A 50,702-nucleotide genomic window follows, 5' to 3' on the forward strand; every position below is an offset into this window, starting at 1 on the left:
CATGGGCGAGACCCCCGACGAGGTCACCGCCGCACTCCAGGACCTGCACCAGGCGGGCTGCGAGATCATCACGATCACCCAGTACCTGCGCCCCTCCCCCCGCCACCACCCCGTGGAACGCTGGGTCGAGCCCGAGGAATTCGTCGCGCACTCCGACATGGCCGAGGCGATCGGGTTCGCCGGGGTGATGGCCGGGCCGCTGGTGCGCTCGTCCTACCGGGCCGGCCGGCTCTACGCCCAGACCGTCACCGCCCGGGGTGAGGAGCTGACCCCCGCGCTGGCCCACCTCGCCGCCGAGGGCGCTGCATCGCAGGAGGCCCGCACCCTCCTCGCCGTGCGCGGAGCGACCCGATGAACGCCGGACCCACCTGCAAGCTCGTGCCCCACGGCTCCTGCCGGGAGACCGACGGCCCCGTCCGCGTCGACCGGCTCGGCGTCGTCGACTACGCCGCAGCCCGCGAGGCCCAGCGCGCCCACGCCGCCGCCCGCACGGCCGGTACCGGCCCCGACGTGCTGATGCTGCTGGAACATCCGAGCGTCTACACCGCGGGCAAGCGCACCCGCCCCGAGCACCGGCCGACCGACGGCACCCCCGTCGTCGACACCGACCGCGGCGGTGCGATCACGTGGCACGGGCCGGGCCAGCTCGTCGGCTACCCCGTCGTCGCGTTGCGCGACCGGCTCGCCGCCGCCGGGTACGTCGCCCGGCTGGAGGGCGCGCTCGTCGACGTCTGCCGACGCTCCGGGGTCGTCGGAGCCCACCGCATCACCGGCCGTCCCGGGGTGTGGGTGCCCGGCCGCGCCGGCCGGCCCGCCGCCAAGATCGCTGCGATCGGGGTGCGCATGGCCGGCCACGTCACCCAGCACGGCTTCGCCCTCAACTGCGACGCCGACCTGTCCGCGTTCGACGCGATCGTCCCTTGTGGACTCACCGATGCCACCGTCACCTCGCTGACCGTCGCCACCGGCCGGCGCATCGGTGTCGACGACGTCCGCGAGCTCGTGGCGCACGCCGTCGTCGACGCCCTGGACCGGGACTGCCCCGACGCGTAGCCGGCAGCGGTCACACCGTCCTCGCCGCACCGGTCGACGGCCCTTCGGCCGGAGGTTCGCCTCCGCCGACCCGACGGCGACCCGATCACCCTGGACGACCGCCCTGGGCGCCACGGCGCAGGACCCGCCGAGAACGCGTTGTGCCCGGCCCACGCCCGGCCTGGCATCCCCGCGTGACCGGGACGACGACGTCGGCGGGGCGCGTCCGCGGCACCCGCGAGGCAGGTGTGACCGTGTTCCGGGGCATCCCGTTCGCGGCGCCACCCGTCGGCGACCTGCGCTTCGCCGCCCCGGCCCCGCCCGTGCGGTGGGACGGGGTCCGCGAGGCGACGACGTTCGGGCCGACACCGCGCCCGCCGCCGAGCCCTACCCCGAGGTCGACTCGCGGCGGATCTGGCATGACCACGTGTTCGCGCCGCTGCCCCTGGGGTGAGCGCCCGGCGTAACGGCGACGCGTCGGCACGCGAGTTCGTGATCGTCCGAGTCGATCGCCCGAAGGGCCTCCCGTGCGCCTGAAGTTCCTCCGGCACGTCCTGCCCGCACTCCTCGCCACCGGAGCGGTCCTGCTCGCCGGCTCCACCCCGGCACTGGCCTCGGCACCCGCACACCGCGGCGGCGGCCCGGGCGGCATCGACCCGGCGCTGCGCAGCCAGATCGACGCGTTCGCGAACGCGACCGTCGGCACCAACGGGATCACCGGCGTCATCGTCGGCATCCACGACCCGGCCAAGGGCGACCTGCTCACCGCCTACGGCGACGCCGACCGTGCCGGCACCCCGATGCGCCCGAACATGCACTACCGGATCGCGAGCGTCACCAAGACGTTCACCGCCACCGCGATCCTGCAGCTCGCCGACAAGCGCAAGCTCTCCCTCGACGACCGGCTCGACACGTACGTCCCGAACATCCCCCGCGGCCGCCAGATCACCCTGCGCAACCTGCTCGACATGCGCAGCGGCCTCTACGACTACGCCACCGACCCGGCCGTCTACGCGGCCTACCAGAAGAACCCGCTGATGCCGGGCTTCACGACCGACAGCGCCCTGAAGGTCATCCGCGCGCACCCGGGCACCGCCCCCGGACAGAAGCCCGAGTACAACAACAGCAACTACCTGCTGCTCGGGCTCGTGCTGGAGAAGGTCACCGGCGAGCCGGCGCCGGCGACGATCGAGCGCCTCGCGCGGCGCAGCGGCCTCGGGTCGACCACCTTCCCGACGACGCCCGACATGCCGAAGCCCTACGCCCACGGCTACCTGCTGCCCACCGACCCCGGCCCGAACCGCGACGTCACGCGCTCGAGCATGCTCTACCCCTACACCGCCGGCGCGGTCGTCTCGACGGTGCCGGACATGCTGCGCTACGCCGAGCAGCTCGGTACCGGCTACGGCCTGTCCAGGGCGACGTTCCGGGACCGGCTGGACTGGGTCCCGCTGACCGGCGCCGGTGTCCGGCTGCAGTACGGCCTCGGCATCCTGCAGGTCGGCGACTGGATCGGGCACGACGGCTCGATCTTCGGCTACAGCGACGTGGTGTCGTACCTGCCGTCGGCGAAGGCGTCGGTCGTCGTGATGGTGAACGCCTCCAACGCCGACGCGGTCACCTCGACCGACCTGTGGGGCAAGATCGTCAAGCTCCTGTACCCGGACTCGCTGCCCACCTGGTGAGAGCGGAGCCGCCCACGCTTGCACCTATGCGCATGTCGCAATAGTTTCTGACGTCGTGAGCAGCAGTCACGACGTCGGACACGACACGGCCACGCCCTCGGGCCCCGCCGCGCACGGCCACGGCCACGGCCACGGGCACGGGGTGTCGGCGAACGCCGACCGTCGCTGGCTGACGATCGCGCTCGTCCTCATCAGCGTGTTCATGGTCGCCGAGTTCGTCGTCGGCCTCATCGCCGGTTCGCTGGCCCTGCTGTCGGACTCGGCGCACATGCTCACCGACGCCGCGGCGATCGTGCTGGCGCTCATCGCGATCCGGCTCGCGGCACGGCCCGCGAAGGGCGGCTACACCTACGGGCTGCGGCGCGCCGAGATCCTGTCCGCCCAGGCCAACGGCATCACGCTGCTGCTGCTGGCGGTGTGGTTCGTCTACGAGGGCGTCGCCCGGCTGATCGACCCGCCGCCCGTCGAGGGCGGGCTGGTCCTGGTGACGGCGCTGGTCGGGATCGTCGTCAACGTGGCGGCGACGTGGTGCATCAGCCGCGCCAACCGGTCGAGCCTCAACGTCGAGGGCGCGTTCCAGCACATCCTCAACGACCTCTTCGCGTTCATCGCGACCGCGATCGCGGGCGTCGTCCTGGTGACCACCGGCTTCACGCGTGCCGACGCGATCGCCGCACTCGTCGTCGCCGCGCTGATGATCAAAGCGGGGTGGGCGCTGGTCCGCGAGTCGGGCCGCATCTTCCTGGAGGCGGCGCCGCGCGGGACCGACCCCGACGCCCTGGGCGCCGAACTGGTCGCGGTGCCGGGCGTCGCGGAGGTGCACGACCTGCACCTGTGGGAGATCACCTCCGGCGAGGCGGCGCTGTCGGCGCACGTGATGGTGCGCCCGCAGGACGACTGCCACGAGGTGCAGAAGGCCGTCGAGGAGATCCTGCGGGCACGGCACGGGTTGCGGCACACGACGTTGCAGGTCGACCACGCCGAGCCGGGCGTGGACGACCACTGCGAGGAGTCGCACGGCACGGCGCACCGGGCCGTCGGGCCCGACGGCCCGGTCGCGCCCGGGGCTCCCCGCGCGTGCCGGTGACCCGCGGCCCGGGCGCACCGCGGCAGGCGACGTACCTGTCCGTCGACGGCAACGACCCCTGCCCGGGGTGAGCGGGCCCGATCGCGTCGCGGCCCACACCGCTGCTCGGCTCCCGTCCGGTGCACGGCGGCGGGCCTAGGCATCCCCGAGGAGCTCGACGTGACCGTTCGTCCCGTCGACGCGGATCCGCTGCCCGTCGCGGATCAGCCGGGTGCCGTTCTCCACCCCGACGACGGCGGGCAGCCCGTACTCGCGGGCGACGACGGCGCCGTGGGTCATGAGCCCACCGACCTCGGTGACCAGCCCCGCGATCGTCACGAACAGCGGCGACCAGCTGGGGTCGGTGTAGGCGGTGACGAGGATGTCGCCGGCGTCGAGGTCGGCGTCGGCCATGTCGAGGACGACGCGGGCGCGGCCCTCGACGGTCCCCGCGGAGACGGCGAGGCCGGGCAGGGCGCCGGCGGGCAGGTCCTCGCGCCGGTAGGCACCGGTGACGGCCTCGCCGTCGGAGGTGAGCACCCGCGGCGGGGTGAGGGTCCGGAACACGGCCTGGTCCGCGCGGCGCCTGCGGATCAGGTCGGCGTCGGCGTGGCCGGTACGGACGACCTCGTGCAGCTCCTGGAACCGCAGGTGGAACGCGTCCTCCCGGTCGGCGAGCACCCCGTCGCGGACGAGCCGGTCGGCCTCGGCGAGGATCGCCCGCTTGTAGACGAGGTAGCGGCACACCATGCCGAACTTGGGGTACTCGCGGTACCCGATGAACGTCCGCAGCCGGTCGATCATCCGCTTCGTCTCGGCGGCGCGCTCCTCGCCGCCGGGCAGGGCCCGTACGCGGTCGAGGAGGTCGCGCTCGGCCGCCGCGGCGTCGCGGCGCCCCTGCTCGAACAGCCGCCCACCGGCGCCGGGCTCGACGTTGTCGACGTTGCCGAGCAGCACCGGGACGAGCAGCGCCGGCCGTTCGCTCCAGCGCGGACGGCTGATGTCGATCTCACCGACGCACCGCATGCCGTACGCGTCGAGGAAGCCGCGGATCGCGTCGTGGGCCGGCTGCCCGCCGGCGACGGCGGGGAGGCCGTCGAGGACGTCCTCGCCCGCGCCGCGCAGGTACGCGACGACCTCGGGGTGCGGGCGGATCACGTCGGCGACGTCGAGGAGCGCGAGGCCCATCTCGGAGGTGACGTTGTGCGGCACGGACCGGGTGAGCACATCGGATGCGTTCACCTCGCCCAGCCACTCGCGCATCCGGTCGTTGATCCACTGCGCGGCGTCCATGGCCGTCATGAAGACCTGGTGGCCGCGGCGGTCGAACAGCAGCCGGCGCAGCTCCTGGAAGTCGTCGAGGACGAAGTCGAACAGGTCGGCGCCGTGGTGCCGCCCGATCTCGGCGGCGACCGTGGCCAGTGACGCCCGGCTCTCCGCGATCAGCTCCTCGACCAGCGCGGGGTCGGCGTCGATCGGGTCGAACGCGGCGACGGGCGGTGGCCCGGGGCTGTCGGAGACCGTCGGCGGTGCCAGGAAGCCCTCGCGGGCGAGGACGGTGCGCAGCGCGTCGCCCATGAGCGGGTCGGAGGTCGTCATGGTGTCGAGCAGCCAGTCACGGGTGGCCTGTGCCCCGAGGTGCCCGGTGACGTCGACGAACAGCCGCCCGCCCGCCTCGGCCATGGGCCGCGGGGTGGTCAGCTGCCAGACCGACAGGCCCAGGGGCGTCATGGCGTCGGTCATCATCTGCTGGTGTCCGACCGACACGTAGACGTGGTTGCCCTCGTCCGCGGCGGGCGGGATCGGGAACAGCGTGGTGATCGGGCGGCTCTGGACGACCCGGACGTCGTCGTCGGCCAGGCACCACTCGACGTCCTGGGGCCGGCCGAAGTGCGCCTCGATCCGGCGGCCGAGCTGCGCGAGCCGCAGCACCTGCGCGTCGGTCAGGGTCGGCACGTCCTGGCGCGCGGGCTCGATCTCCTGCGGCCGGACGCCGCCGTCCGGGGAGGCGACGAGGGCGAACTTCTTCGTCGCGACCGCGCTGTCGACGATCTCGCCGTCGCGGACGGTCCAGACGTCGGCGTTCACCAGGCCCGACACCAGCGCCTCACCCAGCCCCGGCACGGCCTCGACGGTGACCGCGGTCCGGTCGGAGGTCACGGGGTCGGCGGTGAACAGGACGCCCGCGGCCTGCGGGACCACCATCTGCTGGACGACGACGGCCATCTGCACGCGGCGGTGGTCTATTCCGGCGCGCAGCCGGTAGGTCACGGCCCGCTCGGTGAACAGCGACGCCCAGCAGGACCTGATGCGGCGCAACACCTCCGCCGGGCCGACGACGTTGAGGTAGGTGTCCTGCTGGCCGGCGAAGGAGGCCGTCGGCAGGTCCTCGGCCGTGGCGCTGGACCGGACGGCCACGGGGGTGTCCGCGCCGAGCCTGCCGAGCGGCCCGGTCAGGGCGGCGGCCACGTCGTCGGGGATCGGGAGCGCCTCGATGCCCGCGCGGGCCTCCGCCGAGAGGGCCGCGATCGCGTCCCGATCGGCCGGGTCCAGGTGCGTGAGCCGGTCGAACAGCGCGTCGAGCGCGGCCGCACGGGCCAGGACCCGGCGGTAGGCGTGCGTCGTGACGGCGTAGCCGGGCGGCACGTCGACGCCCCCGACCCGCGACAGCTCCCCCAGGTTCGCGGCCTTGCCGCCGACGACCGCGCCCCCGCTCGCGTCGATCTCCTCGAAGTCCAGCACGTACGTGTCGTGCGAGAAACTCATGTACCGCGTCCCCCAACGATGCCGGTAGCTGCTCGACACCGGGGGATCCGTGCAGGTCCCGGCGTCGGCCGCAGATTCTGCGCCGCCGACCGGGTCTTGCCGCAAGACCCCCTGTGCGCTATACGTTGGAGCAGAGGGAAGACGGTCTCGACCGGTGGCCACACCCGGTCCACACTGTGCCCATGACCGACCCGAGGGCGGCCTACGAGCGCCTGCGCGACGGGCACGTCGCGGCGGTCCGGGCCGCGCTGGAGGACCACGTCGCCCGGCTCGACTGGTCGCCCGAGCGCATCGACGCCTACCGGACGCAACGGCTGCGCGCCCTGCTCTCCTACGCGAAGGAGCGGTCGCCGTTCCACGCGGCACGACTGTCCGGTGTGGACCCGGCTCTCGCGACCGTCGACGACCTCGCCCGGATCCCGCCGATGCTCAAGGGCGACGCCCAGGGCGAGTGGGACGCGATCGTCACCACGCCGCGGATCGACCGCGCCGCCGCCGAGGACGTCCTGTTTCGGCAGGAGTGGTTCTCCTACTCCCCCGACGGCTTGCAGGTGTTCAGCTCCGGCGGCTCGACGGGCGTGCGCGGCGTCTACGTGTGGGGCTGGGACCAGTTCGTGACGCTGGCCTGCCTGGCGTGGCGCTGGCAGGTGCGCGCCGACCGCCGCGCCGGCCGGTCGGGCCCGTCGATGCTGGCGGTCCTGGAGGCGGGCGGCCCGCCGCACGCCAGCACCCCGCTGTTCGACGTCGCGACCGACCCCCTGATGTCGACCGTCGTGATCCCGGCGGCCGCACCGTTCGACGAGGTGCGGGCGGCGGTGGCCGCGGCACGGCCGACGCACCTCGTCGGGTACGCGTCGGTGGTCGGCAGGCTGGCCCGCGAGGTTGTCGCCGGCCGGCTCGACATCGCCCCCGAGCGGGTCAGCACCAACTCCGAGCCGCTGACCGACGACGACCGTGCCGCGATCGCCGCCGCGTGGGGCGCGCCCGTCCACAACCTGTGGGGATCGACGGAGATCGGCGTCCAGGCCGTCGGCTGCGGGGAGGGGGAGGGCCTGCACGTCTGCGCCGACGAGGTGATCCTCGAACGGGTCGACGCCGCAGGCCGGCCCGTGGCTCCCGACGAGCCCGCCGAGCGGACGCTGGCGACGGGGCTCGCGGGCCACACCTTCCCGTTCCTGCGCTACGACCTCGGCGACGAGGTCACGCTGCTGCCGGGCCCCTGCCCGTGCGGGAGCGCGATGCCGCGGGTCGCGGCGATCGACGGGCGGCGCGACGACGACTTCCACTACGCGGCCGCCGCCGTGCCGGCGGCGGCCTTCCGGTACGTGCTGGGCACCGACGCGACGATCTCGGAGTACCAGGTCCGCCAGACGGCGGACGGGGCGGACGTGCTGGTCGTCGGCACACCGGACATCGCCGCGGTCACCGCGGCGCTGGTGGGGTCGGTCCGGCCGCACGGGCTGAGCGCACCGGTGATCCGGGTGGAGGTCGTCGCCGCGATCCCGCGGCACGCGGCGACGGGCAAGCTGCGCCGGTTCGTGGCGCTGCCGGGCTGACACGCCAACCGCCCGCGGCGGGTGCCACGGGCGGTCCCTGCGCAGGCGGGGCTCAGGCCAGCGAACGGTCCCGGGTCTCCGGCAGGGCGAGCAGACAGCCGATCCCGGCCAGCAGCACCGCCGTCAGGTAGCACCCGAGGCCGACGCCTCCCCACACGGCGCTCAGCGGCGCGGCGATCAGCAGGACCACCGCGCCACCGGCGACGCCACCGAGGTTGTAGCTGATGCCCGCGCCGCAGTAGCGGTAGCGCGTCGCGAACAGTTCCGGCAGGTAGGCGGCGAGCGGGCCGTAGGCGACCCCGATCAGGGCGAGCAGCACCACGGCCGCGGTCCCGACGGCGAGCGGGCTGCCGACGTTCATCAGCGGGAAGAGCACGGGCGACCAGATCGCGAGCCCGACCGACCCGGCGAGAACGATGCGGCGGCGGCCGATGCGGTCCGACCACACCGAGGCGATCACCGTCGTCACGCAGGCGGCGAGCGCCGCGAGGGTGTCGATCAGCAGGATCGTCGTCATGTCCATGTGCAGCGTCTTCGTGGCGTAGGTGGTCAGGTAGACCGAGCCCACGGTCATCGCGCCGAAGATGCCGGAGGTGACGCCGATGACGAGCAGCATCGTGCGGGTCTGACGGCGCCACACCTCGACGAACGGCGCGCGGACGGTGTCGCCCTTGCGCTGCGCGGCCGTGAAGACGGGGGTCTCGCTGGTGTGCAGCCGCACGTAGAGGCCGACGGCGATGAGGACGCCGCTGAGCAGGAACGGGATGCGCCAGCCCCACGCGACGAACGCGTCGCTGGTCTCGCCGATGCTCAGGTTGACGACGAGGAAGGTCAGTGAGGCGAGGGCGAACGCGATGCAGGCGCCGAGCTGCGGGTACATCGTCAGCCGGCCGCGGCGCCCGTCGGCGGCGCTCTCGGAGGTGAACAGCGCGGCGCCGGCCCATTCGCCGCCGACGGCGAAGCCCTGCGCGGCGCGCAGCAGCACCAGCAGTACCGGTGCGACCCAGCCGATCGTCGCGGCGCCCGGCATCAGGCCGACGCCCACGGTGCACAGGCCCATCAGGGTGAGCGTGACGACCAGGGTGCGCTTGCGGCCGAGCCGGTCGCCGATGTGGCCGAACACGACCGAGCCGAGCGGCCGGAACACGAACACGACGGCAAGCGTCGCCAGCGCGGCGACCGCACCCGCCATCGGGCTCAGGTGCGGGAAGAACACCTTGTCGAACACGAGGGCGGCGGCGGTGCCGTAGATGAAGTAGTCGTAGAACTCGATGGTGGTGCCGGCGAGGCCGGCGAGCGCGACACGCCGGTCGGTGCGCTGCGGTGCGGGTGCGGGTGCCGGGGCTGCGGCCGGCTGGGTGGCGATGGCCATGTCGGGCCTTCTTCCTGGTCACGACGGTCGGGGGTCGGCCGCTGGATGGATCCAGGCTCGCGCCGGGCGGTGCCGTCCGGGATCGGCCGGTGGGTGGGGCGGGGGCCCGACCCGGGTGTCCCCCGATGGCCCGACAGCCCGTCGTCGTTGCCGTTCCGGCCCGGGCGGGTGCACCGCGCCGCGTCCTCCGATATGACTCGCGGTGCACGACGACCGAGAGGAGCTGCCATGCCCGCCCGACCGGGTCGCCGCCGCGACACCCCGCCCCCACGGACGGGCAGCAGCGAGGCCGAGGTGCTGCGCGGTTTCCTCGACCACCTGCGGACGAGCATCGTCGCGAAGGTCGAGGACGCGCCCGAGCCGCAGGTGCGCACGGCGGGCGTGCCGTCGGGCACCAACCTGCTCGGGCTGCTCAACCACCTGACGTTCGTCGAGGAGGCGACGTTCCTGGGTACGCACGTGCGGAGCTGGCCGGCCACGTTCCGGGCCTCCCCCGGCGACACCGTCGGGGAGGTCGTGGCCCGCTACCGCGACGCCGTCGCGCGTGCCGACCGCGTGCTGGACACGTGCGACGACCTGGGGGCGCCCGTGCCACGTCCGGCGTCGGGGAAGCCGGCGCCGTCGGTGCGGTGGGCGCTCGCGCACATGATCGAGGAGACCGGCCGCCATGCCGGGCACGCCGACATCCTGCGCGAGCAGATCGACGGTGCCACCGGCCGGTGACGGGCTCCCCCCGGTGCGGGCGGCGTGGCCGGGCGCGAACGCAACCGCTCGGCGCACAGGGGGCGTCGTGGTCGGGGGGCGTCGGAACCGCTCGGCGCACAGTTCCTTCTTTTGAATTGAACCAGTCAGGTCTTCGTGGTGGAATCTGCCACGTGCAGAGCAGCGCGCAGATCGAGCAGTCCATCCGTGATGCCGCGCTGCGCGTCACCGGACCGCGCAGGGCGGTGCTGGCGGCCGTGCTCGACCATCCGCACGCCGACACCGACACCCTGATCGCGGAGACCCGGCAACGGCTGGGCTCGGTGTCGCACCAGGCGGTGTACGACGTGCTGCGTGTGCTCACCGACGCCGGGCTGATCCGCCGTTTCCAACCGGCGGGTTCGGTCGCCCGGTACGAGGCGCGCGTCGGCGACAATCACCACCATCTCGTGTGCCGCTCCTGCGGCGCGGTGAACGACGTCGACTGCGCCACCGGCGATGCGCCCTGCCTGACCGCCGCCGACACGGCGGGCTTCCAGATCGACGAGGCCGAGGTCGTGTACTGGGGCGTCTGCCCCACCTGCCAGGCCCTGTCCGCCGGTACCTGACCGTCAACAGTTCGCGACACGCCGGCCGGTCCCCCCGGAACCGGCACCCACCGAGGAAGGACTCCCGTGCCCCCCGAGAGCGACAACACCACCGCGAGCCGTAGCGAGAGCGAGAACCCGGCACTCGCCGGACCGACGGACCACTCCCAGCACCGGCCGCGCACCAACCGCGACTGGTGGCCCAACCAGGTCGACCTGGGGGTCCTCACCCGGACGTCGCCCGCGTCCGACCCGCTCGGTGACGACTTCGACTACAAGAAGGCCGTCTCGCAGCTCGACTTCGAGGCCGTGAAGGCCGACATCATCGAGGTCATGCGCACGTCGCAGGACTGGTGGCCGGCCGACTGGGGTCACTACGGCCCGCTGTTCATCCGCATGTCCTGGCACGCCGCCGGCACCTACCGTCAGCACGACGGCCGCGGCGGCGCCGGCGAGGGCGCCCAGCGCTTCGCCCCGCTCAACAGCTGGCCCGACAACGGCAACCTCGACAAGGCCCGCCGGCTGCTCCTGCCGGTCAAGCAGAAGTACGGCCGCAGCCTCTCCTGGGCCGACCTGCTGGTCCTCGCCGGCAACGTCGCCCACGAGGACATGGGCTTCGAGACGTTCGGCTTCGCCTTCGGCCGCCCGGACGTGTGGCAGCCCGACGAGGTCTTCTGGGGCCCGGAGGACACCTGGCTGGGCGACGAGCGCTACAGCGACGACACCCCGCTCGAGCTCGAGGGCGCCCTCGGCGCCGTCACCATGGGGCTCATCTACGTCAACCCGGAGGGCCCGCGCGGCTCGGCCGACGCGCTCGCGTCCGGCCACGACATCCGCGTCACCTTCGGCCGGATGGCGATGAACGAGGAGGAGACCGTCGCGCTCATCGCGGGCGGCCACACCTTCGGCAAGGCGCACGGCGCCGGCAACCCCGACCTCGTCGGCCCGGAGCCCGAGGGCTGCCCGGTCCACTCCGGCGGCCTCGGCTGGCGCAACGAGAACGGCACCGGCAAGGGCGCCGACACCGTCACCAGCGGTCTCGAGGGCGCCTGGACCCCGACGCCCACCCAGTGGGACAACAGCTACTGGGAGACCCTGTTCGGCTACGAGTGGGAGCTCACCACCAGCCCCGCGGGCGCCAAGCAGTGGCAGCCCAAGGAGGCCGCGGGCCAGGAGGTCGTGCCCGACGCGCACATCGAGGGCAAGAAGAACCCGCCCATGATGTCGACCGCCGACATGGCGCTCATCGTCGACCCGGGCCTGCGCGCGATCTCCGAGCGCTTCCGCGACAACCCCGACCAGTTCGCCGACGCCTACCGCCGCGCGTGGTTCAAGCTGCTGCACCGCGACATGGGCCCGGTCTCGCGCTACGTCGGCCCGTGGGTGCCGGAGGAGGTCCAGCTCTGGCAGGACCCGATCCCCGCCGCCGAGCACGCGCCGCTGTCCGACGCCGACGCCGCCGAGCTCAAGAAGCAGATCCTCGCCTCGGGTCTGACCGTCGGCCAGCTCGTGCACACGGCCTGGTCGTCGGCCGCGTCCTTCCGGACCACCGACAAGCGCGGTGGCGCGAACGGCGCCCGGCTGCGCCTGGAGCCGCAGGCGAGCTGGCCGGTCAACGCCGGCACCGCCGAGGTCATCGCCAAGCTCGACGAGGTGCGCGCCGCGTTCGGCAAGCCCGTCTCGCTGGCCGACACGATCGTCCTGGCCGGCTCCGCCGCCGTCGAGAAGGCCGCGGCCGACGCGGGCGTGCCCGTCTCCGTGCCGTTCAGCGGGGGCCGCACCGACGCGTCGCAGGACCAGACCGACACCGAGACCTTCCAGTACCTGGAGCCGCACGCCGACGGGTTCCGCAACTGGATCGCCCCGAACGTGAAGCTCTCCCCGGAGACGCTGCTCGTCGACCGCGCCTACATGCTGGAGCTGTCGGCCAAGGAGCTGACCGTCCTGATCGGCGGCCTGCGCGTGCTGGACGCCAACACCGGCGGCGCGAAGCACGGCGTCTTCACCGACACCCCGGGCGTCCTGTCGCAGGACTTCTTCCGCAACCTGCTCGACCTCGGCGTCGAGTGGAACACGTCGAAGGACGAGGCGGGCGTCTACGAGGCTCGCGACGCGAACGGCACGGTCGTGCGCACCGCGACCGCGGCCGACCTCGTGTTCGGCTCGAACTCGATCCTGCGCGGCATCGCGGAGGTCTACTCCGCCGACGACGCGAAGGAGAAGTTCGTCGCGGACTTCGTCGCGGCATGGACCAAGGTCATGGACCTGGACCGGTTCGACCTGCGGTGATCCTGCAGGCCTGAACTGAACGGGACCCCCGGGCGTCACGTCGCCCGGGGGTCCCGTCATGTGCGCGCCCTCACGGGCCGAGCGTCGCCGCCACCGGCCGGTGGTCGGACCCGGTGGGCGGCAGCACCCATGCCCGGTCCGGGGTGAGGCCACGGACCAGGATCTGGTCCGACCGCACCACCGGGAACGACGCCGGCCAGCTGAACCCGAAACCGGCCCCGGCCGCCTCCTGGACAGGGTGCAGCTGGGCCGTCAGCGCCGCGAACGCGCGGTCGTCCATCGTGCCGTTGAGGTCGCCGAGCAGCACCACACGCTCCGCGCGGTCCGCGGCGAGCGCGCCGGCCAGAGCCTCGATGCCGCCGTCGCGGCTCTCCGTCCAGAACCCGTTGCGCGGGAACACCCGCACCGACCCGAGATGCGCGACGTACACCGTCAGCGGCCCCCGGTCCGTCGCCACGGTGGCGCGCAGCGCCCGCGTCGTGTCCGTCGCGACGTCGACCGGACGCGTGTCCGACAGCGGCAGCCTGCTCCACAGCCCGACGGTGCCCATCACGACGTGGAACGGGTAGCCGTCCGCGAGCACCTCCTCGTAGGTGCCGCGCGCGCTCCCGGTCAGCTCCTGCAGCGCCAGCACGTCCGCACCCGAGGCGGCCAGCTCGCGCGCGGTGCCGACCGGGTCGCTGTTCGCGGCGCCGACGTTGTGGCTGACGACGGTGAGACCGCCCGCCGGGCCCGACTTGTCGACGATCGCGCCCCCGAACATGCCCAGCCACACGACGGCCGGCAGCGCCGTCGCGACCGCCGCCGTGGCGGACCGGCGCAGCAGCGCACCGGCGAGCAGCAGCGGGACGAACAGACCCAGCCACGGCAGGAACGTCTCCACCAGGCTGCCGACGTTCCCGACGGCGTTCGGGACCAGCCCGTGCAGCCCCAGGACCAGCCCGAGCAGGACCGCCGCCGCCGCGAGGAGCCGGCCGCGCCGCCACGTCCCCGCGCCGCCGGCCCGGCCCGGCCGTTCCCGTTCCTCGACGGTCATCGCTGCATCCTCGGATCCTCGGTCGGGTCGGCATACGGGCGGGGGCAGCCGGCGTCGGCCGCACGCAGCTCGACGTGCCACGGTTCGTTGTGGTAGATGCGGCACAGCCCGTACCCGGCGCCGTGGCGCGACAGCCAGGCCGCGGCGGTGGGCGGGCCGACGTCGACGGCCTGCCCCGACACGTGCGGCGACGTGTCGGCGGTCGCGACCCAGCGCGCGGCCTCGTCCTCGGAGCCGTACTCGGCGACCGCGTCGCGCAGCAGCTGCTCCTGGTAGGCGCGCGACCGCCAGCCACTGTTGACGACGAGCCCGACGCCGTCACCCGCCGCGGCCGTCGCGGCGGCGCGCAGCGCCGACAACAGGCCGGGGTCGAGGTTCGTCACGGCGGCGACCTCGTCGAACACCGTGACACCGGCGCCGACGACGCCGTCGGCGCCGCCCGCCGTGCGGGGCACGTGCACCGGCGCGGGCGCTGGGAGCAGGACGAGTGCCGCGGCGGCGGCCGCGGCGACGGCGAGCAGGAGCACGACGACCGGCGACCGGTGCGGGCGCCGTCTCGAAGCGGTGGTCCGGATCATGTCGCCAGTCGACGCGAAGCGGTGTTGCCCGCCCGTATCTGCTTTCCGATACACCGCCGATATGCGCGTTCTCCTAGCCTCGGGCCCATGCGTGTGCTGATCGTGGAGGACGAGCCCTTCCTCGCGGAGGCCGTCCGCGACGGCCTGCGCCTCGAGGCGATCGCCGCCGACATCGCCGGTGACGGCGACACCGCACTGGCGCAGCTGAGCGTCAACACCTACGACATCGCCGTCCTGGACCGCGACGTCCCCGGGCCGTCCGGCGACGAGATCGCGCGGCGCATCGTGGCCTCCGGCAGCGGCATGCCGATCCTGATGCTCACCGCCGCCGACCGGCTCGACGACAAGGCCACCGGCTTCGAGCTCGGCGCCGACGACTACCTCACGAAGCCCTTCGCGATGCGTGAGCTCGTCCTGCGCCTGCGGGCGCTGGACCGGCGCCGCTCCCACCACCGGCCGCCGGTACGGGAGATCGCCGGCCTGCGGGTCGACCCGTTCCGCCGCGAGGTCTTCCGCGACGGCCGCTACGTCGCGCTCACCCGCAAACAGTTCGCCGTGCTGGAGGTCCTCGTCGCCGCGGAGCGTGGCGTCGTCAGCGCGGAGGAGCTGTTGGAACGGGCGTGGGACGAGAACGCCGACCCGTTCACCAACGCCGTCCGCATCACCGTGTCGGCGCTGCGCAAACGTCTCGGCGAACCGCCGATCATCGCGACGGTTCCCGGCGTCGGGTACCGCATCGACGCCGGGGACCCGACGTGACCCGGGAGCCGGGGACGAGCGTGCGCGTCCGGCTCGCGCTGAGCTACGCCGCGTTCCTGATGCTCGCGTGCGTGCTGCTGCTCGGGGCGGTGTGGGTGTTCCTGCTGCGTGACGTGCCGCTGCGCTACCTGGTGCCCAACCCGGCGAACCTGCCGCGCATCGTCGACCCGGGCAGCTACGGCCCGGCCGTGTTCGGCGTCGCCGTCGCCGCGATCCTGGTGTTCCTGCTGGTGTTCGGGCTCGGCGGCGGGTGGTTGCTCGCCGGCCGGATGCTCGCACCGTTGACCCGCATCACCGGCGCCACCCGCGCGGCCGCGGCCGGCTCGCTCTCGCACCGCATCGCGCTGGAGGGCCCGGGCGACGAGTTCCGCGAGCTCGCCGACGCCTTCGACACGATGCTGGGCCGCCTCGAGGCCCACGTCGAGGAGCAGCGCCGGTTCGCCGCGAACGCCTCCCACGAGCTGCGCACCCCGCTCGCGACGACCCAGGCGCTGCTCGACGTGGCCCGCGCCGACCCCGGCCACGACACGGGTGAGCTGCTGGCCCGGCTGCACGCCGTCAACACCCGCGCGATCGCGCTCACCGAGGCGTTGCTGCTGCTGGGACGGGCCGACCAGCGGTCCGTCGCCCGCGACCACGTCGACCTGTCGCTGCTGGCCGAGGACGCCGTCGAGACGCTGCTGCCGCTCGCCGAGGCGCGGCACGTGGTCTTCGGGACCGTCGACACCCCGGCGCCCGTCGTCGGCTCCCGGGCCCTCCTGCTGCAGCTGACGACGAACCTGGTGCACAACGCGATCGTCCACAACCTGGCCGGGGGCGGCGTCGTCCGGATCGCCACCGGTACCCGGGCGGCGACGGCGGTGCTGACGGTGGAGAACACCGGCACGCCGCTCGACCCGCGGCTGGTGTCCACACTGGCCGAACCCTTCCGCCGCGGTGCCGAGCGCACCCGCACCGACCACCCGGGCGTCGGCCTGGGGCTGGCGATCGTCCGCAGCATCGCCCGCGCCCACAACGGGACGCTGACGTTGGCGCCCCGCCCGGGCGGCGGCCTGCACGCCACGGTGGAGCTGCCGCTGGACCGCAGCGCATCGGCGACCGTGCCGGTGAGCGTCGGTCGCTGAGCGTCCGCGGCGGCGGACACCCATCGGCCCCGGATGCGCGCCGCCCCAGCGGCCGACCGGCCGGGGTCAGGAGCCGTCCGGCCCGATCCGCGCCAGGTCGAGCACCCGGGCCGCTGGCGTGCCGGGCCGGGCGCCCACCCCGAGCCGGACCGACCGGGCGGCGGCCAGCCGCACCAGGTCCACGATCATGCCGACGCCGGCGCTGGCCAGGTAGCCGACGCCGTCGAGGTCGAGGTGGACCTCCTGCCCCGGCCCCACGGTGTCGAGCAGTGCGAGCAGGCCCGGGCGCACGTCCTCGACCGACGCGAGGTCGATCTCGCCGCTGATCTCGACGCGCGTCCGGCCCTCCCCGCGCACGACCTCCAGGTGTGGCGCGGCCGGGGGACCACCGGGACGCGCCGCGGCCTGCCCGGCCGTCCCGTCCGGGACGACGACGAACTCGACGACGGTCCCGTCGACGCCCCGGCGGATGTCGACCTCCCGGCCGAGGGAGCGGATGAGGTCGAGGCCCCGGCCGCGGTACCCCTTGTCCGCGGGCACCGGCCGCCAGGTGCCGTGGTCGGCGACGAGGACGTGCACCGCCCCGGCGGTGCGCACCGCGACCCGCACGTCGAAGGTGCCGGGGGCGTCCGGCGGGTAGGCGTGGTCGACGGCGTTGGCCGCGGCCTCACCGAGTGCGAGCTGGAGGTCGTCGAGGAGCGGCGGGTCGAGCGCGGCCAGCCGCGCCCACGCCGCGATCCGGCGGCGCAGCCCCCGCAGCTCCCCCGCGTTCGCGGGGACCTGCAGCTCGAGGGGGTCGGGGAGCAGCCGGACGGCGACGACGGCGACGTCGTCGAGGTGGAGCCCGTGTTCGTCGAGCCGGTCGAGCAGGCCGTCGACGAGCTGCTCGGGCGGGGCGTCGGCGAGCTCGGCGGCCGCCGTGCGCAGCCGCTCCAGGCCGTCGTCGATCAGCTCGCCGCGGCGTTCGACGAGGCCGTCGGTGTAGAGCAGCAGGGTCGCGCCAGGCCGGACGACGGTCGCCCCCTCGGTGTAGGGCGGCCTGCCGCTCATGCCGAGCACCGCGCCGTGGCCGCCGTCGAGGAAGCCTGCGTCGGTGGCGTCGACGAGCAGCGGCGGCAGGTGGCCCGCGCGCGCCCAGCGCAGCGTCCGGGTCTCCCGGTCCAGGATCAGGCAGGCGGCCGTCGACGCGGCGGCGCCGGGGATCCAGCCGACGTACCCGTCGAGGGTCTCCAGCGCCTCGGCGGGCGTCCGGCCCTCACGCAGCGCACCGGACAGCGCGACCCGCAGCTGGCCCATCACGGCGGCGGCCGGCGCACCCTGGCCGACGACGTCGCCGACGGCGAGCGCGATGCCCTCACCACCACCCGGCATGGCGACCGGGAACAGGTCGTACCAGTCGCCACCCGCCTGGACACCGGCCGCGCCGGGCCGGTAGCGGGCGGCGACGGCGAGCCCGTCGAGCGGGGCGACCTCGCGGGGCAGCAGGCTGCGTTGCAGGACGGCGGCGATCTCGTGCTCGGCCTGGTGCAGCCGCGCCCGGTCGATGGCCTGGGCGCACTGGGCGGCCACCGTGAGCAGGGCGGCGCGTGCCTCGTCCGACAGTGGGGCGGCGGTGTCGGGGAACCGCAGGCCGAGGGCACCGAGGGGCGTCCCCGCGAGGACCAGCGGGACCGCGACCTGGTCGGGGAGCGCGATCTGCCCGGCCCGCAACCTGCGGTCGCGCCAGGCCTGTTCCGAGCGGTCCCCCACCCACACGGGCTGCCCCGTCCGCGACGCGTGGGCCAGCGGGTGCGCGGCGTCGAGCGGCACCCGCCGGACACCGACGGGCCCGGTCGCCGCGAGAACCTCCAGCTGCGTCTCCTGCACGAGGACCACCGCGGCCTCCGCGGCCCCGAGGTCCCCCGCGTGCTGCAGCATCACCTGCCCCACCTCGGCGGGGGTGACCGCCCGCGACAGCGCGGCGACGACCGCGGTGAACTTCTCCGCGGCCCGGCGGGCGTCGCTCTCGGCGGCCAGCAGCTCGGCCCGGCGCAGCGCCTCGCCACATTGCTCGGCCAACGACATCACGGCGGTGCGCTCGACGTCGCCGAACACCCGGTCCTCGACGAACGCCATGGACACGACGCCGATGCAGCGACCCGCGACCAGCAGCGGCACCGACGACACCGAGGCGTACCCGTACTCGCGGCGGACGAGGTCGCGGATGCCCGGGTAGCGGGTGCGCCAGTCGTCGTCGGTCTCCACCCAGGTCGGCGCGCCGGTGCGGACGGCCTCCGCCGTGGGGTCCTCGGAGTCGGTCGGCAGGGTGCTCCAGTCGCGCTCGACACGCGGGTCCCAGCCGCGCAACGCCAGTGCCTCCAGGACGCCGTCGGCGCGCAGCTCCCACAACCCGACCGCGGTGGCCCCGGTGAGCTGCTGGAACTGCTCGGTCGCCACCTCGCCCACCCGGCGCGGCGTGGGCGCGGCCGACAACGCCGCCGTGGCCTGCTGCAGCAGCGTGAGCCGCGCGGTCGTCGCCTGCTCGCTGACGAACAGCCGGGCGTTGTCCAGTGCGACGGCGGCCCGGCGGCCGAGCTCGACGAGCAGGGCGAGGTCGTCGTCGTCGTGCGGTGCGGCGGGCGCGGTCCGGCCCGCGACCAGCACGCCGGCGATGCGCCCGCGCGCCGCCAACGGGACCAGCGCGACGCTGCGCACCCCGAGCTCGCGCCAGCGTTGCCGTTGCTGCGGCGACGCGCCGGCCAGGAACCCGTCGTCACCGGGGACGACCAGCCGCGGGGCCCCCGCGACGTCGAGGAGGTGGCGGGGGTCGGCGTCGATGAGGGCGAGGAGCTCGGGGTCGCGGGCCGCCACCGCCCGGTCGGCGGGGGCGACGACCAGCCCTGCGAGGTCGGCCACGCCCTCGTCGACCAGGGCGTGGACGAGGACGTCGCGGCGCTCGTCCACCGTCGACACCGCATCCATCCCCGCCCCTACGTGCGCGACGAGCCGCTGCCGCTCCTCCCCGCGGTAGCGGGCGTCGATGTCGAGGCACCCGCCCACGTAGCCGGTCCCGGCGCCGTGGACCGGGACCCCGCGGTCGAGCACCCAGCGGTAGCGCCCGTCGCCGCCGCGGAGGCGGTACTCGACGTCGAAGCCTGCGCCGGCCGCGGTGGCCGCGGCGCGCCGCGCGTCGTAGCGGTCGACGTCGTCGGGATGGATGAGGGCGTGCCACTGCCGGGGGTCCTCGGTGCCGGTGTAGTCGCACCAGGCCCGGTTCACGAAGGCGCGGTCGCCGTCGGGGCCGTCGGCCCAGATCAGGGCGGGTGTCGCGTCGGCCAGCATGCGGAAGCGGCGCTCGGCCTCGGTCCTGGCCCGGCTCAGCCGCAGCGTGCCGTCGACCCGTGCGAGCAGCTCGGCGGCGGCGAACGGCTTCACCAGGTAGTCGTCGGCGCCCGCGGCCATCCCCTCGACGGCCGCCTCCTCCCCCGCGCGGGCGGACAGCAGCAGCACCGGCACCCGGGCGGTCCGTGGGTCGGCCCGCAGCCGCGCGAGCAGCTCCAGCCCGTCCATGCCGGGCATCATCACGTCGGACACCAGGAGGTCCGGCGGGTCGGCGAGCGCGGACGTGAGCGCGGCCCGCCCGTCGGGCACCACGTCGACGACGTGCGTGCCCGACAGCAGCCGCCGCAGGTAGTCGCGCATGTCGGCGTTGTCGTCGGCGACCAGCACCCGGGCTGCACCGACGGGGCCCTCCCCGGCGGTCGGGGCGACGGGACCGGGCAGCCAGCGCAGCGACTCCGCCACGTAGGGCTCGGCGAGGCGCGGCGCGGCGCCGACCTCCTCGGGTGCGTCGTCGATCCGGTCGGCAGGCAGGTGGGCGGTACCGAACGGCAGCTCGACGACGAACGTCGTACCGACCTCCGGGGTGCTCTCCGCGGTGATCGTGCCGCCGTGCACGCCGACGAGCTCACGCACCATGGCCAGCCCGATGCCACTGCCCTCGGTGGACCGTGACCGGACCCCGGTCACCCGGTGGAACCGCTCGAACATCCGCGGGATCTCGGCCGCCGCGACGCCGACGCCGGTGTCGGCCACGGTCAGCCTGACCACACCACCGACCTCGCGCAGCTCGACCCGGATGTCGCCGTCGAAGGTGAACTTCAGCGCGTTGGACAGCAGGTTGAGGACGATCTTCTCCCAGCTGTCCCGGTCCACGTGCACGGGCGCGGACAGCGGCGCGCAGTCGACGGCGAAGCCGATTCCGGCGCTCTCGATCGCGGAGCGGAACGCGCCCGCGAGCTCGGCGGTCAGCCGCGCCAGGTCCACCGGCACGAACCGGGCGTCGACGCGGCCCGCCTGTAGCCGGGAGTAGTCGAGCAGGCTGTTCACGAGCTTGCCCAGCCGCAACCCGTTGCGATGCACGACGTCGAGCTCCGTGCGCAGCCGCGTCGCGTCGACCGGCCCGGGGTCGGCGTCGCGGCGCAGCTCCTCGATCGGACCCATGATCAGGGTGAGCGGGGTCCGGAACTCGTGGGAGACGTTGGAGAAGAAGTCGGTCTTGGCCCGGTCCAGCTCGGCGAGCGCTTCGGCGCGGGTGCGCTCGGCCTCGTAGGCGCGTGCGTTGAGCAGCCCCGACGCGATCTGCGCGGCGAGGAGCTCGACGAACCCGCAGTAGCCCTCGTCGAGGGCCCGGTAGGGGTTGAGCCCGGCGACGACGAACCCGCTGACCACCCCGTCCTGCACGGGTCCGAGCGGCAGCACCATGGCCTGGTGGGGCGGGCGGTCCCAGGCCCCGGTGGGCAGCTCCGGGAGGAGCCGGTGCAGGTCGTCGACGACGATCGCGGCGCCGGCGCGGACCTGCGGGCTGTTCCAGGGGTGGTCGGCGCCGACCTGCGCGGGCGCCCCGGCGGTTCCCGGCGCGCCGCCCGTGCCGCACGCCAGCCGTGCGGTGTCATCGTCGGCGTCGGTCAGGTAGACCGCGGTGAACGGCAGGTCGCGGGTGGCGCCCCGGAGCTGGTCGCCGACGACCGCGACGACCTCCCGTTCGGAGCGGGCCCCGGCCAGCGCGGCCGACAGGCTGCGCAGCGTCGACATCCGGCGCTCGGACAGGACGCGGTCGGTGTTCTCGGTGACGACGCACAGGAACCCGGCGGCGACGCCGTCCTCGTCGGCGAGGGGGCTGTAGGAGAAGGTGTGGTAGGTCTCCTCGGGGTAGCCGCTGCGCTCGAGGAGCAGCAGCAGGTTCTCGTCCCAGGTGGCCTCGCCCGTCGCCAGCACCGACTCGATGCGGGGGCCGATGTCGTCCCAGATCTCCGCCCACACCTCGCGGGCGGGCCGCCCGAGTGCCCACGGGTGCTTGGCGCGCAGGGTGTCGCGCCGGTAGGCGTCGTTGTAGAAGACGGTGAGCTCGGGGCCCCAGCCCATCCACATCGAGAACCGTGACCCGAGCAGGATCCGCACGACGCTGCGCAGGGCGGACGGCCAGGTCTCGGGGGTGCCGACGGCCGTGGCGGACCAGTCGAGGCCGGCCATCACCCTGCCGAGCCCGCCGCCGCGGGCGAACGGGCTGCCGGCGCCCTCCCGCGCAACGGACATCGAACTCCCAATCGTGGCCCGGGGGACCGCCGAAGGGTATCGACGGGAGGCCGGGGCGGCCACGCGACGAGGGTCCGGTACCCCGGCGCGGTGCTCTCGATGCATGATCAGCGGGGTGAGTCGTCGGCGGGCCCGCCGACGACGTGGCGCAGCATCGGTTCCAGCCGGGAGAGCTCGGCCAGGTGCAGCTCGCTGAGCTGCGTGATGCGTTCCTCTCCGGCGTCGGTCAGGCGCAGGCGCACCGCGCGCCCGTCGTCGTCGTCGCGCACGCGCTGCAGGACGCCCGCGGTCTCGGCGCGGTCCGCGAGGCCGACGAGGCTGTGGTGGCGGACGTCGAGGTAGGCGGCGGCCTCCCTCATCGTCGGGCCCCGTGGGTCGTCGTGGCCCTTCACCGCGAGCAGCAGCTGGTGCTGGGCGTGGGTCAGCCCCACCCGGCCGGCCTGTTCGCGACTCCAGCTGTCGAACCGGCGCAGCGCGGTGCGGAAGCGCAGGAGGTTCGCGTAGTCGTCGTGCGTCAGCCCGGGCACGGCCCGACTCTGCCACGCGAAGGTTGCATCGTGATACGACACAGTCGTATCGTGAAGCGATACTCCTGAGGAGGAACCATGTGGGGAGACGTCGCCATCGCACTCGCCTGTATCGGGTTCACCGTCGCGGTCGCACTGGTCGCCGTGGAACTGGGGACGATCGGCCGGTCCACGCCACTGCTCCTCGCGGCCGACGCCCGGCGCCGCCGGACGCTCCGGCCGGGCGACCACCCACGACCGTGATCCGCCGGAGCGCGCCACGGGAGCTCTCGGCAACGCCGCTGACCGGGTTCAAGATCGCGTTCCCGATGATCTCCGCCGACGGTGCCACCACCGCGTTCAGCGGCGTCGGCGCCGGCCGCGCCCGCGTCTACCGCGCCGACGACGACGCCGTCTGCGTGAACAACGCGCACCACACCGTCCCGCACCCGTTGTGCCGGTGCGGCTTCTACTGCCTCCACACGATGGCCGCGGCACGCGACCTCACCTGCGTGCCCGAGAACCGTGACGTCGTCGTGCTGGAGGTCGCCGCCTCCGGCCGGTACCGACGCCACGAGCTGGGCCTGCGCTACGCCCACCAGCGGGTCCGGACCGTCCGGACCGGGCGCTGCCGGTGCGGCCGCGCCGCCGAGCTGTTCGTCGACTCCGGCGCCGGCCGCCTCGGCTGGCGCCGGCTCGTGGCCTGCTGCGCAGGGTGCGCCGGCGACCGCCCGACGCTGACCCTCGACACCTTCGCCGCCCTCACCGGCGACGACGCCCTGCAGGCCCGCGCCGACCACGAACCCCTCCGCCGCTTCGTGATCGCGACCGGCGGCGCGCCCCGCGACGGCGACGCCGTGGTCGAGGCCGAACTCGCCGTCGTCAACGCCCGGATCGACGAGCTGCACGCCCGGGTGGAGGACCTGCTGCGCCGGACGTGACCGGCCGCGTCGTCGTCGCGGGAACCACCGGACGGCCCTGTACGCCCAGGGGGTCGGGGCGGATGCTCCATCGCGTGACGATCCCGGGCCCGCGACTCGTCGGACGCGACGAGGAGCTGCAGGCGCTGACCGAGCGGCTCGACGCGATCGCGCACCGCGGCGTCGTGACCGGCCTGGTGGGCGAGCCCGGCGTCGGGAAGAGCGCGCTGCAGGCCGCCGTCGCCGACCACGCCCGGGCCGCCGGGTTCCGGGTGCTCACCGCGCGCGGCGCCCGGTCCGAGGCCGACCTCCCCTTCGCCGGCCTGCACCAGCTCCTGCGCCCGCTGCTCACCCGCGTCGACCGGCTCCCCGGCCGCCAGCGCGAGGCGCTGCTCGCCTGCTTCGCCATGGGCGACCCCGTCGAGGCCAACCCGTTCTTCGCGTCGCTGGCGGTCCTGGAACTGCTCGTCGACGCGGCAGCCGAGGCGCCCGTGCTCGTGTGTCTCGACGACCTCCACCAGCTCGACCGGCCCTCCGTCGACGCGATGGCCTTCGTCGCGCGCCGGATCGCCGACGAACCGATCGCGCTGCTGTGCACCACCCGCCCCGGGCTGCTCCCGTTCGTCGACGACCGGACGATCACCTGGGTCGAGCTGCGCGGCCTGGACGAGGCGGCGTCGGCGGCGCTGCTCACCGCACTGGCCCCGCACCTCGCACCGAGGGTCCGCGACCGCGTCCTGCGCACCGCCGGCGGCAACCCGCTCGCGCTCGTCGAGTTCCCCGTCGCGGTGGGGTCGGGCCGCGACACCTGGCTCGAGTCCGTCGACGACCTGCCCATGACGGCCCGCCTGGAACGGGCCTTCGTCGCACGCGCCGACGAGCTCGACACCCCCGCACGGCTGATCGTCGACGTCGCCGCGCTCGACGACGGCGACGCCGTCGACGAGGTCCTGGCCGCGGCCGGCCTGCTCCACCCCGCGGCCGGGGACCTCGCCGCGGCACAGCCCGCGCTGGACCTCGGGCTGCTGGCGGTCCAGGGCGAGACCTACCGGATCCCCCACCCCCTCGTCGCGTCCGCGCTGCGCCAGGCGATGTCGCCCGCCGCCCGGCGCGACGTGCACGCCGCGCTCGCCCGCGTCCTGTCCACCGACCACGACCGCGCCGTCTGGCACCGGGCCTCGTCGGCCGCCGGACCCGACGAGCAGGTCGCGGCCGAGCTGGAACAGGCCGCGCACGACGCCCACCGTCGCGGCGCCGTGGCCACCGCGCTCACGTGGCTGGAACGCGCGGCCGCGCTCAGCCCCGACCCCGACCGGCGGGCCGCCCGGCTGCTCGGCGCCGCCGAGCTCGGCTACGAGCTGGGCCGGTTCGCCCAGGTCGGACGCATCACGGACCAGGTCACGCGGATGACCCTGAAGACGCGGGAGCGGTCCCGGCTGACCTGGCTCGAAGGCGTCTTCCACGACGGGTCCTCGAGCGAGCCCGCCGAGATCAGCCACCTCGTCGCCCTGGCCCGGCGGGCCACCGCCGACGACGACACCGACCTGGCGCTGCAGCTGCTCACCGGTGCGGGCCGCAGGGTGTGGTGGCGCGATCCCGGCGGGGCCGTCCGGCGCGACATCGTCGATGCCACGCACGCGGTGCCCGTTCCGGCGAACGACCCCCGGCGGCTGGCGGCACTCGGGCTCGCGGAGTCCGTGGAGTCGGGCCCGGAGATCCTGGGCCACCTCGCCGGCTGGAGCCTCGACGCCGGCGGTCGCCCCGACCTCGCCGGGATGCTCGGCATCGCCGCGTTCTGCGTCGGCGACTTCGCCCGCGCCGTCACGTTCCTCTCCGCGCCCGTCCAGCAGCTGCGGGCGCAGGGCCGGCTGGGCCTGCTGGCGGAGGCCCTCGCGATCCGGGCCTGGGCCGAGATCAACCTCGGCGTCTTCGACGTGTCGAGCTCCGCCGACGAGGCCATGCGCCTCGCCGAGGAGACCGGCCAGGCGGTGTGGGCCGCCACCGCGCGCGTCGCCGTCGCCATGATCGAGGGCGTCGGCGGTGGCTGGGACGTCCGCCATCCCCTGCTCACCGAGGCCGAGGACACCGCACAGCGCATGCCCAACGCGAGCTCGTCGCTGCTCGCCGGCGTACAGCTGGCCCGCGGCGTCGCCGCGCTCGGCGCCGAGCGCCCCGAACCGGCGTTCGACGAACTGCACCGCGTCTTCGTCCGCACCGACCCGGCACACCAACGCGTGCAACAGCTCTGGACGATCAGCTACCTGACCGACGCCGCCGTCCACACCGGCCGCCGCGACGAGGCCCAGGCACTGCTGGCCACCATGGAGAAGCTCGCGGGCGACGCGCCCGCGGTCGGACCGGCGATCGCGCTGGAGTACTCGCGGGCCGTGCTGGCCGACCCCGCCGCGGCCGACGAGCTGTTCCGCGTCGCCCTCGACGGCGCCGGCCGTCCCTATCCGTGGCACCGGGCCCGGCTGCAGCTCGCCCACGGCTCGTGGCTGCGCCGGGAACGACGCACCGTCGAGTCCCGGGGCCCGCTGCGCGCGGCCCGCAACACCTTCGACGCCGCGGGCGCCCCCACCTGGGCCCAGCGCGCCGACCGCGAGCTCCGGGCGACGGGCGAACGCGGCTGGCGGCCGGCCCACAACCCGCGCGGCCTGCTGTCGCCGCAGGAGAGCCAGATCGCCGCGCTGGCCGCCCAGGGACTGTCCAACCGCGAGATCGGGCAGCGGCTGTTCCTGTCCCACCGCACCGTCGGCTCGCACCTCTACCGGATCTTCCCGAAACTCGGCGTGACCAACAGGGCCCAGCTGCCGGGTGTGCTCGACGTGCAGTCGTTCGACACTAGCGGACCGTCGGCGCCTCCGGGTGGGCCGCGGGCGGGCCGTCGCGACGACTGAAGCCCGCGCGCCGGGCCGTCCCTAACGTCGGGACCGGGGCGCGCCGGCGAGCGGAGCCGGCCGCCGGACCGAAGGAGACGCCCATGGGCACACCCGTGCTCTTCATCCACGGCCTCTGGCTGCACGCCTCGTCGTGGGAGCCGTGGATCGAGCGGTTCCGTGCCGCGGGCTACGACCCGCAGGCGCCGGGCTGGCCCGGCGACGCGGACACGGTCGAGGCGTCACGCCGCGACCCCGACGCCATCGGCGACCACGGCATCGACGACGTCGTCGGCCATTTCGCCGCGATCATCGACACGCTGCCCGCCGCCCCGATCCTCGTCGGCCACTCCTTCGGCGGCCTCATCGCCCAGAAGCTCCTCGGGCAGGACCGGGCACGGGCCGCCGTGGCCATCGACGCCGCCCAGATCAAGGGCGTCCTGCCCATCCCGCTGTCGGCGCTGCGGGCGACGCTGCCGGTGTTCAAGAACCCCGGCAACAAGCACCGGGCCGTCTCGCTGACCGCCGAGCAGTTCCGGTTCGCGTTCGGCAACGAGCTCACGCAGGAAGAGTCCGACGAGCTCCACGCCCGGTGGACGATCCCCGCGCCGGGCAAGCCCCTGTTCGAGGCCGCCTCGGCGAACTTCGCCCCGCACTCCCCGGCCAAGGTCGCCACCGGCAACGAGAACCGCGGGCCCCTGCTGCTGATCGCCAGCGGCAAGGACAACACGGTGCCGGAGTCGGTGACCCGCGCGACCCTCAAGCAGTACCGGCACTCGGCCGCCGTCACCGACATCACGACCTTCCCCGACCGCGGGCACTCCCTGATCATCGACTCCGGGTGGTCCGAGATCGCCGATGCCTGTCTGACCTGGCTCAAGGACCACGAGCTGTGAAGCTCGACCTCGGCGGCAGGACAGCGGTGGTGACCGGCGCGAGCCGGGGCATCGGGCTCGAGATCGCGCGCGCCCTGGTCCGCGAAGGTGTCCGCGTCGCCGCCGGAGCGCTCCACGGCTCCCCCGAGCTGAGTACCCTCGCCGACGACGCCGAGATGATCGTGGTCCTCGACGACCTGACGACGACGGCCGGCTGCCAGACGCTCGTCGACGAGGCCGTGGCCCGTTTCGGCGGCATCGACCTGCTGGTCAACAACGTCGGCGGCGTCCGCCCCCGCACCGACGGGTTCGTCCACGTCACCGACGACGACTGGCAGTGGGCCCTCGAGGTGAACCTGCTGTCGGCGGTCCGCGCGACGCGGGCGGCGGTGCCCCACCTCCTGCGCCGGGCCCCGTCGGCGATCGTCACCGTCTGCTCGGTCAACGCGACGCTGCCCGACCCCGGCGTGATCGACTACAGCGCGGCCAAGGCCGCCCTGCGTAGCCTCGGCAAGTCGCTGTCCAAGGAGCTGGGGCCGCAGGGGATCCGGGTCAACACCGTCAGCCCCGGGCCGGTCGAGACCGCGCTGTGGCTCGGCGCGGGCGGCGTCGCCGAGACGGTCGGTCACGCACAGGGTCTCGACCCCGCGGCCGTCAGGGCCGCCGCCGTGGCCGGGACCCCGACCGGCCGGTTCACCCGGCCGTCGGAGGTCGCGCAGGTGGTGCTGCTCCTCGCCTCGGAGACGGCCGGCAACATCACCGGTGCCGACGTCGTGATCGACGGCGGGCTGGTGACCACCGTCTGACCGCCCCCCGGACCGCGATGCGGCGGCCTCGCCCCGGCCGGCCGCGGCCCGCCGTCGTCGCGGCGACCCGCACCGCCGCAGGGTGCGGGTCGCCGGACGACCCCCCGACCGGGTGGTCCGGCGCGCCCGATTCGTCCCGGAGTCGTTGGACCGTGCAGAGATGGGCGGTGTCCTGACGCCCCGGCGACGCCGCCCATCCCTCACCGTTCCCGGGAACCGGGGGTAAACCCCCTGTCGACAACGCCTCTAATCGGGCAAAGTCTTTTTCACCGGACGAACCAACCGAACACCGCGAGATGGATCGGAAACCGAGGCCCGTGGGGGGCCGGAGGGACCGGGATCGCGACACTCGGCGGCGCAGGGCCCGTGGGGGGCCTGGCGTCACCGACCGGTTGGTCGACGAGTGCGCGCCGGACGGCCAGGGCCTGGCCCTCCGGCGCGTACTCGAACCGTTGGCCACAGGTTCAGCGGGCCGGGCAGCGGCCGGTACCTCGCGGCGACGCCCCCGACTCGCACCCTCGCGTGCGGCGCCTCCTCGGACCCCGCGAGCACTGCACCGGTCCGTCACCCGACGGTGTCGTTCCTCGGCTCGCGACGCCCGGTCGCGGCATCAGCGCTTTCCTCCGGCGTCGCGATCTCGCAGAGTGGTCGGGTACACCCCGGGAGGAGCCGACGATGGACGACCTCGACGAGCTGTGGCGCGCCCTCGACCGCATCGCCCTGACCCCACGGCTGCTCGTCGCCTGCGACTTCGACGGCGCGCTGGCCCCCGACCTCGGCGATCCCGCCGGGGCGCGTGCCGAGCAGCTCTCCTCCGAGTCGCTCAACATCCTGCTGGCGCTGGCCCACACGACGGTGGCGGTGGTGTCACGACGCGACCCCGACGAGGTCGCGGAGATGATGATGCTGTCGGGCGCCAAGGGCGGGCTGCGGTTCGTCACACCCGACCAGGTCGACGGGTTGCGCGCCGACGTCGGCGCCACCGCCGCCGTCCGGCTCGTCTGCGCCGGTGAGCAGCCACAGCCGTTGCGCGCCGGGGACCTCGGGGTCACGGTGCTCGACGACGCGGAACCACCGGAGACGCGTTCCGGGTTCCTGCTCGAGGACACCGAGGCCGCCGCCGAGGTCCTCGAGGAGCTCGCCCGCCTCCGCCGCGGCACCTGAGCGCCGGCGTGGCCCCCGGACGCACACCCGACGGCAGGTGGCTCGTCCGGCAGGCGTTGACGGACGCGCACCGCCCGGCGAGGGTGCCGACATGACATCGACGTCGTCGGCAGCCCAGATGCGTTTCGACGGCCGGGTGGCGGTGGTGACGGGCGCCGGCCGGGGGCTGGGGCGGTCCTACGCGCTCGCCCTCGCCTCGCGGGGCGCCCGTGTCGTGGTGAACGACCTGGGCGGCAGCCTGTTCGGGGAGGGTGCCGACGCCACCCCGGCCGCCACGGTCGCCGAGGAGATCCGCTCGGCCGGTGGCGAGGCCGTCGCCGACGACTCCGACGTGGCGTCCGAGGAGGGTGCCGCGTCGATCGTCCGCACCGCGGTCGAGGCGTGGGGCCGGGTGGACGTCGTCGTGAACAACGCCGGCATCCTCGTCCCGGGTGCGCTGCCCGAGCTCGGCGCCGCGGACCTGCGCCGCCATCTCGACGTGCACGTCGTCGGCTCCTTCGCCGTCACGCGCGCGGCGTGGCCGCATCTCGTCGCCCAGCGGTACGGCCGCGTCGTGCTGACGACGTCGGTCGGCATGTTCGGCGGCGGGCACCTCGTGTCGTACGCCACGGCCAAGGGCGCCTGCGTGTCGCTGGGCCGCTCGCTCGCGGACGCCGGCCGCGACCACGGGATCCTGGTCAACATGATGGCGCCCGCGGCGGACACCCGGATGGTCACCGACCCGGAGTTCCGCGCGCGGTCGGGGCTGCCGCCGCTGGCCGCCGACCACGCACCGGACCCGTCGCGGGGCCCGGGGCAGGCCGCGCCGATGCTGCTCCTGCTGGCCCACGAGTCGTGTCCGTGCACGGGTGAGGTCCTCAGCGCGGGGCTGGGGCGTTTCGCGCGGGTGATGTGGGCGGAGACGTCGGGGATCGTCGCCGACGGGCTCGGCCCGGAGGACCTCCTCTCGCGGTGGGACGCGATCGTCGACGACTCGACGTACGTGGTCCCGACGTCGACGAGCGAGGCCGTCCGCGCGCGCGAGGCCCGCGTCCGCACGGCACGCACCGCCCCCTGACCGGTGGCCGGGCCTGCCCGGGGGGCGGCCGACCCGATCAGCGCGGCGGCGGGACCGCTGCCGGCGCGTCGATCATGGCCTCGAGGGTGGCGACCAGGTGACCGAGGTCGGCCACCCCCAGCCGCGCCTCGAGATCACGGCGCACCTCGTTCTCGCGGTCGACGACCTGCTGCAGGACGGATCCGCCGCGGCGGGACAGGAAGATCAGCACGCGGCGGCGGTCGAGGGCGTCGACGCGCCGGTGGACGAGGTCCAGCCGGACGAGCCGGTCGACGATGCGGGTCAGGGTCGCCGCGGCGAGGACCGCCCGGTCGGCGACCTCGGCCATCGAGTGCCCCTGCCCACCGGCGAGCTGGAGCAGAACCCGGTACTGGTCGGCCGTGAGACCGGCCGCCCGGAGCGCGTCGTCGAGTCTGTCGGTCACGTACCGCTCGGCCCGGGTGAGCAGGGCCGCCAGGCTGACCTGCGCGGTAGGGGACCTCATGCCGCGTACGTCCTCGTTTCGAACCACCGACATCTTCGAACGGCACTATTTCACAGCGCTGGGGCCGGGAGATCGACCAGCAGCGACGAAGATCGCCGTCACCTGCTCGGCGGCCCGGACGCCGGTGCCGAACCCCCGGTGCACCGCCCGGGTGAGCGTCGCGGGGCCGCGTCAGCCCGCCCGGCTCCCCGAGTCCGGCACCCCGGCGTAGTCGGGCAGCGCCGGGCCGTTGACCGCGCGGTCGACCAGCTCCATCAGCGCCTCCATGTCGGGCTCCGGAGCAGGCCCACCGGCGTCGGCGACGTCGCGGGTCGCCGCGTGCATCCGGCCGATCTCCTGGTTGGCCTCGACGAACGGGCGCATCCACGCCTCGTACGCCGCGAACCCCACCTTCGGGTCCCAGCCGGCCGCGGCGAGCTCCCCGGCCAGTACGTAAGCCCCCACCAGGGCCAGGCCGGTGCCCTGCCCCGACATCGGCGACGAGCTGAACGCCGCGTCCCCCAGCAGCCCCACCCGGCCGCTGGACCAGCTGTCCATCACCACCTGCGCGATCTGGTCGAGGTAGAAGTCCGGGCTGTCGTCCAGGTGCGCCAGGATCTGCGGCGTCGACCAGCCCAGGCCCGCCATCCGGTCCCGCAGCAGCCGCTTCTGGGCCTCGACGTCGCGATGGTCGACGTCGAAGTCGGCCGCGGGGAACGACATCATCGCCATCACCGAGGCCGGGTCGCCGACGGGCCGCAGCCCGGCGGAGCGACCCGACTCCTTGTCCTGGTAGTCGACCAGCCAGCGGTCGATCCCGAACTCGTTGGGCACGCTGTAGAACGCCAGGACGTGGCCGAGGTGGCGGACGAACCGCTCCCGCGGCCCGAACACCATGGCCCGCAACGCCGAGTGCAGCCCGTCCGCGCCGATCACCAGATCGACCCGACGCCGGTCGCCGCCCGCGAACACCACGTCGACCCCGTCGGCGTCCTGCGAGATCTCCGCGATCCGGTCGCCGAAGACGTACTCCACGCCGTCGCGGGTGTCCTCGTACAGCACCCGGGACAGGTCCCCGCGCAGGATCTCGATGTCGGCGATGAAGCCGTCGCCGCCGTCGTCCTCCACGCTGTAGGTCTCCAGCACCGTCCCGTCGGCGTCCACCGTGTAGGCACCGGCGGTGTCGGTGCAGGCCGCGCGGACCGTCGCGTCGAGGCCCATGCGCCGGACGACCTCCTTGGTCACCCCCCGCGCGTCGACCGCCTGGCCGCCGGGACGCAGACCCGGCGCCCGCTCCACCACCGTCACCTCGGCCCCCCGCCGACGCAGCCAGTGCGCCACCGCCGGCCCCGCGATGCTCGCCCCCGCCACCAACACCCTGACACCGCTCACCTGAAGCTCCTTCGGTCGGCCCGTCGAGGACAAGACGTCGACCGGGCCGGAATCTCATCGGCCACCGGGCCGGGCCGGTGTCCGGTCCGGCCCGACACCGATGAGTTCGGGGCGCGCGCATCGTCTACACGTGCGAGCTGTCCATCCGAGCCCGGGAGGAACCATGACCGAGCAGAGCGCCGGCGCCCTGCCGCCCGTCGTCGACCAGCAGACGTGGCGGGCGGCGCTCGACGAGCTGCGGGTGCGGGAGAAGGCCGCCACCCGGGAGCTCGACGCCATCGCCGCCCAGCGTCGCAGGCTGCCGATGGTCGAGCTGCCCGACTACACGCTGATCGGCCCGGACGGCCCCGTCCGCCTCGTCGACGTGTTCGACGGTCGCTCCCAGCTCATCGTCTACAACCACATGTGGTTCGACGACGCGGAGTGGCAGTGCGGCGGCTGCACCGGGCTGACCTCGCAGTACGTCCGGCTGGGCTTCCTCGACGCCTACGACGCCCGATTCGTCGTCGTCACCCACGGGCCGATCGACGAGGCGCTGGCCTACCGGGAGAAGGTCGGCAACCGGATGGACTGGTACTCGTCGTCGGAGAGCCCGTTCAGCACCGACATGGGCGCCGGCCCCGGAGGCGGCTTCGCGGTGAACGTGTTCCTGCGCGACGGCGACACGGTCCACCGCACCTGGCACACCGACGGCCGCGGCACCGAACAGCTCAGCCACACCTTCCCGCTGGTCGACGTGCTGCCGTGGGGCCGCCAGGAGGAGTGGCAGGACTCGCCCGAGGGATGGCCGACGTCGCCCACCTACTCGAGGTGGCTCGACTCCCCCGACATCGCCCGGCTCTACGGTCCGGCGTGACCGGCCCGACACGCACGGCTCGGCTGCCGATCAACGGGCTGAGCCTGCATTACGAGGTCCACGGCGACCTCGGTTCGGCACGGACCCCGCTGCTGCTGATCCCCGGCGCGTTCATGGGGACGGGCTCGATGGCGGCCTGGGCGTCGGCGTTCGCGGACACGCGGCCCGTGATCGTCTTCGACCAGCAGGGCCACGGCCGCACCCCCGACACGGCCCGCGCGATGTCCTGCGCACAGTTCGCCGACGATGCCGCGGCGCTGCTGCGGGCGCTCGGGGTCGACCGGGCCGACGTGATGGGCTACTCGCTGGGGGGCGGCGTCGCGTTGCAGCTCGCGCTGCGCCACCCGGACCTCGTCGGCAAGCTGGTGTCGCTGTCGGCGACCTTCCGGCGCGACGGCTGGTACCCGGTGGTGGGCGAGGCCATCGCAGGGCTGAGCGCGGCGACGTTCGCGGGCACGCCCGTCGCGCTGGCGTTCGCCGAGCACACGCCCGACCCGGCGGCGTTCGAGGCGTTCGTGGCGAAGATGGCGGTCCTCAACCGCGACGACCAGGAGATCAGCGACGAGCAGATGCGGTCGATCGCGGCGCCGACCATGGTCGTCATCGGCGACGCCGACGGGGTGCGACCGGAGCACGCGGTCGAGATGTTCCGGCTGCGCGGCGGCGGCGACGAGCAGGCCGCGGCCACGGGGATGCTGGCGGGGGTTCCGGTCGCGCGGCTGGTGGTCCTGCCGGCGATGTCGCACATCGGCCTCTTCGGCGAGACGGCGGTGCTGGTCCCGATGATCACCGCGTTCCTCGACGACACGCCGCCGCCGGCGCCGGGCCTGTTCTGAGCCGCTCGGGGACAGGACCCGACCGCCTCCGGGCAGGGACCGGCGCGGCGGGCGCGCTGCTGGTGCGGCCGCGACGCCTGGTCCATGCTGGGGACGATCGGGGGATGTGACATGAAGGTTCTCGTCGCGGGAGCGGGGATCGGTGGGCTCACCACCGCCCTGCGCCTGCACCAGGACGGGATCGACTGCGCGGTCTACGAGCAGGGTCGAGGCATCGGTGAGCTCGGTGTCGGCATCAACGCGCTGCCGCACGCCGTCAAGGAGCTCGCTGCGCTGGGGCTGCTCGAACGTCTCGACGACGTCGCGATCCGCACCGCGGAACTGACCTACCTGCACCGGCTCGGGCAGGAGATCCTGCGTCGGCCGTGTGGTGTCGACGCCGGGTTCGCGCTCCCGCAGCTCTCCCTGCACCGTGGCCGGCTGCAGGGCGTGCTGCTGCGCGCGGTGCGCGAACGGCTTGGCCCCGACGCGGTGCGCACCGGGCATCGGCTGGCCGGGTTCGACCAGGACGCATCCGGGGTGCGTGCGCGGTTCGCCGGCGGGCTCGACGACGCACACGGCGACGTCCTCGTCGCCGCCGACGGAATCCACTCGACGGTCCGCGCCCTCCTGTTCCCGGACGAGGGCCCACCTCGCTGGAACGGGGTCATGATGTGGCGCGGCGCCACCGACTGGCCCTCCTTCGGCGGCGGCCGGGCCATGCTCATCGCCGGCGGCACCGCCGCCAAGCTGGTCGTCTACCCGATCGGTGAGGGCCGGACACCGGGCACGACGCTCACCAACTGGGCCATCTGCATCCGCACCGGCCGCCCCGGGGACCCGCCGCCCGAACGCCAGGACTGGTCACGTCCCGCCGACCCGGCCGACCTCGACGAGCACATCGGACGCTTCCGGCTCGGGCAGGTGGACCACGCCGCCCTCGTCCGCGCCACCCCCGAGGCGTTCGTGTTCCCGATGTGTGATCGCGACCCCCTCCCCCGCTGGACCCACGGCCGCGTCACCCTGCTCGGCGACGCCGCCCACCCCATGTACCCCATGGGTTCCAACGGCGCCGGCCAGGCCGTCCTCGACGCGGCCGCCCTCTCCGCGTGCCTCGTGCGCCGACCCGCCGACCCGGCCGCGGCGCTGGCCGCGTACGAGGACGAACGGCTGGCCGCGACCACCGAGATCGTCCTGCGCAACCGCGTCGGCGGGCCCGAGAGCGTCATCGACGAGGTCGAACGACGCGCCCCCGACGGTTTCGCCCGCCTCGACGACGTCATCGGCGCCGCCGAGCTCGACGCCGTCGTCAACGGCTACGCGCGGGTCACCGGCGCCTCCACCGACCAGGTCAACCGCTGAGTCACGCCCCCTCGACCGACCCCGGCGGCAGGAAGTCGACGTCGCACTCCGCCGACAACCGCACCACCTCGGCCGGGTCCTGCAGGTCGTGCAGCTTGTCGAACAGCTCCGCCAACCGGCCCGCCGGGCTCACCCAGAACAGCGCGCGCGTCGGCGCCTCGCTCCGGTTGTAGTAGGCGTGCGGGAGGTTGCGCGGCATCCGGACCGTGTCCCCCGGCCCCGCCGTCTCCCACTGGCCGTCGAGGTACAGGGTGAACACGCCGTCCAGGACGTAGATGTGCTCGTCCTGGGTCGGATGGACGTGCGGCGGCACACCGGTGCCGGGCGGGTCGTAGGTCTCGAAGGCGAAGCTGGAGTCGCTCGCCGCCTTCATGTAGTAGGTGTGTCCCAGGATGTTCCAGATCCGCTTCTGCACGCCCTCGTTCGCGAGCGTGATCCCCTTGGGGAGCGGGCCGAGCACGATCTCGTCGCCGAACATGACACCTCCGCGCCGCTGGTTCGCTGTCCTCGGCACTCTGCGCCATGACGGCACGGATGTACATGCACGAGTCCGACGGCACGGCCGAGGACCTCGTCGGCGACGTCACCGGTGTGGGCCGGCGCCCTCCGCGGTCAGGGCGTAGCAGGGGTCGGAGCGGTCCCGCGTACCCCGCGCGAACCCGTCGAGGGGCACACCGAGAGCCGGTGGCAGCACCTGCGGGGTGCACGACCAGTCGTGCACGACCGTCCGGCTCGCGATCCGCCACACCCCGTCGCGCCGGGCGAACAGGTCCACGTACCGGCCCGCGAACATGTCCAGCGCCTCGGCGCCTGCGCCGTCGGCGGCGTCGGTCGCCCGCCACAGGTAGGCGAAGACGTAGGTCTCGACCCGCGCCGTGTCCCCGTCGAGCTCGATCAGCTCGTTCGCCACGGCGTGCGTGGTGCGCAACGCCGCCGTCGCGAGCCGCGCGACGATGAACTCGGGGAACTCCTGGCCGGGCCCGGACCAGTAGCCGTGGTCGTCGACCGAGTCGAGGTGGTAGACGGAGCGGAGCAGCTCCACGTCGCCGCGGTCGACCCCGCGGCAGTAGCGCATCAGCACGTCGTGGATCTCCGCCCGGTCCAGCAACGGGCGCAGCCGGTCGTCCTCGATGGTCATGGGCTCACCCTCCGCGCAGGTCGGGGGCCGACGCGAGTCGGCTCCCGTGATCGTCACGCCCCAGAATCTATGAACATCATTGGGATATCAACGGCGGACCTCGGCCGGCTCTCAGGCCGGTGTCGCGTCGTGCCGTTGCAACCAGTCCAGGATCACCCGGTTCGTCTCGGCCGGCCGCTCCTGCTGGATCCAGTGGCCGCTGTCGAGGAGGGTCTCCTCGATGCCGGGCACGAAGTCCGCGAGGTTCTCGGCCCGGGCCACGGTGTCACGCGCGCCGTAGATCATGAGGGCGGGACGGCGGATGACCGGGTCGACGTCGCCGAGCAGGTGCCAGTCGCGGTCGAGGTTCCGGTACCAGTTGATGCCACCGGTGAACCCGGACCTCTCGAAGGCGGCGACGTAGACGCCCAGGTCCCCCTCGCTCATCAGGGGCTCGCCGAGGGGCACCTGCGCACGGGCGAGATCGATCATCACCATCCCCGGCTGCGGCTGCGCGGCCGGCTCGTTCTTCCGGTACAGGTTGCGCAGGAACCGGGCCGGGTCCGCGTCGAACACGGCGTCGGCGACGCCGGGCCGGCGGTTGAAGTGGACGAAGTAGTGGTCCTCGCCGAGCACCGCCTCCATGAGCTCGATCCAGGGCGTCTCCCCGCGCGCGGGGTACGGCAGGCTCAGGCAGGCCAGCGTGCGCACACGTGCCGGATGCAGCAGGGCGAGACTCCACACGACCATCGCCCCCCAGTCGTGGCCGACGAAGGTCGCGTCCGCGTAGCCGTAATGGTCCAGGAGTGCGACGAGGTCGCCGGCCAGCTGCGCCACGTCATAGGCGGTGACCTCGGCCGGGCGGGAGGAGTTGCCGTAGCCGCGCTGGTTGGGGGCGATGACGTGGTAGCCGGCCGCGACGAGAGCGGGCACCTGATGACGCCAGGTGTAGGCGAGATCCGGCCAGCCGTGGCAGAGCACGACGGCCTTGCCGGCGTTCTTCCGGCCGGCGTCGAACACCTCCAGCTCCACGCCGTTGACGGCGATCAGGGTGGGCTCGGGGAAGTCGGTGGCGTCGGTCAGCGTGTTCATGCCGTCGACCCAAGTACGCATACCGGTCAGGTCGTGACCGGTTGGCCGAAGTCGTCGCCCGGCCCCGCCACCGGCGGGCCGCGGTCCTGCCGCGAGGACCCCTACGCTCAGGTGCTCGCCAGCCCGCTCGCCACGGCATGTCGGAAGTCGTCGTCGACCAGCACGACGTCGTGCCCGTCGCGGGCCAGCACGCTCGCCGCGACCCCGGCCCGCGCCCCCGCCGCGCAATGCACCCACAGCCTGCCCTGTCCCGCCTGCCGGGTCATCGACGCGACCTCCGTCCACGGCATGTGGACCGAGCCCTGGATGGCACCCGCCGCACGCTCGTATCCCTCGCGGACGTCCAGGACGACCATGGCCTCACCGGCCCGGCGGGCCGACGCCAACTGGTCGAAGCTCGCGCACGGGTAGGAGCGCCGACGGCCGTCCGGGGCGAGGACGTCGGGCGCTCCGACGGCCGCGGCGGCGGGCCGGTCGATGCCGATGCGGGCGAGCTGGCGCTGCGCCGCTGCGACCTCCTCCAGCGAGGCCGCGACCAGCACGAGCGGTGCACCCCACGGCATCACCGATCCGAGCCTCGTCGCGAACTGGCCGTCCAACGGCACGTTCACCGTCCCGGCCACGTGCCCGGCGGCGAACGAATCCCGGTCCCTCAGGTCGACCACCCAGTCCCCGGCATCGAGGTGCCCGCGCAACCCCCGTGCGTCGACGAGGTGCGGCGGCCCGAGATCGGCCGGGCCGGGCCCGGAGAGGTTGAGCGGTCCCATGTGGACGTAGTAACGCGGGTACGGGACGAAGCCCGCCACCAGTCGCGACGAGAACGTCGCCTCGTCGTCGTCGGCGAACACGTCGTTCACCCGCAGCTCGTCGCCGAGTGTGCCGGAGTCGACGCCGGAGTCGGGGCGCGCCGAGCAGAAGCTGCCGAACCCGTGCGTGGGGAAGAGCAGCGAGTCCTGCGGGAGCGTCGCGGCCAGGCGGCGCGCCGACCGGAACTGTGCCCGTGCCAGTTCCTCGGCACGTCGTGGATCGACGAGATCGGTCCGCCCGACCGACCCGTACAGCAGCGACCCGCCGGTGAACACCGCCGCCGGCGCATCGCCCGACGTCACCACGTATGCCATGTGGCCGTCGGTGTGGCCCGGGGTCGCGACGGCGGTGAGAACCATGTCCCCGACGTCGAGATCCGTGCCGTCGGCGAGGGCTCCGCACGGGAACGCGGCGGCTTCGGCCCCCGCGACGATGTAGTCGGCACCGGTGCGCCGGGCCAGGACGAGGCCGCCGGTCACGTAGTCGTTGTGGACGTGCGTCTCCACGACGACCGCGCACTCCACGCTCCTGGCCTCGAGGACCGAGTCGATGCGGTCGACGTCGCGCTGCGGGTCGACGACGACCGCCGACGATCCGTCGTGCACCACGTAACTGCGGTCGCCCAGCTCGGGTGTCGCGACGACCTCGACGGACAGGGACACAGCGCCTCCTGGGAAACATCCGTACATTACGGCGGCCGACGTTCACATGATGAGACGAGTATCACGGTGAACCGGCTGATGGGCAACGGCCCGGCCCCGACTTCCGGGGAGCCGCCCACTCCAGGACGAACCTTCCGACCGCCGCCAACCCACCGCCGGGCGCCGCGGTACAGCGGGTGCGGTGTCGACGCGACCACCGGGACGGGCGGTCCCGCGCCCACCCACCCGGACGGATCAGGGCCGCGACGACCCCGACCGCGCAGCGGCGGTGATCACGTCTGCCACGGCCTGCGGCCTCGAGGCCATCGGCGTGTGACTGCTGTCGATCTCGTGGCGGTGGGTCGCCCGCGCGGCCATGGCCCGCTGAGCCACCGCCGGGATCGCCCGGTCCCGGCTGCACGTGAGGTACGTGCTCCCGACGGTCCGCCACGCCGCGCCCGTGAGCGGCTGGACGAACGAGGCCGTCGTCTGTGTCGTCAGACGCCCGGAGTATGCCTCGACGAGGTCTGCGGGGAGGTCCGCGTAGAACGTCGGTCCCGGCTTCGTGACGCGCGTGACCCCGCGGTCGAGGTCCGTATCCAGCCAGTCCAGCCGGTCCCCGTCGACGGCGCCGAGCAGCGAGTCGCCCTCGTCGAGCATGAAGGCGCAGATGTAGACGAGATGTCGGACGGTGGGTACGTCGACCGCCGCGGCGGTGATCACCATGCCCCCGTAGGAATGCCCGACCAGCACGGTGTCCCGGTCCTCGGCGAGGATCACCTCGCGGAGGGCCGGACGTCGTCGTTCAGGTCTCCGTCCTTCCCGGAGCTGGGCAGGTCCAGCGTGACGGGCTCGATGCCGTTGTGGCGCAGCAGCGGCAGCACCGGTTCCCACGCCCATGCGCCGTTCCATGCTCCGTGGACGAGGACCGCGCGTCGCGCGGACATGGACGCGTTGCCGGTCGCCGAGGACACCGGCCTGCCCTATGCCAGCCGGGCCCGCGGGACCGATCCCGAGGGCCGCGACGTGGCGGTCATGCACGCCTGCGGCCACGACATGCACGTCACCTGCCTGCTCGGCGCCGCCCAGGTCCTCGCGAGCGACACGGCATGGTCGGGAACGCTCGTGGCGCTGTTCCAGCCGGCCGAGGAACTGACCCGGGGCGCCGTCGCCATGGTGGACGACGGGCTCTTCTCGCCGCGATCTCACGCATCGTCGAAGGCGAGGCCCAGGTCGCCGGCGCGCCGCGGCCCCCGGACATCGTGATGGTCGAGTCATCGCCCGCGGTGGTCAACGACGAGCACGCGACCGCCCGGACCAGACCGGCCCTGGAGGGCATCACCGGGGCGGGCCGGGTGATCGACCCGGGACCGGTGACGGGCAGCGAGGACGTCGGTGTGCTGGCGTCCGCGGCCGGGGCGCCGTGCGTGTTCTGGCTTCTCGGCGGTGCGGACCAGACACCGTTCGCCCACGCCACGAGCATGGACGAGATCCGGAACCTGGTGGCGCCGATCCCGTCGAACCACTCCCCGCGCTACGCACCGGTGATCGACCCGACCATCGAGGTGGGCGTCCACGCCCTGACCCGGGCGGCCCGCACCTGGCTCGCCGAGTCCTGACCTGCACGAGCGGGTCGCCGTGGGGGCGGCTCACCTCACCCGCCTCGTGGACGATCGGTTCGGTGTGGGGCTCGGCCCCGCGCCGGGCCCCTCCCTGCGAGAACCCGTGACCCGTTCGGGTCGCGCTCCCCTCGGCCGAAGTCCCGTTCAGAGGTGTTCGGTCAACGAGATCGCCGAGCTCGGGCAGGCGGCGACAGCCTCCCGGGCCGCGAGCTCGTCCGGTTCCGAGAGGTCACCCTCGACCAGGAGCCGACCGTCCCGGTCTCGTCGTCCGTGTTTGGGCTCGACGAGACCCAGCGCGCCACCCTCGGCGACATGCGCCGGCGATTCGACTCCCCCGAGATCGCCGGCGGCGTCCGCGACACCGGGGGGCGGGTCAGTCTCGCCGTCTACCGCTGCACCAAGCCTGTCATCGCCGCGATCAACGGACCGGCCGTCGGATCGGCGCCACCATGACGTTGCCGATGGATGTCCGACTCGCATCGGCGGACGCCCGGATCGGGTTCATCTTCGGCCGGCTCGGGATCGTCCCCGAAGCGGCGTCGACCTGGTTCCTCCCCCGGCTCGTCGGGATCGGCACCGCGCTCGAGTGGGCCTACTCCGCCGACATCCTCACCGCGGCGGAAGCCCTGCGCGGAGGCCTCCTGCAGCGAACGAGGGATCATCCGGCTTCTCGAGCGCTACATCGCCCGTGAGATCTGTGCCCACCTGCCCCGACCCCGGCTCGTGACGCATCGAGCCAACTCGGCTCCGCGGCCTGACGAGGATGGACGCATCGGGTGGGTCGACCGGACCGCTCGCGGAGTGGGCCTACCAGCGGATGTTCACCTCAGAGCACGCCCGCCGTCAGAACTCTTCCGATATGTGCATTCACCCGAGCCCGGGGGCAGCCGATGCCTCGACCGATCGGGATCGGAGACCGCCGAGACGGCCCCGCACCTCATCGAGGGTGGCACCCGACATCACAGCCCGTCTGCAGGCGATGAGTGCTCGAGGCCAGTTCACGACGACAGCGCCGGCGATCGTGGCGGCGGCGTCGCTGTAGAGAACGGCGAAACAACGATCCGGGTCTTGGCCCGCCACCTCGATCTGTCGGAGATCGTCACTCGTCCGACCCACCATCTGGATTTTCCAGTCGTACTGGTCGCTCCACACGTAGTCGATGGGTATGTGTGCGCGAGGCTCGTCCGAACGCACGATGTTGTGCGCGACACATGACGCCTGATCGACTGCGTTGGTCCAGTGTTCGACCCGCCGGAACTGCTCGTGAGCGGGATGCCACCATCGCGCAACATCCCCCACCGCGTGGACGTTGGCGTGGCTGTCGACCGCGCGTCCGAACCGGTCGCAGACGACCCCGTCGTCGAGAACGAGGCCAGAACCGTCAAGCCACTCGGTGTTGGGCTGTGCACCGATTCCGACGACTGCGGAGTCGGCCTCGATCACCGACCCGTCGTCGAGATGAACACGCAGCCCTGTCTCGGAGTGGTCGATCCCGCTGACGCCGACGCCGAACCGGGTGTGGACGCCACGCGCGTTGTGCAGCTCACCGATCCGCCGTGCGACGCCTGCCGCCAGCGACCGGGAGAGCGGCACCGCGACGGGGTCGATCAGGGTTACCGGCTCCACCCCCAGCCCTCGGGCTGTCGCCGCCACCTCGGCTCCGACGAACCCGGCGCCGATGACGACGAGCGAGCCACCACGGCTCAGGGCCGCCCCCAGCGCGGTGGCATCGCCGAGGGTTCGGAGCAGATGCACGCCGGGCGGAGCTCCCCACGGAGAGGGCCGGGGTCGGGCGCCGGTCGCGACGACGAGGTCGTCGAAGTGAATACAGGTACCGTCTGCGAGCTCGACCTCGCACGCATCCAGGTCTACCCCGGTCGCAGCACGACCCAGCTCGAGTTGGATCGAGGCGGCGGCGGCCTGTTCCCTGGTCAGCAACGTAATGTCCTCGACGGCAGCGCTTCCCGCGAGCAACGACTTCGACAGCGGTGGCTTGTCGTAGGGGAGGGCGGTCTCGTCGCCGACCAGGATCACGTCGCCGGCGTATCCGGCCGTCCTCAGCGCCTTGGCGGTCCGCACCCCACCGATCGAGGCTCCAACGACGACTGTGGTCGGGCTCACCGGCACACTCTCCTCGTGTCCGAAGTAGATGATCGGTCCAACACCCGGGCGCGCCGACCGGCGTTCGCCCTGCTCGCTCGATCCGTGAGGTCCGACGTGAGTTCAGCGAGATCCGGTGGATCCCCCTGTGTCTGCCCCAGGTCTTTGCTGCTGCTCAGCGAGGCCATCGGTGAACGATCACAGGACTGCGCGGCCCCGTCTGTCGGCTTTCCCGTGGGACGCGGAGTAACGAGCCGGCGCCAGCGCGGCAACCAGCGCGGTCGGGTCTGCGCCCGGCACGAACGCATCCAGGTGCGGCAGGGCGGCTCTCATTGCGCGTGCCGTCGGTGCATAACCCGGCTCGTCGGCGACCGGATTCATCCACACGAGCCGATGAGCAGTCCGCCGTAGTCGACCGATGGTCCGGTCGACCAGGTCAGGGTCGCCGGTGTCCAAGCCATCGGAGACGATGACGCACACGCTGCCCCGCAGACGCGACAGGTTGCGAGGATCGGCGAGGAGCTGCCCCAGTGACTCACCCACGCGTGTCCCCCCGTCCCAGTCCACAACCTCGGTCGTCACCTCTGTCAATGCTTCTCGTGGTCCACGCCGGGTCAGTACCGGGGTCACCCGGCTCAGGCGCGTCGCAAAGCAAAAGACCTCGCACTCGATCCCTTTCTGCACCAAGGAATGCGCGAAGAGCGCCATGCGCTCCGAGTGCTGCGACATCGACCGCGACACATCAAGGAGAAGGACGAGGCGCCGGCTCCGCGCCCGGGACCGCGATGTCGCCAGCGGCACCGGCTCGCCCCCGGTCCGCAGCGCCTGACGCACTGTCCGTGGCAGATCGACCGGACCGGTCGCCGAAGGCCGCGTGCGCGGCGTCGTCCTGGCCGGCAACGCCACCACCAGGCGTCGATACCGGCGTTGCAGCTCGGCCAGTTCGTCAGCAGTGAGAGCCGGCCCGCTCTTGGCTCGAAGAACCTCGGCCCAACTGGTCCCGACTCCGAAGTGGAGACGCCCGTCCGGTGGGCGCTCACCGCCGGCGGCGTCGTCGACGACGAGGGACTTCTCCTGCTCCTGCGGGACGGATGACTCCACCGACGTCGAGGCCCTGCCCCGCGCCCTCCAGTAGCGGCGGAAGACCCGATCATAGGCAGGACGGTCATCCCGATCGGCGGTCAGGAGTGCCCGGCCGACCCAGAACGTGTTCTCCGGACCAAGGTCCGCAACAGCGTCGCAGAATGCCTGCATCCGACCGGAGTCGATCCGCACGCCCTCGGCCTGGAGTTGTTCGCAGAACCCGACAAGTTCTTCCAGCAGTGGGCGCTCCGGGACGAAGCCCGCCGAATCCCCACCGCCCGGGCGTGTCACTGGGCTACGCCGACGATCTCGTGCTCGAGCGCTGCTTCGACGATCTCCACGTCCTCGCGCGTCTTCACCACCCAACCCAGACTCACTCGCGCCGCCTCGACAGTGACCGCGTGGGCGCCCAGGAGGGCAAGGGCCCGGGCCCAGTCCACGGTCTCGGCGACTCCAGGCACCTTCAGCAGGCCCAGTCGGCGAATCCTCGCCACCGCTGCTGCGACGGAGTCGGCGAGACGTGGCTCGATGTCAGGCAGCCGCGCCTGCACGATTCGACTCTCCATCTCGCTCTCCGGCGGATCGATCCACACGTATGCGCATCGTCGGCGAAGGGCGTCGTGGAGCTCCCGCGTCCTGTTGGACGTGAGGATCACGGCGGGCGGCACCTCGGCTCGAAACGTCTCCCGCGTCTCCGGAACGGAGATCGTGAAGTCCGACAGCAACTCGAGTAGCAGCGCCTCGAACTGGTCGTCCGCACGGTCGATCTCATCGACCAGCAGCACGGCACCCTCGCCGGAACGAAGGGCACGCATGAGTGGACGTTCGAGGATGAAGTCGCTCCCGTAGAGGTCCTCGACACGTGGCCCGGCACCCGAGGCCCCCCCTTCATGGGCGAGCCTGGCCGTGAGCAGCTGACGCGGATAGTCCCAGTCGTAGAGCGCCTGCCGGGCATCAATGCCTTCATAGCACTGGAGCCTGACGAACTCGGCACCGAGCACGGCGCACAGAGCTTTCGCAGCCTCCGTCTTTCCTACGCCGGCCTCGCCCTCGAGCAGGAGGGGCCGCCTGGAGATCACGGCAAGATAGATGGCCGTGGCGAGGCCACGGTCGACGAAGTATCCAACCCGTTCCAGCGCGTCCGTCAGTGCGTCGATCGACCTCAGTGCGCGCGGACGGCGGGTGCCCTGCTCGCTCACGTCGCGACCCACGGAGCACCCGCCGACCCGCTCGATCACTTGTCCGAACCCGCCTCTCGCGCTCGCTCGATCAGCTCCAGGACGTCACACGGCCGCAACGGCGCCTTGTCGATGACGATGTTCCCGAAGGGGCTCAGCGCATCCGCGACGGCGTTCAACACCGGCACGCCACCGAGCGCACCTGCCTCCCCCATCCCCTTGATCCCACCTTCCGTCACCGGCGAGGGGGTCTCGATGTGCGAGATCTCCATCGGCGGCACCTCGGTGGAGGACGGGTAGAGATACTCCATCAGGCTGCCGGACACGAACTGACCGCCGGCGTCGTACACGAGATCCTCGTACAGGGCGCCGCCGATCCCCTGGGCCACTCCGCCGGCGATCTGCCCGTCGACGATCATCGGATTGATGATCACGCCGCAGTCCTCACAGATGACCATCTTCTCGATGGTGACCTCGCCCGTGGCCGGGTCGACCTCGACGATCGCCACGAACGTACCGTTCGAGTAGGCCGGGTCCGGGTCGTAGGAACGAGTCGCGGTCAACGCAGGCTCGTGACCCTCAGGCCGGTTGGTCCCGCCGTAGTAGGCGAAGGCGGCGATCTCGGCCACGGTCATGGACTGCGACGGAACACCCGAGACGGTGGCGACGCCTTCAGAGATCTCGACGTCCTCGGGGGCGACCTCCATCGCCCGCCCCGCCATACGGCGAAGGTTCTCCTTCACATCCCGGCCCGCACGCATGATCGCACCTCCGCCGATCACGGCGCTGCGGCTGCCCCACGTCCCCATTCCATAGACCGCGCGGGCGGTGTCGTTCTCGATGACGCGGACGGACTCCAACGTGACCCCGAGGGTGTCGGCCGCCACCTGCGCCATCGTCGTCTCGTGGGCCTGGCCGTGGCAGTGCATGCCCGTCGTGACCGTCACGGATCCGTCCGGCTCGACCGTGACACTTGCGGCGTCGAAGTAGGCGGCGTTCTTGAAGCCCTGTTGAACGGCCATGTCCGAGCCCCAGGCAGTCGGTTCGACGTACGCGCAGAATCCGAGGCCGATATAACGCCCCTGCTGCCGTAGTTCCCGCTGGCGCTCACGGAAGGCGTCGTAGTCGAGCATCTCCTTGACCTTGAGCAGCGAGCCCTGATAGCTGCCGCCATCGAAGGTCTGCCCTGTCACGGTCGTGAACGGACGATCCGGGATGCAGTTGCGGAGCCGGAAGTCGAGCGGGTCGATGTCCAGCGCCCGCGCGATCTCGTCCACGAACGTCTCCCGTGCCGAGGACACGACGGTCCAGCCGACGCCGCGGTACGCACCCGTGGGGCACCGATTCGTCACCGGCGTGTCCACCGTGTACCCGACGGCCTTGAGGTCGTAGATCATCGGCATGTGCTGGGCAGCGACGACCGTGTCGACCAGGGACGTCCACGGGTGCGACGGCCAGGCACCGCCGACCCCGATGAACCTGCCTCGCAGGGCCAGCAGCGTGCCGTCGTCGTCCACCGCCGCGTCGAGGTAGCAGACGGTCTCCTTGGCGTGCGACGACGCCGCAAGATTCTCGTAGCGGTCCTCGATCCACTTCACGGGCCTGCCGCTGAGCTTGGACACCGCCGGGATGATCGCCTCCTCGTCGAAGACGTGGCATTTCATGCCGAACCCGCCGCCGACGTTGTCCGCGATCACCCGGATCGTGGACTCCGGGATGCCCAGCGGCGCCGCGATCAGCGACCGCATGAAGTGGGGCACCTGCGTGGAACTCCATACCGTCAGCTCACCGGTGGACAGGTCGAAGTCGGCAAGCACTCCACGGGGTTCGAGCGGCGCGGCCATGTACCGGCCTTGGTGGAAGCGCTTGGAGAACGTGTGCGGCGCCGACGCAAAGATCCCGTCGACGTCGCCGTTCTGAAACTCGATGTGCGCGAAGTTGTTGTCCGGGAACGCGTCATGCATCGGCGGGAGCGGGTTGGTGACGAGCTCCTCCGCATCCATGAGCGGCTCCAGTACCTCCCACTCGACGTCGAGAGCGTCGACGCCGTCCTCGGCGACGTAGCGCGACGACGCCAGGACCACCGCGATCGGCTGCCCGACCCAGTATGCCTTCGTCGAGTTCAGGATCGGCCGCGTGATCGTCTTGACCTCGGGGAACGGCAACGTCGTCGTGAAATCACCGAGGACACTGCTGACCTCGGCCTGCGTATAGACAGCCTCGACGCCGTCGATCTCGAGTGCTCGAGTCGCGTCGATCGACGTGATCCGCGCATGCGCGTGCGGGCTCCGCAGGAATGCTGCGTGCAGGAGCCCGATCGGCTCCGCTACATCGTCGGTGTAACGGGCGCGCCCGGTCAGGTACCGAGGGTCTTCGGACCTCAGGATCTTCCGCCCGACGTACGGGAGCGTGGCCTTCGCCGGCTTCATGGGCTCGACAGCTACCATCGTCAGACTCCCTCGCCGTCCGTCGGTGCACTACTTGCGGCATCTCCGTTTGCGCAGCGTGCTGCGTCACGAACAGATGCGACGATTCCCACATAGCCGGTACAGCGGCAGATGTTGCCGGACAAGTACTCCCGGATCTCCTGCTCGTCGGGGTCGGGGTTCTCGGCGAGCAAGGCCTTCGTCGCCAACACCATCCCCGGCGTGCAGAATCCGCACTGCAGACCGTGCTCTCGCTGGAAGGACTCCTGGATCGGATGGAGGTCCGCACCCGACGGCGCGACGCCCTCGATGGTCTCGATATCCGACCCGAGCGCTTGCACCGCCAGGGTGATGCAGGAGCGGATCGGTGCCCCGTCCTGGAGCACCGTGCAGGACCCGCAAACTCCCTGTTCACACGCAATCTTGAGCCCGGTCAGCCCGGCGTCGTGCCTGATGACATCGGCAAGGAGCGTCCGGGGGTCGACGTCGACACGCGTCCGTCGACCGTTGAGCACGAACTCCACCGGGTACGTCTCTGTCGACTCTTGGGTCGTCATCGTCAAGCCACCTCCGCCAGCACATCGCACGCTTCCACGAACGCTCGTTCCACGAGGACTGCTGCAACCTTCTTGCGATAGTTCCCCGTCGCGTGGAAGTCGTCCCGGGGATCGAGGTCGTCTGCCACGAGATGTGCCACCTCACGGATGTGCGCCGCAGTCGGGCCCCCCTCGAGCGCAGCTTCTTCGGCGGCGATACATCGCGTCGGCACATCACTCACCCCCCCTAGGGCGATACGCACGTCGGTGAATCGACCGTCGTCGACGGTCGCCGACACTGCGGCGACGACCAGAGCGAAGTCGCCCTGACGACGTGTGATCTCGCCGAAGGCGACGCGAGCGGCCCGCCTGACGGGGAGGTTCACCTCGACGAGAACCTCGCTCGGCCGCAAGCTCGTCATGAAGGCTGTCTCGAATAGCTCCGTGGCCGGAATCGTCCGCCGACCGGAGCGGCCTTGGGCGACGACCGAGCCATCCAGAGCGAGCAGGGCGACCGGCAGCTCCGCCGCGGGATCAGCGTGCGCGATGGATCCCCCGACAGTTCCGCGGTTGCGGATCGCAACGTGCCCCACGTGCCGCAAAGCCTCGATGATCAGTGGTGCTCCGTCCACGACGTCCGGCGAACTCATCGCGACGGACTGCCGAGTCCCGGCGCCGATGATCACCTGCCCCTCGGTACGGCGGATACCTCTCAGCTCCTCCACGCCGCCGATGTCGATGACCAGCTCGGGACGGGCGAGACGGAAGTTCATCATTGGAATGAGGCTCTGCCCGCCGGCAAGAATGACGGAGTCGACCTCCTCGTTCGCCCGGAGCTCGATCAGCTCGTCAAGCGTTTCTGGTCGGACGTATCTGAATCTCGGAGGCTTCACGACGTCGTCGCTCCAGTCCGGTCGCAGAAGTGGTGGACCGGGAGTCTTGCACGAGAACCAGAGCTGCCTCCATCGTAGAATCTCAAATCGCGAGAGTACAGGATTGTGAGACGTCCTAGGTGTCGATTTACCGGCTCCCGGCTACAGTCCTGGCCCGAGGTGGGCGCGCCGCGATCGACCAGATGGTCTAATTCTTCCACGCTGCAGAAATTCTCCGGAGAGGGGCTGGCCATGTCCGCAATCGGACTCCTTTATGTGGGCGCAGTGCTGTTCGTAAACGGTTTCCTATTGATGGGCTACATCGACGGGAAGGGTGCAGCCCCGATCAACCTGTTCGTCGGCCTCCTCCAAGTAATCACCCCTACCTATCTGATCTTCACCGCCGGCGGAGACCCCGCGATCCTCCTGAACGCGTCCGGGCTCTACTTGTTCGGGTTCACCTACCTGTACGTGTCGTTCCTACTCTTCTTCGGTCTCGATGGTGGCGGATTCGGCTACTACTCCCTCTTCGTCGCGATCGCGTCGGTCGGCTACTCGATCGTGAACTTCGTCAAGTTCTCGGACCCCGTCTTCGGCGTCATCTGGCTCTACTGGGCGTTCCTCTGGACCCTGTTCTTCCTGGTCTTCGGCCGGGGAGTCGTTGCTCTCACCCGTTACACCGGCATGGTCGCCCTGATCCAGGGATGGGTCACGTGCGTGATCCCCGCTGCGGTGCTGCTTCTGGGCCTCTGGGGCCAGGGCGCCACCGGATTGACCGTTGCGTACATCGTCTTCGGCCTCATCGCTTTCGGCGGCCTCTATTCTCGAGCCCGTCGGAGTGGCACGCCGACCGCGACGGAATCGGCAAGTTCCGAACCGGCGACAACATAATAGGAAGGCCGGGGCACACCCCGAACTCGTGCCGCAGGACTGGAGACGGTCGATACAGGACGATGCGCCCGAACCATTCTGGGTCACGGCGCATCGTCCGACGAGTCCGAGTGACAGGTCACGAAACGGGCCCAACCTGTCGCTGCCGCCGGAGCGGCCACCAGCAAATCAAGAGGCACCGACCGGTGGGGACGACCGGGATTCCTGGGCCGCCGCAAACAACTGGGCCAGGGCCGGTTCGATTCGAACCGGAGTATCGATCGCAGCTGTCGGAATACCGACTCTCGTGCCAGGCGTCCGTCTGCACCCGGGCTGCGCCGACGGCGCCTGCAACCGCCGAACAAAAGCTCGGCTCCGAACGGATTACAGAGATCAAGATCAATGATGGCGATTGCACCTTGCCCCCTGGAACTGTCCGGAGAGACGATGTCGTCCAAGGCCCGGAGCATCGGCCCGACAGATCGGACAGCCCTCGCAGGGACGCATTCGGACGGAAGCGGCTGCGCTGGCCGCCTGCAACGGGCACCGCGGTCCCAGCAGCCACCGGCCGAATGTTCGTGCAGTTGGCGAACCCGCAGGACGCAGCAACACGTCGTCACGGGCGCTGAGCCGCACGAGATGCGCTGCCCTCGTCGACACCCGAAAGGACCCCGGCGACGTCATGTCGACCACATCACGGACAGCCCCACGGAGACAGCCGACACGCGCCGCCAGAATCCGGAGGCGGCGCCCGCCCGACGATCCCCGCCTCGTCGACAGCTTCGGCCGGGTGGCGACCGACCTGCGCATCTCCCTGACCGACCGCTGCAACCTGCGATGCCACTACTGCATGCCGGCCGAAGGTCTCGACTGGATGCCCCGCGAGGAACAACTCACCGACGACGAACTGCTACGCCTGATCACCATCGCGGTCACCGACCTCGGCGTCGAGGAACTCCGCTTCACCGGCGGCGAACCCCTCCTGCGCCGCGGCCTGGGAAACCTCGTCGCCGCCTCCGCCGCACTGCAGCCACGCCCCGACATCTCCCTGACCACCAACGGCGTCGGCCTCGCCCACCGCGCCCAGGCCCTCGCCGCCGCCGGGGTCAACCGGCTCAACGTCTCCCTCGACACCCT

The 50,702-nt window shown here is 72.7% G+C and carries 46 protein-coding genes and 1 pseudogene; 27 read left to right on the plus strand and 20 right to left on the minus strand.

The window, feature by feature from the left end:
• The 5 genes and pseudogenes from AB7F12_RS28180 to AB7F12_RS28200 form a co-directional block, all read left to right on the plus strand.
• Positions 1 to 355, plus strand: a pseudogene (locus AB7F12_RS28180) (lipoyl synthase); the annotation flags it as partial.
• The gene (lipB, locus tag AB7F12_RS28185) at positions 352 to 1,053 is read left to right on the plus strand and encodes a lipoyl(octanoyl) transferase LipB (RefSeq protein WP_428517056.1); all 702 of its coding nucleotides are present in this window, start codon (positions 352 to 354) and stop codon (positions 1,051 to 1,053) included. The pseudogene AB7F12_RS28180 and the gene lipB, both read left to right, overlap by 4 nt.
• Positions 1,054 to 1,286: 233 nt before the next feature.
• Positions 1,287 to 1,499, plus strand: a complete 213-nt coding sequence (locus AB7F12_RS28190) for a carboxylesterase family protein (RefSeq protein WP_428518038.1) — start codon at positions 1,287 to 1,289, stop codon at positions 1,497 to 1,499.
• Between the two features lie 60 nt (positions 1,500 to 1,559).
• Complete coding sequence (locus AB7F12_RS28195) at positions 1,560 to 2,717, plus strand: serine hydrolase domain-containing protein (protein ID WP_428517052.1); 1,158 nt, start codon at positions 1,560 to 1,562, stop codon at positions 2,715 to 2,717.
• A gap of 55 nt (positions 2,718 to 2,772) precedes the next feature.
• A complete protein-coding gene (locus AB7F12_RS28200) occupies positions 2,773 to 3,804 on the plus strand; it encodes a cation diffusion facilitator family transporter (RefSeq protein ID WP_428498815.1) in 1,032 nt (343 codons plus the stop codon).
• A 135-nt stretch (positions 3,805 to 3,939) separates the two neighbouring features.
• Here AB7F12_RS28200 and rph read toward each other — a convergent pair whose 3' ends face one another.
• Positions 3,940 to 6,549, minus strand: coding sequence for a rifamycin-inactivating phosphotransferase (gene rph, locus AB7F12_RS28205; RefSeq protein ID WP_428498816.1), 2,610 nt, complete (start codon positions 6,547 to 6,549; stop codon positions 3,940 to 3,942).
• Positions 6,550 to 6,731: 182 nt separating this feature from the next.
• Between rph and AB7F12_RS28210 the strand changes: the two genes are divergently transcribed.
• Positions 6,732 to 8,105: a phenylacetate--CoA ligase family protein gene (locus AB7F12_RS28210; RefSeq protein ID WP_428498817.1), complete on the plus strand. Its 1,374-nt coding sequence runs from the start codon at positions 6,732 to 6,734 to the stop codon at positions 8,103 to 8,105.
• A gap of 52 nt (positions 8,106 to 8,157) precedes the next feature.
• Here the strand turns inward: AB7F12_RS28210 and AB7F12_RS28215 are convergent, their stop codons facing one another.
• Positions 8,158 to 9,477 (minus strand): MFS transporter, encoded by a 1,320-nt coding sequence (locus tag AB7F12_RS28215; RefSeq protein ID WP_428498818.1) that lies wholly within the window; start codon positions 9,475 to 9,477, stop codon positions 8,158 to 8,160.
• A gap of 228 nt (positions 9,478 to 9,705) precedes the next feature.
• Between AB7F12_RS28215 and AB7F12_RS28220 the strand changes: the two genes are divergently transcribed.
• From AB7F12_RS28220 to katG, 3 genes are all read left to right on the plus strand, one after another.
• Positions 9,706 to 10,200 carry a DinB family protein gene (locus AB7F12_RS28220; RefSeq protein WP_428498819.1) on the plus strand — a complete coding sequence of 165 codons (495 nt, stop codon included), beginning with the start codon at positions 9,706 to 9,708 and terminating at the stop codon, positions 10,198 to 10,200.
• A 152-nt stretch (positions 10,201 to 10,352) separates the two neighbouring features.
• Positions 10,353 to 10,787 carry a Fur family transcriptional regulator gene (locus tag AB7F12_RS28225; protein ID WP_428498820.1) on the plus strand — a complete coding sequence of 145 codons (435 nt, stop codon included), beginning with the start codon at positions 10,353 to 10,355 and terminating at the stop codon, positions 10,785 to 10,787.
• A 66-nt stretch (positions 10,788 to 10,853) separates the two neighbouring features.
• Positions 10,854 to 13,055, plus strand: coding sequence for a catalase/peroxidase HPI (gene katG / locus AB7F12_RS28230; RefSeq protein WP_428498821.1), 2,202 nt, complete (start codon positions 10,854 to 10,856; stop codon positions 13,053 to 13,055).
• Positions 13,056 to 13,125: 70 nt separating this feature from the next.
• Here the strand turns inward: katG and AB7F12_RS28235 are convergent, their stop codons facing one another.
• Both AB7F12_RS28235 and AB7F12_RS28240 read right to left on the minus strand, forming a co-directional pair.
• The gene (locus AB7F12_RS28235) at positions 13,126 to 14,091 is read right to left on the minus strand and encodes an endonuclease/exonuclease/phosphatase family protein (protein WP_428498822.1); all 966 of its coding nucleotides are present in this window, start codon (positions 14,089 to 14,091) and stop codon (positions 13,126 to 13,128) included.
• Positions 14,088 to 14,669: a M15 family metallopeptidase gene (locus AB7F12_RS28240; protein WP_428498823.1), complete on the minus strand. Its 582-nt coding sequence runs from the start codon at positions 14,667 to 14,669 to the stop codon at positions 14,088 to 14,090. Before AB7F12_RS28240 ends, AB7F12_RS28235 begins: the two co-directional genes overlap by 4 nt.
• Positions 14,670 to 14,756: 87 nt before the next feature.
• On the opposite strand from AB7F12_RS28240, the gene AB7F12_RS28245 reads away from it, so the two are divergent.
• Together AB7F12_RS28245 and AB7F12_RS28250 are read left to right on the plus strand one after the other, a co-directional pair.
• On the plus strand, positions 14,757 to 15,428 hold the full coding sequence (locus AB7F12_RS28245; RefSeq protein ID WP_428498824.1) for a response regulator transcription factor: 672 nt from the start codon (positions 14,757 to 14,759) through the stop codon (positions 15,426 to 15,428).
• The gene (locus AB7F12_RS28250; RefSeq protein ID WP_428498825.1) at positions 15,425 to 16,552 is read left to right on the plus strand and encodes a sensor histidine kinase; all 1,128 of its coding nucleotides are present in this window, start codon (positions 15,425 to 15,427) and stop codon (positions 16,550 to 16,552) included. Before AB7F12_RS28245 ends, AB7F12_RS28250 begins: the two co-directional genes overlap by 4 nt.
• Positions 16,553 to 16,618: 66 nt before the next feature.
• Here the strand turns inward: AB7F12_RS28250 and AB7F12_RS28255 are convergent, their stop codons facing one another.
• Positions 16,619 to 22,126, minus strand: coding sequence for a GAF domain-containing protein (locus AB7F12_RS28255; protein WP_428498826.1), 5,508 nt, complete (start codon positions 22,124 to 22,126; stop codon positions 16,619 to 16,621).
• Between the two features lie 107 nt (positions 22,127 to 22,233).
• Complete coding sequence (locus tag AB7F12_RS28260; RefSeq protein ID WP_428498827.1) at positions 22,234 to 22,653, minus strand: MarR family winged helix-turn-helix transcriptional regulator; 420 nt, start codon at positions 22,651 to 22,653, stop codon at positions 22,234 to 22,236.
• 78 nt (positions 22,654 to 22,731) lie between these two features.
• On the opposite strand from AB7F12_RS28260, the gene AB7F12_RS28265 reads away from it, so the two are divergent.
• The 7 genes from AB7F12_RS28265 to AB7F12_RS28295 all read left to right on the plus strand — a co-directional run bounded on the left by AB7F12_RS28265 (position 22,732) and on the right by AB7F12_RS28295 (position 30,333).
• On the plus strand, positions 22,732 to 22,896 hold the full coding sequence (locus AB7F12_RS28265) for a hypothetical protein (RefSeq protein ID WP_428498828.1): 165 nt from the start codon (positions 22,732 to 22,734) through the stop codon (positions 22,894 to 22,896).
• The gene (locus AB7F12_RS28270) at positions 22,893 to 23,573 is read left to right on the plus strand and encodes a hypothetical protein (protein WP_428498829.1); all 681 of its coding nucleotides are present in this window, start codon (positions 22,893 to 22,895) and stop codon (positions 23,571 to 23,573) included. The genes AB7F12_RS28265 and AB7F12_RS28270 overlap by 4 nt, the downstream gene beginning before the upstream one ends.
• Positions 23,574 to 23,647: 74 nt before the next feature.
• Complete coding sequence (locus AB7F12_RS28275; RefSeq protein ID WP_428498830.1) at positions 23,648 to 26,452, plus strand: ATP-binding protein; 2,805 nt, start codon at positions 23,648 to 23,650, stop codon at positions 26,450 to 26,452.
• Between the two features lie 83 nt (positions 26,453 to 26,535).
• On the plus strand, positions 26,536 to 27,327 hold the full coding sequence (locus AB7F12_RS28280) for an alpha/beta hydrolase (RefSeq protein ID WP_428498831.1): 792 nt from the start codon (positions 26,536 to 26,538) through the stop codon (positions 27,325 to 27,327).
• Positions 27,324 to 28,112: an SDR family NAD(P)-dependent oxidoreductase gene (locus AB7F12_RS28285; protein ID WP_428498832.1), complete on the plus strand. Its 789-nt coding sequence runs from the start codon at positions 27,324 to 27,326 to the stop codon at positions 28,110 to 28,112. The genes AB7F12_RS28280 and AB7F12_RS28285 overlap by 4 nt, the downstream gene beginning before the upstream one ends.
• Positions 28,113 to 28,787: 675 nt before the next feature.
• The gene (locus AB7F12_RS28290) at positions 28,788 to 29,276 is read left to right on the plus strand and encodes a hypothetical protein (protein WP_428498833.1); all 489 of its coding nucleotides are present in this window, start codon (positions 28,788 to 28,790) and stop codon (positions 29,274 to 29,276) included.
• Between the two features lie 91 nt (positions 29,277 to 29,367).
• Entirely contained in the window at positions 29,368 to 30,333 is a 966-nt protein-coding gene (locus AB7F12_RS28295; RefSeq protein WP_428498834.1) for an SDR family NAD(P)-dependent oxidoreductase, read from the plus strand.
• A gap of 37 nt (positions 30,334 to 30,370) precedes the next feature.
• Here AB7F12_RS28295 and AB7F12_RS28300 read toward each other — a convergent pair whose 3' ends face one another.
• On the minus strand, positions 30,371 to 30,817 hold the full coding sequence (locus AB7F12_RS28300; protein ID WP_428498835.1) for a MarR family winged helix-turn-helix transcriptional regulator: 447 nt from the start codon (positions 30,815 to 30,817) through the stop codon (positions 30,371 to 30,373).
• A 171-nt stretch (positions 30,818 to 30,988) separates the two neighbouring features.
• A complete protein-coding gene (locus AB7F12_RS28305) occupies positions 30,989 to 32,188 on the minus strand; it encodes an FAD-dependent monooxygenase (protein ID WP_428498836.1) in 1,200 nt (399 codons plus the stop codon).
• A gap of 163 nt (positions 32,189 to 32,351) precedes the next feature.
• On the opposite strand from AB7F12_RS28305, the gene AB7F12_RS28310 reads away from it, so the two are divergent.
• From AB7F12_RS28310 to AB7F12_RS28320, 3 genes are all read left to right on the plus strand, one after another.
• On the plus strand, positions 32,352 to 33,044 hold the full coding sequence (locus AB7F12_RS28310) for a DUF899 domain-containing protein (RefSeq protein WP_428498838.1): 693 nt from the start codon (positions 32,352 to 32,354) through the stop codon (positions 33,042 to 33,044).
• On the plus strand, positions 33,041 to 33,880 hold the full coding sequence (locus tag AB7F12_RS28315; protein WP_428498840.1) for an alpha/beta fold hydrolase: 840 nt from the start codon (positions 33,041 to 33,043) through the stop codon (positions 33,878 to 33,880). Before AB7F12_RS28310 ends, AB7F12_RS28315 begins: the two co-directional genes overlap by 4 nt.
• Before the next feature lie 111 nt (positions 33,881 to 33,991).
• Positions 33,992 to 35,221: a flavin-dependent oxidoreductase gene (locus AB7F12_RS28320; RefSeq protein WP_428498841.1), complete on the plus strand. Its 1,230-nt coding sequence runs from the start codon at positions 33,992 to 33,994 to the stop codon at positions 35,219 to 35,221.
• A gap of 1 nt (position 35,222) precedes the next feature.
• Here the strand turns inward: AB7F12_RS28320 and AB7F12_RS28325 are convergent, their stop codons facing one another.
• The 6 genes from AB7F12_RS28325 to AB7F12_RS28350 all read right to left on the minus strand — a co-directional run bounded on the left by AB7F12_RS28325 (position 35,223) and on the right by AB7F12_RS28350 (position 39,825).
• On the minus strand, positions 35,223 to 35,699 hold the full coding sequence (locus AB7F12_RS28325; protein ID WP_428498842.1) for a cupin domain-containing protein: 477 nt from the start codon (positions 35,697 to 35,699) through the stop codon (positions 35,223 to 35,225).
• Positions 35,700 to 35,804: 105 nt separating this feature from the next.
• Complete coding sequence (locus tag AB7F12_RS28330; RefSeq protein WP_428498843.1) at positions 35,805 to 36,359, minus strand: nuclear transport factor 2 family protein; 555 nt, start codon at positions 36,357 to 36,359, stop codon at positions 35,805 to 35,807.
• A 111-nt stretch (positions 36,360 to 36,470) separates the two neighbouring features.
• Positions 36,471 to 37,430: an alpha/beta fold hydrolase gene (locus tag AB7F12_RS28335; RefSeq protein ID WP_428498844.1), complete on the minus strand. Its 960-nt coding sequence runs from the start codon at positions 37,428 to 37,430 to the stop codon at positions 36,471 to 36,473.
• 107 nt (positions 37,431 to 37,537) lie between these two features.
• Complete coding sequence (locus AB7F12_RS28340; RefSeq protein ID WP_428498845.1) at positions 37,538 to 38,899, minus strand: MBL fold metallo-hydrolase; 1,362 nt, start codon at positions 38,897 to 38,899, stop codon at positions 37,538 to 37,540.
• A gap of 234 nt (positions 38,900 to 39,133) precedes the next feature.
• Positions 39,134 to 39,658 (minus strand): alpha/beta hydrolase, encoded by a 525-nt coding sequence (locus AB7F12_RS28345; protein WP_428498846.1) that lies wholly within the window; start codon positions 39,656 to 39,658, stop codon positions 39,134 to 39,136.
• A complete protein-coding gene (locus tag AB7F12_RS28350) occupies positions 39,655 to 39,825 on the minus strand; it encodes an alpha/beta fold hydrolase (protein WP_428498847.1) in 171 nt (56 codons plus the stop codon). The genes AB7F12_RS28345 and AB7F12_RS28350 overlap by 4 nt, the downstream gene beginning before the upstream one ends.
• Here AB7F12_RS28350 and AB7F12_RS28355 point away from each other — a divergent pair.
• The 4 genes from AB7F12_RS28355 to AB7F12_RS28370 all read left to right on the plus strand — a co-directional run bounded on the left by AB7F12_RS28355 (position 39,824) and on the right by AB7F12_RS28370 (position 41,192).
• The gene (locus AB7F12_RS28355; protein ID WP_428498848.1) at positions 39,824 to 40,144 is read left to right on the plus strand and encodes a M20/M25/M40 family metallo-hydrolase; all 321 of its coding nucleotides are present in this window, start codon (positions 39,824 to 39,826) and stop codon (positions 40,142 to 40,144) included. The two genes, AB7F12_RS28350 and AB7F12_RS28355, sit on opposite strands and share 2 nt — an antisense overlap.
• Positions 40,144 to 40,497, plus strand: a complete 354-nt coding sequence (locus AB7F12_RS28360; RefSeq protein WP_428498849.1) for a hypothetical protein — start codon at positions 40,144 to 40,146, stop codon at positions 40,495 to 40,497. The genes AB7F12_RS28355 and AB7F12_RS28360 overlap by 1 nt, the downstream gene beginning before the upstream one ends.
• A gap of 315 nt (positions 40,498 to 40,812) precedes the next feature.
• A complete protein-coding gene (locus AB7F12_RS28365) occupies positions 40,813 to 40,953 on the plus strand; it encodes a hypothetical protein (protein ID WP_428498850.1) in 141 nt (46 codons plus the stop codon).
• Between the two features lie 8 nt (positions 40,954 to 40,961).
• Positions 40,962 to 41,192 (plus strand): enoyl-CoA hydratase-related protein, encoded by a 231-nt coding sequence (locus AB7F12_RS28370; protein ID WP_428498852.1) that lies wholly within the window; start codon positions 40,962 to 40,964, stop codon positions 41,190 to 41,192.
• Between the two features lie 175 nt (positions 41,193 to 41,367).
• Here AB7F12_RS28370 and AB7F12_RS28375 read toward each other — a convergent pair whose 3' ends face one another.
• From AB7F12_RS28375 to AB7F12_RS28400, 6 genes are all read right to left on the minus strand, one after another.
• Entirely contained in the window at positions 41,368 to 42,621 is a 1,254-nt protein-coding gene (locus AB7F12_RS28375; protein WP_428517058.1) for an NAD(P)/FAD-dependent oxidoreductase, read from the minus strand.
• A 177-nt stretch (positions 42,622 to 42,798) separates the two neighbouring features.
• Positions 42,799 to 43,974: a vWA domain-containing protein gene (locus AB7F12_RS28380; protein WP_428498854.1), complete on the minus strand. Its 1,176-nt coding sequence runs from the start codon at positions 43,972 to 43,974 to the stop codon at positions 42,799 to 42,801.
• Entirely contained in the window at positions 43,971 to 44,882 is a 912-nt protein-coding gene (locus tag AB7F12_RS28385) for an AAA family ATPase (protein WP_428498855.1), read from the minus strand. The genes AB7F12_RS28380 and AB7F12_RS28385 overlap by 4 nt, the downstream gene beginning before the upstream one ends.
• Positions 44,883 to 44,917: 35 nt before the next feature.
• Positions 44,918 to 47,308 carry a xanthine dehydrogenase family protein molybdopterin-binding subunit gene (locus AB7F12_RS28390; protein WP_428498856.1) on the minus strand — a complete coding sequence of 797 codons (2,391 nt, stop codon included), beginning with the start codon at positions 47,306 to 47,308 and terminating at the stop codon, positions 44,918 to 44,920.
• A 2-nt stretch (positions 47,309 to 47,310) separates the two neighbouring features.
• Positions 47,311 to 47,844, minus strand: a complete 534-nt coding sequence (locus tag AB7F12_RS28395) for a (2Fe-2S)-binding protein (RefSeq protein WP_428498857.1) — start codon at positions 47,842 to 47,844, stop codon at positions 47,311 to 47,313.
• A gap of 2 nt (positions 47,845 to 47,846) precedes the next feature.
• Positions 47,847 to 48,716: an FAD binding domain-containing protein gene (locus tag AB7F12_RS28400; protein WP_428498858.1), complete on the minus strand. Its 870-nt coding sequence runs from the start codon at positions 48,714 to 48,716 to the stop codon at positions 47,847 to 47,849.
• Positions 48,717 to 48,947: 231 nt separating this feature from the next.
• Between AB7F12_RS28400 and AB7F12_RS28405 the strand changes: the two genes are divergently transcribed.
• Both AB7F12_RS28405 and AB7F12_RS28410 read left to right on the plus strand, forming a co-directional pair.
• Complete coding sequence (locus tag AB7F12_RS28405) at positions 48,948 to 49,586, plus strand: AmiS/UreI family transporter (RefSeq protein WP_428498859.1); 639 nt, start codon at positions 48,948 to 48,950, stop codon at positions 49,584 to 49,586.
• Between the two features lie 661 nt (positions 49,587 to 50,247).
• Positions 50,248 to 50,702 (plus strand): radical SAM protein (locus AB7F12_RS28410; protein WP_428498860.1); only part of this gene is annotated, 455 nt, incomplete at its 3' end.

Source organism: Pseudonocardia sp. (assembly GCF_050250275.1).
In the GTDB taxonomy this organism is placed as follows: domain Bacteria; phylum Actinomycetota; class Actinomycetes; order Mycobacteriales; family Pseudonocardiaceae; genus Pseudonocardia.

What these genes read in the sequence shown, in the direction of transcription:
- lipB (WP_428517056.1), top strand. Translation starts at nt 352, where the DNA reads ATGAACGCCGGACCCACCTGCAAGCTCGTGCCCCACGGCTCCTGCCGG.
- rph (WP_428498816.1), bottom strand. Translation starts at nt 6,549, where the DNA reads ATGAGTTTCTCGCACGACACGTACGTGCTGGACTTCGAGGAGATCGAC.
- AB7F12_RS28210 (WP_428498817.1), top strand. Translation starts at nt 6,732, where the DNA reads ATGACCGACCCGAGGGCGGCCTACGAGCGCCTGCGCGACGGGCACGTC.
- AB7F12_RS28215 (WP_428498818.1), bottom strand. Translation starts at nt 9,477, where the DNA reads ATGGCCATCGCCACCCAGCCGGCCGCAGCCCCGGCACCCGCACCCGCA.
- AB7F12_RS28220 (WP_428498819.1), top strand. Translation starts at nt 9,706, where the DNA reads ATGCCCGCCCGACCGGGTCGCCGCCGCGACACCCCGCCCCCACGGACG.
- AB7F12_RS28235 (WP_428498822.1), bottom strand. Translation starts at nt 14,091, where the DNA reads ATGACCGTCGAGGAACGGGAACGGCCGGGCCGGGCCGGCGGCGCGGGG.
- AB7F12_RS28240 (WP_428498823.1), bottom strand. Translation starts at nt 14,669, where the DNA reads ATGATCCGGACCACCGCTTCGAGACGGCGCCCGCACCGGTCGCCGGTC.
- AB7F12_RS28245 (WP_428498824.1), top strand. Translation starts at nt 14,757, where the DNA reads ATGCGTGTGCTGATCGTGGAGGACGAGCCCTTCCTCGCGGAGGCCGTC.
- AB7F12_RS28255 (WP_428498826.1), bottom strand. Translation starts at nt 22,126, where the DNA reads ATGTCCGTTGCGCGGGAGGGCGCCGGCAGCCCGTTCGCCCGCGGCGGC.
- AB7F12_RS28265 (WP_428498828.1), top strand. Translation starts at nt 22,732, where the DNA reads ATGTGGGGAGACGTCGCCATCGCACTCGCCTGTATCGGGTTCACCGTC.
- AB7F12_RS28280 (WP_428498831.1), top strand. Translation starts at nt 26,536, where the DNA reads ATGGGCACACCCGTGCTCTTCATCCACGGCCTCTGGCTGCACGCCTCG.
- AB7F12_RS28290 (WP_428498833.1), top strand. Translation starts at nt 28,788, where the DNA reads ATGGACGACCTCGACGAGCTGTGGCGCGCCCTCGACCGCATCGCCCTG.
- AB7F12_RS28295 (WP_428498834.1), top strand. Translation starts at nt 29,368, where the DNA reads ATGACATCGACGTCGTCGGCAGCCCAGATGCGTTTCGACGGCCGGGTG.
- AB7F12_RS28300 (WP_428498835.1), bottom strand. Translation starts at nt 30,817, where the DNA reads ATGAGGTCCCCTACCGCGCAGGTCAGCCTGGCGGCCCTGCTCACCCGG.
- AB7F12_RS28310 (WP_428498838.1), top strand. Translation starts at nt 32,352, where the DNA reads ATGACCGAGCAGAGCGCCGGCGCCCTGCCGCCCGTCGTCGACCAGCAG.
- AB7F12_RS28320 (WP_428498841.1), top strand. Translation starts at nt 33,992, where the DNA reads ATGAAGGTTCTCGTCGCGGGAGCGGGGATCGGTGGGCTCACCACCGCC.
- AB7F12_RS28325 (WP_428498842.1), bottom strand. Translation starts at nt 35,699, where the DNA reads ATGTTCGGCGACGAGATCGTGCTCGGCCCGCTCCCCAAGGGGATCACG.
- AB7F12_RS28330 (WP_428498843.1), bottom strand. Translation starts at nt 36,359, where the DNA reads ATGACCATCGAGGACGACCGGCTGCGCCCGTTGCTGGACCGGGCGGAG.
- AB7F12_RS28335 (WP_428498844.1), bottom strand. Translation starts at nt 37,430, where the DNA reads ATGAACACGCTGACCGACGCCACCGACTTCCCCGAGCCCACCCTGATC.
- AB7F12_RS28355 (WP_428498848.1), top strand. Translation starts at nt 39,824, where the DNA reads ATGGACGCGTTGCCGGTCGCCGAGGACACCGGCCTGCCCTATGCCAGC.
- AB7F12_RS28350 (WP_428498847.1), bottom strand. Translation starts at nt 39,825, where the DNA reads ATGTCCGCGCGACGCGCGGTCCTCGTCCACGGAGCATGGAACGGCGCA.
- AB7F12_RS28360 (WP_428498849.1), top strand. Translation starts at nt 40,144, where the DNA reads ATGGTCGAGTCATCGCCCGCGGTGGTCAACGACGAGCACGCGACCGCC.
- AB7F12_RS28365 (WP_428498850.1), top strand. Translation starts at nt 40,813, where the DNA reads ATGCGCCGGCGATTCGACTCCCCCGAGATCGCCGGCGGCGTCCGCGAC.
- AB7F12_RS28370 (WP_428498852.1), top strand. Translation starts at nt 40,962, where the DNA reads ATGGATGTCCGACTCGCATCGGCGGACGCCCGGATCGGGTTCATCTTC.
- AB7F12_RS28390 (WP_428498856.1), bottom strand. Translation starts at nt 47,308, where the DNA reads ATGGTAGCTGTCGAGCCCATGAAGCCGGCGAAGGCCACGCTCCCGTAC.
- AB7F12_RS28395 (WP_428498857.1), bottom strand. Translation starts at nt 47,844, where the DNA reads ATGACGACCCAAGAGTCGACAGAGACGTACCCGGTGGAGTTCGTGCTC.
- AB7F12_RS28405 (WP_428498859.1), top strand. Translation starts at nt 48,948, where the DNA reads ATGTCCGCAATCGGACTCCTTTATGTGGGCGCAGTGCTGTTCGTAAAC.